Annotated in this window: 34 protein-coding genes and 1 pseudogene (2 of these 35 only partly in view); 12 read left to right on the top strand and 23 right to left on the bottom strand. The window is 61.6% G+C overall.

The genetic code is table 11. The features are described from left to right. The 4 genes and pseudogenes from narJ to MVA47_RS10975 form a co-directional block, all read right to left on the bottom strand. Positions 1-184 carry the 5' portion of a nitrate reductase molybdenum cofactor assembly chaperone gene (gene narJ, locus MVA47_RS10990; protein ID WP_247207934.1) on the bottom strand. The gene continues 464 nt to the left of window position 1, outside the view, so 184 of the gene's 648 nt are visible here — the first part of the coding sequence; the start codon lies at positions 182-184; the stop codon falls past the left edge of the window. Continuing rightward, entirely contained in the window at positions 181-1845 is a 1665-nt protein-coding gene (gene narH / locus MVA47_RS10985) for a nitrate reductase subunit beta (protein WP_247207933.1), read from the bottom strand. The genes narJ and narH overlap by 4 nt, the downstream gene beginning before the upstream one ends. Next, the gene (locus MVA47_RS10980) at positions 1845-5573 is read right to left on the bottom strand and encodes a nitrate reductase subunit alpha (RefSeq protein ID WP_247207932.1); all 3729 of its coding nucleotides are present in this window, start codon (positions 5571-5573) and stop codon (positions 1845-1847) included. The genes narH and MVA47_RS10980 overlap by 1 nt, the downstream gene beginning before the upstream one ends. A gap of 364 nt (positions 5574-5937) precedes the next feature. After that, positions 5938-6888, bottom strand: a pseudogene (locus MVA47_RS10975) (lipase family protein). 574 nt (positions 6889-7462) lie between these two features. Here MVA47_RS10975 and MVA47_RS10970 point away from each other — a divergent pair. After that, the gene (locus tag MVA47_RS10970) at positions 7463-9478 is read left to right on the top strand and encodes an OPT family oligopeptide transporter (protein ID WP_247207931.1); all 2016 of its coding nucleotides are present in this window, start codon (positions 7463-7465) and stop codon (positions 9476-9478) included. A 49-nt stretch (positions 9479-9527) separates the two neighbouring features. Then, positions 9528-9674 (top strand): hypothetical protein, encoded by a 147-nt coding sequence (locus MVA47_RS10965; protein ID WP_245969097.1) that lies wholly within the window; start codon positions 9528-9530, stop codon positions 9672-9674. A gap of 72 nt (positions 9675-9746) precedes the next feature. Here the strand turns inward: MVA47_RS10965 and MVA47_RS10960 are convergent, their stop codons facing one another. Together MVA47_RS10960 and MVA47_RS10955 are read right to left on the bottom strand one after the other, a co-directional pair. After that, positions 9747-10007, bottom strand: a complete 261-nt coding sequence (locus MVA47_RS10960; protein WP_247207930.1) for a hypothetical protein — start codon at positions 10005-10007, stop codon at positions 9747-9749. A 229-nt stretch (positions 10008-10236) separates the two neighbouring features. After that, positions 10237-10731 carry a hypothetical protein gene (locus MVA47_RS10955; RefSeq protein ID WP_247207929.1) on the bottom strand — a complete coding sequence of 165 codons (495 nt, stop codon included), beginning with the start codon at positions 10729-10731 and terminating at the stop codon, positions 10237-10239. Positions 10732-11009: 278 nt separating this feature from the next. Here MVA47_RS10955 and MVA47_RS10950 point away from each other — a divergent pair, with 278 nt between their 5' ends. Continuing rightward, entirely contained in the window at positions 11010-11567 is a 558-nt protein-coding gene (locus MVA47_RS10950) for a hypothetical protein (protein WP_247207928.1), read from the top strand. Positions 11568-11694: 127 nt separating this feature from the next. Here the strand turns inward: MVA47_RS10950 and MVA47_RS10945 are convergent, their stop codons facing one another. Both MVA47_RS10945 and MVA47_RS10940 read right to left on the bottom strand, forming a co-directional pair. Next, positions 11695-12183, bottom strand: a complete 489-nt coding sequence (locus MVA47_RS10945) for a hypothetical protein (RefSeq protein ID WP_247207927.1) — start codon at positions 12181-12183, stop codon at positions 11695-11697. Between the two features lie 47 nt (positions 12184-12230). Next, on the bottom strand, positions 12231-12971 hold the full coding sequence (locus tag MVA47_RS10940; protein ID WP_247207926.1) for a DUF6745 domain-containing protein: 741 nt from the start codon (positions 12969-12971) through the stop codon (positions 12231-12233). A 1032-nt stretch (positions 12972-14003) separates the two neighbouring features. On the opposite strand from MVA47_RS10940, the gene MVA47_RS10935 reads away from it, so the two are divergent. After that, a complete protein-coding gene (locus MVA47_RS10935) occupies positions 14004-15458 on the top strand; it encodes an aldehyde dehydrogenase family protein (RefSeq protein WP_247207925.1) in 1455 nt (484 codons plus the stop codon). A 65-nt stretch (positions 15459-15523) separates the two neighbouring features. Here MVA47_RS10935 and MVA47_RS10930 read toward each other — a convergent pair whose 3' ends face one another. After that, complete coding sequence (locus tag MVA47_RS10930) at positions 15524-16102, bottom strand: TetR/AcrR family transcriptional regulator (protein WP_247207924.1); 579 nt, start codon at positions 16100-16102, stop codon at positions 15524-15526. A 218-nt stretch (positions 16103-16320) separates the two neighbouring features. Here MVA47_RS10930 and MVA47_RS10925 point away from each other — a divergent pair, with 218 nt between their 5' ends. The 3 genes from MVA47_RS10925 to MVA47_RS10915 all read left to right on the top strand — a co-directional run bounded on the left by MVA47_RS10925 (position 16321) and on the right by MVA47_RS10915 (position 20362). Beyond that, positions 16321-17766, top strand: coding sequence for an APC family permease (locus MVA47_RS10925; RefSeq protein WP_247207923.1), 1446 nt, complete (start codon positions 16321-16323; stop codon positions 17764-17766). A 34-nt stretch (positions 17767-17800) separates the two neighbouring features. Further along, positions 17801-19150 (top strand): NAD(P)/FAD-dependent oxidoreductase, encoded by a 1350-nt coding sequence (locus MVA47_RS10920; RefSeq protein WP_247207922.1) that lies wholly within the window; start codon positions 17801-17803, stop codon positions 19148-19150. 261 nt (positions 19151-19411) lie between these two features. Then, on the top strand, positions 19412-20362 hold the full coding sequence (locus MVA47_RS10915; protein WP_247207920.1) for a DUF808 domain-containing protein: 951 nt from the start codon (positions 19412-19414) through the stop codon (positions 20360-20362). A 73-nt stretch (positions 20363-20435) separates the two neighbouring features. On the opposite strand, the gene MVA47_RS10910 is transcribed toward MVA47_RS10915, so the two are convergent. Next, positions 20436-21026 carry a GIY-YIG nuclease family protein gene (locus tag MVA47_RS10910; RefSeq protein ID WP_247207918.1) on the bottom strand — a complete coding sequence of 197 codons (591 nt, stop codon included), beginning with the start codon at positions 21024-21026 and terminating at the stop codon, positions 20436-20438. Positions 21027-21411: 385 nt separating this feature from the next. On the opposite strand from MVA47_RS10910, the gene MVA47_RS27030 reads away from it, so the two are divergent. Both MVA47_RS27030 and MVA47_RS10900 read left to right on the top strand, forming a co-directional pair. Continuing rightward, positions 21412-22272, top strand: a complete 861-nt coding sequence (locus MVA47_RS27030; RefSeq protein ID WP_247207916.1) for an HNH endonuclease — start codon at positions 21412-21414, stop codon at positions 22270-22272. Between the two features lie 238 nt (positions 22273-22510). Continuing rightward, positions 22511-22870: a hypothetical protein gene (locus MVA47_RS10900; protein WP_247207914.1), complete on the top strand. Its 360-nt coding sequence runs from the start codon at positions 22511-22513 to the stop codon at positions 22868-22870. A gap of 37 nt (positions 22871-22907) precedes the next feature. Here the strand turns inward: MVA47_RS10900 and MVA47_RS10895 are convergent, their stop codons facing one another. Further along, positions 22908-23168, bottom strand: a complete 261-nt coding sequence (locus MVA47_RS10895) for a LuxR C-terminal-related transcriptional regulator (protein WP_308280530.1) — start codon at positions 23166-23168, stop codon at positions 22908-22910. A 221-nt stretch (positions 23169-23389) separates the two neighbouring features. Between MVA47_RS10895 and MVA47_RS10890 the strand changes: the two genes are divergently transcribed. After that, positions 23390-24550: a hypothetical protein gene (locus MVA47_RS10890; protein ID WP_247207913.1), complete on the top strand. Its 1161-nt coding sequence runs from the start codon at positions 23390-23392 to the stop codon at positions 24548-24550. Between the two features lie 836 nt (positions 24551-25386). Here MVA47_RS10890 and MVA47_RS10885 read toward each other — a convergent pair. Beyond that, a complete protein-coding gene (locus MVA47_RS10885) occupies positions 25387-26505 on the bottom strand; it encodes a protein kinase (RefSeq protein WP_247207911.1) in 1119 nt (372 codons plus the stop codon). Between the two features lie 340 nt (positions 26506-26845). Here MVA47_RS10885 and MVA47_RS10880 point away from each other — a divergent pair, with 340 nt between their 5' ends. Beyond that, positions 26846-27961: a DNA cytosine methyltransferase gene (locus tag MVA47_RS10880; RefSeq protein ID WP_247207909.1), complete on the top strand. Its 1116-nt coding sequence runs from the start codon at positions 26846-26848 to the stop codon at positions 27959-27961. Positions 27962-27996: 35 nt separating this feature from the next. Here the strand turns inward: MVA47_RS10880 and MVA47_RS10875 are convergent, their stop codons facing one another. Beyond that, positions 27997-30957, bottom strand: a complete 2961-nt coding sequence (locus MVA47_RS10875; RefSeq protein ID WP_247207907.1) for a DEAD/DEAH box helicase — start codon at positions 30955-30957, stop codon at positions 27997-27999. Between the two features lie 82 nt (positions 30958-31039). Here MVA47_RS10875 and MVA47_RS10870 point away from each other — a divergent pair, with 82 nt between their 5' ends. After that, on the top strand, positions 31040-33397 hold the full coding sequence (locus MVA47_RS10870) for a DUF262 domain-containing protein (protein WP_247207904.1): 2358 nt from the start codon (positions 31040-31042) through the stop codon (positions 33395-33397). Between the two features lie 2 nt (positions 33398-33399). On the opposite strand, the gene MVA47_RS10865 is transcribed toward MVA47_RS10870, so the two are convergent. The 10 genes in view from MVA47_RS10865 to MVA47_RS10820 are tightly spaced (at most 34 nt apart) and all read right to left on the bottom strand, a layout consistent with a single transcriptional unit that may run on beyond the window. Then, positions 33400-34209 (bottom strand): ATP-binding domain-containing protein, encoded by an 810-nt coding sequence (locus tag MVA47_RS10865; RefSeq protein ID WP_247207903.1) that lies wholly within the window; start codon positions 34207-34209, stop codon positions 33400-33402. Continuing rightward, on the bottom strand, positions 34206-35195 hold the full coding sequence (locus tag MVA47_RS10860) for a UvrD-helicase domain-containing protein (RefSeq protein ID WP_247207902.1): 990 nt from the start codon (positions 35193-35195) through the stop codon (positions 34206-34208). Before MVA47_RS10860 ends, MVA47_RS10865 begins: the two co-directional genes overlap by 4 nt. After that, on the bottom strand, positions 35192-37360 hold the full coding sequence (locus MVA47_RS10855) for a UvrD-helicase domain-containing protein (protein ID WP_247207901.1): 2169 nt from the start codon (positions 37358-37360) through the stop codon (positions 35192-35194). The genes MVA47_RS10860 and MVA47_RS10855 overlap by 4 nt, the downstream gene beginning before the upstream one ends. Next, positions 37357-43623, bottom strand: a complete 6267-nt coding sequence (locus MVA47_RS10850; RefSeq protein WP_247207899.1) for a DEAD/DEAH box helicase — start codon at positions 43621-43623, stop codon at positions 37357-37359. Before MVA47_RS10850 ends, MVA47_RS10855 begins: the two co-directional genes overlap by 4 nt. Continuing rightward, a complete protein-coding gene (locus MVA47_RS10845; RefSeq protein ID WP_247207898.1) occupies positions 43620-44939 on the bottom strand; it encodes a hypothetical protein in 1320 nt (439 codons plus the stop codon). Before MVA47_RS10845 ends, MVA47_RS10850 begins: the two co-directional genes overlap by 4 nt. A gap of 17 nt (positions 44940-44956) precedes the next feature. Then, on the bottom strand, positions 44957-48337 hold the full coding sequence (locus MVA47_RS10840) for an Eco57I restriction-modification methylase domain-containing protein (RefSeq protein ID WP_247207896.1): 3381 nt from the start codon (positions 48335-48337) through the stop codon (positions 44957-44959). A 4-nt stretch (positions 48338-48341) separates the two neighbouring features. Continuing rightward, positions 48342-51158 carry a DEAD/DEAH box helicase gene (locus tag MVA47_RS10835; protein WP_247207894.1) on the bottom strand — a complete coding sequence of 939 codons (2817 nt, stop codon included), beginning with the start codon at positions 51156-51158 and terminating at the stop codon, positions 48342-48344. A gap of 34 nt (positions 51159-51192) precedes the next feature. Beyond that, positions 51193-52920: a DUF1998 domain-containing protein gene (drmB, locus tag MVA47_RS10830; protein ID WP_247207893.1), complete on the bottom strand. Its 1728-nt coding sequence runs from the start codon at positions 52918-52920 to the stop codon at positions 51193-51195. Beyond that, entirely contained in the window at positions 52917-56081 is a 3165-nt protein-coding gene (locus tag MVA47_RS10825; RefSeq protein ID WP_247207892.1) for a helicase-related protein, read from the bottom strand. Before MVA47_RS10825 ends, drmB begins: the two co-directional genes overlap by 4 nt. Further along, on the bottom strand, positions 56078-57671 hold the 3' portion of the coding sequence (locus MVA47_RS10820; RefSeq protein ID WP_247207891.1) for a UvrD-helicase domain-containing protein. It continues 215 nt past the right edge of the window; only the last 1594 of its 1809 coding nucleotides appear in the window; the start codon falls outside the window, past its right edge — the gene reads right to left on this strand; the stop codon is at positions 56078-56080. The genes MVA47_RS10825 and MVA47_RS10820 overlap by 4 nt, the downstream gene beginning before the upstream one ends.

The raw sequence follows: 57671 nt of genomic DNA, 5'->3' as shown, positions 1-57671 counted from the left end.
GGGTCAGATAGTCGACGAAACGATGCAGCGGCGTGGCGGTGTTCCGATCGGGATGCTCGTCGAGAGCTGCTTGCAGCAGTGCCACTTTCGACAGCAACTGCTCATCCGGATAGCTCAGACACCACGACGCGACCTGATAAATCACCCGGTGGTCGATGCCGCGCGTGCCGCGTAGCCACCTCATCGCTGCTCCGAAGGGCCGGGGAACATGCCGTTCGGGACACCGTTGCCGTCCCAGTTCAGCAGATTCACGCGGCCTGCCATGCTCGCCTCCCCCGCCGCAGTGTTGGTGGTCTGCCGTTGCTTGAGAGCGTGGAACGTCTCCACCGACACCGGCGCCGGGCGACCGCTGGCCTCTCCGAACGCGCCGGACTCGAACATCCCGGGACCCTCTTCATAGTCCAGAGCGCACGCCATTTCGTCGAGTTGCTCGGCCTGCTCGAGATGGGCGGTCGGGATGACGTAGCGGTCTTCGTATTTGGCGATGGCCATCAGGCGGTACATCTCGTACACCTCTTCTTCGGACATACCGACTGCAGCCGGAATGTCAGGATTCGGCTCCCGGCCGAGCGTGACGTCACGCATGTAGGCGCGCATACCGGCCAAGCGCTTGAGAACCCTGTCGATCACCTCGGTGTCTCCCGCAGTGAACAGTTCAGCGAGGTATTCGACCGGGATGCGCAGAGCGTCGATCGCACCGAACAACGTGCCCGGGCTCTCCGCATCGTGCCCTTGATCGGCGAGCAGGTCGACGATCGGCGAGAGCGGCGGGACGTACCAGACCATCGGCATGGTGCGGTATTCCGGATGCAGGGGCAACGCGACGCGGTACTTCTTGGCCAGCGCGTAGACCGGTGACCGGCGGGCGGCTTCCAGCCAGTCGTCAGGGATCCCATCTCTTCTGGCGGCGGCGATCACGTCAGGGTCGTCGGGATCGAGGAGGACGTCGAGTTGCGCTTCGTACAGGTCTTTTTCGTCCGGTGTGGAGGCAGCATCGGTGACGGCGTCGGCGTCGTAGAGGAAGATTCCGAGGTAGCGCAGACGTCCGACGCACGTCTCCGAGCACACTGTCGGCTGCCCGACTTCGATGCGCGGATAGCAGAGCGTGCACTTCTCGGCCTTGCCCGACTTGTGATTGAAATACATCTTCTTGTAAGGACATCCGGTGATGCACTGGCGCCAACCGCGACACTGGTCTTGATCAACCAGGACGATGCCGTCTTCACTGCGTTTGTAGATGGCGCCGCTCGGGCAGGAAGCCATGCACGACGGATTGAGGCAGTGCTCGCAGATGCGCGGCAGGTAGAACATGAAGGTCTGCTCGAAGCTGAACTTGATCGCTTCTTCGGACTCGCGACGCAGCTTTTCGACGATGGGATCGAGATCGCCGTATGCGGTTGAGCCACCGAGGTTGTCGTCCCAGTTGGCCGACCAGGAGATCTTGGTGTCCTCGCCGGTCAGCAGCGATTTGGGTCGGGCCACCGGGAAGTCATCGCCGAGCGGGGCGTCGATGAGTGTTTGGTAGTCATAGGTCCATGGCTCGTAGTAGTCGGCGATGGTCGGCTGAACCGGACTGGCGAAGAGGGTCCACAGTTTCTGCAGTCGCCCACCAGTGCGCAGACGCAGTTTGCCTTTCGCGTTCAGATGCCAACCGCCGCGCCACTTCTCCTGATCTTCATACCGCCGCGGGTAACCCTGACCGGGACGCGTCTCGACGTTGTTGAACCAGACGTATTCGGTGCCGGCACGATTGGTCCAGGCCTGTTTACACGTCACCGAGCACGTATGGCATCCGATGCACTTGTCGAGGTTCATCACCATGCCGACCTGCGCCATGACTCGCATCAGAACGTCACCTCCTGGCTGCGTTTGCGAATGGTGGCCACCATGTCGCGTTGATTACCTGCCGGCCCGAGATAGTTGAAGGCGTACGACAGTTGGGCATAGCCGCCGATCAGGTGCGTTGGCTTCACGAGTAATCGGGTGGCCGAATTGTGGATCCCGCCCCGGCGTCCGGTCGCCTCGGACTTCGGAACGTCGATGGTGCGCTCCTGCACGTGGTAGACGTACGCCACTCCTGCCGGCATCCGGTGACTCACGATGGCCCGGCATACGAGAACACCATTGGCGTTGACACATTCGATCCAGTCGTTGTCGGACACGTCGATCGCGGCAGCATCCTCAGGGCTGAGCCAGGCGGTCGGGCCACCCCGCGACAGCGACAGCATGAACAGGTTGTCCTGGTACTCGGAGTGGATCGACCACTTGGAATGTGGCGTGAGGTAGCGGACCGTCACCTGTTGCGCACCATCGGGACCCAAACGGGGCTCACCGAACAGCCGATGCATGTCGAGTGGGGGCCGGTAGATGGGCAGTGCCTCGCCCATATCGATCATCCAGTCGTGGTCGAGATAGAAGTGCATGCGGCCGGTGAGTGTGTGGAAAGGCTTGAGCCGCTCGATGTTCACGGTGAACGGCGCGTATCGGCGGCCACCGGTTTCCGAACCCGACCATTCCGGTGAGGTGATCACCGGAACTGGTGCGCGCTGGGTGTCGGCGAACGTGATCCGCTTCTCCTCCGAGCCGCCCGCGAGGTCGTCGAGGCGCTTGCCCACACGTTTTTGCAGCTTCTCGAATCCGTCGACGGCCACCGCGCCGTTGGTGGTGCCAGAGAACGTCAAGATTGCTTCGGCGAGTTTGACGTCGGTGTCGAGGGCGGGGCGACCGTCGGCGGCACCACCGAGCATCACACCGTTGACCGAGGCCAGGTGTTCGCTCTGCTCGGCCAGGTCGTAGGTGACGTTCTTGACCGTGAAGCCGAGCTTGTCCACCAGCGGCCCGACGGCAGCGAGCTTGTCGGCGATGGCGGTGTAATCACGTTCCACCACGGTGAAGTTCGGCATGTTCTTGCCTGGCGTTCCCGGGTCCGGGGCGCCCTGCCAATCCATCACACGACCGTGCGGCTGCGCGATCTCACCGGGGGTGTCGTGCTGCATCGGAACGCTGACCAGGTCATGCCGCACTCCGAGGTGGGTCTTGGCCAGGGCCGAGAACTTCTCTGCCAGTGTGTGAAACAGATCGAAGTCGGACTTGGCTTCCCACGGCGGATCGATCGCGGGCGAGAAGGCGTGCACAAACGGATGCATGTCGGTGGACGACAGGTCGTATTTCTCGTACCACGTGGCGGCCGGAAACACGATGTCGGACAACAGTGTTGTGGATGTCATCCGGAAGTCCGCCGACATCAGCAGGTCGAGCTTGCCCTCGGGGGCCTCGTCGTGCCACTTCACGTCGCGTGGCCGGGGCGTCTCGGGATTCTCGGTGCCCAGCACGTTGTGGTGTGTACCCAGCAGGTGACGCAGGAAGTACTCGTTGCCCTTGGCCGACGAACCCATCAGGTTCGAGCGCCACAGCACCAGAGTGCGGGGCCAGTTCTCCGGTGCGTCGACGTCAGTGATCGCCGGGGTGAGCCCACCGTCGTGAAGCTTCTCAGCCACATAACGACCGACCGAGTCTGCAGTTCCGGCGTCCACCGCAGCATTCGCCTCATCGGCGAGGTCCAGTGGGTTGCGGTCGAATTGAGGGTAGAACGGCATCCAGCCGAGACGGGCGGACTGCGCAATGGCATCGGCGGTGTGTTCGTGGTCGAGTGTCCCTCGGGACAACGGTGAAGCGAGTGAAGCCGCCGAATAGCCGTCGTTGCGCCACTGGTCGGTGTGCATGTACCAGTACGACGTTCCCGTCATGGTGCGCGGTGGCCGTGACCAGTCGAGCGCATTGGCCAGCGAGATCCATCCGGTGATGGGCCGGCACTTCTCTTGTCCGACATAGTGAGCCCAGCCACCACCGTTGCGGCCCATGCACCCCGTGAGGATCAGCAGCGACAGGATGGCGCGGTAGGTGGCATCCCCGTGGAACCACTGACAGATGCCGGCTCCCATGATGATCATCGAGCGCCCACCCGAATCGATCGAGTTGGTGGCGAACTCACGGGCCACCCGGATCGCCGCTTCGGCGGGCACTCCGGTGATCTCGGCTTGCCACGCGGGTGTGTACGGAGTGCTGACGTCGTCATAGCCGGTGGGCCACTCCCCCGGCAGGTCGTCGCGAGCAACGCCGTACTGGGCGAACATCAGATCGAAGACGGTGGTGACCAGCGCTCCGTTCACCCTCGTCGCCGGAACACCCCGTCGCAGGACCTTTCCGGAGCCATCCGGGGCATCGAAGGCCGGGAGCAATACCTCGACGGCGTCGGTGCCGTCATGACCGAGCAGGGTGAGGATCGGTTCGATGTCGCCGAGGTCGAGATTCCACCGGCCCTCTCCCGATGTCGAGAACCGGAAGCCGAGGGATCCGTTCGGCACCGCGGGCTCACCGGTGTTCCTGTCGAGGACAACCGTTTTCCACACCTCGTCCTCGGCCGCGGCACCGTCGGGCAGCGCCGCGAGTTCGTCTGCGGTGACGAACTTTCCGGGCACGTACGCGCCGTCGTGCTCGTCGAGGTGGATGAGGAACGGTAAGTCGCTGTACGTCTTGATGTAGTCGTTGAAGAACGGCACCGAGTCTCGAGCGAAGAACTCGGTGAGGATGACGTGACCCATCGCCATGGCGAGCGCCGCGTCCGTACCTGCCTGCGCTGGTAGCCATTCGTCGGCAAACTTGCTGTTGTCGGCGTAGTCGGGGCTGACGGTGACGACTTTTGTTCCGCGATAACGCACCTCGGCCATCCAATGCGCATCAGGCGTGCGGGTCACCGGAACGTTGGAGCCCCACATCATCAGATAGGTGGCGTCCCACCAGTCGCCGGATTCGGGCACATCGGTCTGGTCGCCGAACACCTGCGGGCTGGCGACCGGGAGGTCGGCGTACCAGTCGTAGAACGACGTCATCACGCCGCCGATGAGCTGGATGAAACGGGTGCCCACACAGTGCGACACCATCGACATCGCCGGGATGGGCGAGAAGCCGGCACAGCGGTCGGGGCCGTAGGTCTTGATGGTGTGGACGTGCGCCGCGGCTGCCATCTCGATGGCCTCGTCCCACGACACCCGGACCAGGCCGCCCTTGCCCCGTGCCTGTTGATAGGACCTCCGACGCATCGGGTCTCCAACGACATCGGCCCAGGCGAGCACCGGGTCGCTCACCCGGGCCTTCGCGGCGCGGTACATCTCCACGAGCACGCCGCGGGCGTAGGGATGCCGGACCCGTGTGGGCGAATACGTGTACCAGGAGAACGCGGCACCTCGGGGGCATCCGCGAGGCTCGTACTCGGGCCTGTCCGGGCCCACCGATGGATAGTCGGTCTCCTGGGTTTCCCAGGTAATGATGCCGTCCTTGACGTACACCTTCCATGAACACGATCCCGTGCAGTTCACGCCGTGTGTGGATCGGACGATCTTGTCGTGACTCCATCGGTCGCGGTAGAACACGTCACCCGCACGGCCGCCCTCCCGGAACACCATGCGGCCGTCGTCGCTCTCATCCCACCGGGTGAAGAACCTGCCGACGTCGAGGAGGGCCTTTGCTGCCTCGCCCTGAACCCCGTTTGGCTTCATATCCGTTGACCGGGCCATGAGGCCACCATACGAAAATCAAATGTATTGCATGGTCTTTTCAATACGAAAATCAAGTAACTATCCGGACAACATGCGATTTCTTAAAATTGACCATTCATTGATCATGGTAAATGACACATCTGGCCTTTATCCGATATGTCCGGATCTGCATCTGACTACGCAGAACACCAGATCAGAGGTGGTGACAGGTTGCCTAGAATAAGATTTCAGTTGCCTCGAATTCGATACAACTGGCCTCCTAATAGGCCGTCACACACCCGGCTCAATCTGGACAACCTGTCGTTTGTCAGCCGACCGAATACCGAATCAAAGACATGAGTCTGGCCTGGCCAATTCGTTTACTTCGGCGGTTCCACGAACATCACGCGATGACGCACCGTGGCTGCGGCACTGCGGTGAATCTGTCGATCATCCAACCCAACGCGGTCGGGATGCCGAAAAACTCTGGAATGCCGTGCGCCGCGGCCGTACCGGGAAGAATCGGCGGCAGCGGAAAGGTGGTGAACTGGACGGTGGCGCCGCGGCCGCACCACTCGCGAGCGACGTCCCTCGATGTGCTCCACGGAACCACGTCATCGTTGTCGGAAGCGACGATGAGGATAGGCGCCTGGGGTGTGAGCGTGCCGATGCGGTGTTAGTCGAAGACCGATTTCAGAACCGGGTTGTCCGTCGCGACCTCGGCGAGTGGTCGGCCACTGGTGGTCCATTGACTGGTTCGCTGGAATGCGTAGCGCGCCAACGTCTCCGGAACGCATTGGTTTGCCGTGTCGCGCATCAGCGCCTTGCCTGCCGGGTTGATCAGTCGATCGAGTTCGGGCCTCGCCGACGGGTAATCGTTGTACACGCCGTTCAAAGCGTATCCGACTGCGCCGGTGAGGATTCCGCCCTCAGCGAGGCCCAGGGTCTTCAGGGGATCGACAGGTGGTGCGCCGGCGTAGGTACCGCGAACGTTGAGTTCGGGCGCATAGGAAGCCTGCAACTCGGCGGCACCGGCCACCGCTCCCCCGCCCTGCGAATAACCCCACATGCCGACCGGGGTGTCCGCGGGCAGGGACTTGAGGTCGATGGCGGCGCGGGCGGCGTCGAGTACTGCGTGCGCTTGCGCCACCCGGTTGAGGTAGCCGTGCACGGCCGGGGTGCCCAGACCCTGGTAATCGGTGACGACCACGCCGATGCCCTGGGCAACCGCCGCGTATACCGCGGCGATCTCGTACTGCACCATCACGTCGAGTCCGCCACCGTAGGAGATGACGGAGTTGAACAGATGCGACGGCGCGCACTGATCGCCCTGGCCGTGGGTGCCGACGGCCATGCTGATGATCGGGCGGGGCCCGGGCTTGTTCCACGCGGCGGCCGGCTCGAAGTACGTGCCAGTCACAGCGATGGGCGCACCGTTGAGGTCGGTGCTGCTGTACATCAGGCGGGTGCCGGTAGCCGGGAACGCGCCGCCGCCTGCGGGGATGCTGAACGCCAGCTGCGACGGCTCGGTCCGCAAGACAATCCCAGGGCGGTCGGGGATGTCGCCGGGTGGCTGATAGAAGCCCGGTGCCGCACCTGCACCTCCCGCGCCGGAGAACCCAGCTGCGGCGACGAGGACCGCCGTCATCAGGATGCTCGGGAACAGGCGGGCCAGGCGTGCGACGGTGGGTCCCATCTTGCGGAAACTACCAGCAGAACCAGGCTCCGGGACCGTTTCTAAAGACGCAGCGTCCGATCTCTGACGAGCACAGACCGGGCCGTTCAACCAGCACGTTCTTGATGCCTGCGGGGTTTTCGCCGACAGGTGGTTCGCAGCCGCGGGTTCGGGATTACAGTGTCACGGTCAACGATGCTTTTGTTTCGGCGGCTAATGATCACCAGACCCGTTCAAGATGAGGGGTAGCAACATGTCCACAGAGGACGCAACCGCAACGGCCAAGAAGTCGCCCGGCCTGCGGGAACTGACCGTCCGGGGGATCATCCTGGGCGGACTGATCACCCTCGTGTTCACGGCCGCCAACGTGTATCTCGGCTTGAAGGTGGGTCTCACCTTCGCCACGGCGATCCCCGCGGCCGTCATCTCGATGAGCATCCTGCGCTATTTCGCCAACCACACCGTTGTCGAGAACAACATCGTGCAGACCATTGCATCGGCCGCGGGCACTCTCTCGGCCATCATCTTTGTGCTACCCGGCTTGATCATGGTCGGCTGGTGGACCGGCTTCCCGTACTGGATCACCGTGGCGGTGTGCGCCATCGGCGGCATCCTCGGCGTCATGTACTCGATCCCCCTGCGCCGAGCGTTGGTGACGGGATCTGATCTGCCCTATCCCGAGGGGGTCGCGGCGGCCGAGGTTCTGCGGGTAGGCGACACCACCCAGGGCGCCGAAGAGAACAGGGGCGGGCTGCGGATCATTCTGATCGGCTCGGTGGTTGCCGCTGCGTTCAACCTTCTCGCGAACCTCAAACTCATCAGCAACTCGTTGGCCGGTGCGGTCAAAGTCGGTGCAGGCGGGACGATGTGGGGCGCCAGCTTGTCGCTGGCCCTCATCGGCGTGGGTCATCTCGTCGGACTGACCGTCGGTATCGCCATGCTCATCGGTCTGGTCATCTCGTTCGGCATCATCCTGCCCATCCAGAGCAACGGAAACCTGCCCGCGGGCGAGGCTCTGCTCGACGGGGTCAGCAGCATCTTCTCGTCCGACGTCCGGTTCGTGGGCGCCGGAGCCATCGCGGTCGCCGCGATCTGGACCCTGCTCAAGATCATCGGCCCGATCATCAAGGGCATCAAGACAGCGATGGTGTCGGCCAGCAGTCGCCGCAAGGGATCGTCGGTCGAGCTGACCGAGCAGGACATCCCCATCACCTACGTCGGGCTCGTGATCCTGGTGGCCCTCATCCCCATCGGGCTACTTCTCTGGGACTTCGTGCACAACACCGCCTTGCACGGTACGGCCACCGGAATCATCGCCGTCAGCATCATTTTGGTGTTCGTGATCGGACTTGTGGTCGCCGCGGTCTGTGGATACATGGCCGGTCTCATCGGGTCGTCCAACAGCCCGATCTCCGGCGTCGGCATTCTTGTTGTTCTCATCGCCGCCCTGCTCATCAAGATGGTGTACGGCGATGCCACCGATGCGCAGAACACCGCTCTGATCGCGTTCACACTGTTCACCACGGCCGTGATCTTCGGTGTTGCGACCATCTCCAACGACAACCTCCAAGACCTCAAGACCGGCCAGCTCGTGGGTGCCACGCCCTGGAAGCAGCAGGTGGCGTTGGTGATCGGTGTGCTGTTCGGTTCCGCCGTGATCCCGCCGATCCTGCAGCTGATGCAGACGGCCTTCGGATTCGTCGGCGCCCCGGGCGCCACCGACGACGCTCTGGCGGCCCCGCAGGCCGCGCTGATCTCCTCACTCGCCAAGGGCGTCTTCGGTTCCGACCTGGACTGGAACCTGATCGGCGTCGGTGCGCTCATCGGTATCGCCATCATCGTTGTCGACGAGGTGCTGACCCGGACTACAAACAGTAAGTTCCGTCTGCCGCCGCTAGCGGTGGGAATGGGTATGTACCTGCCCATCTCGCTGACGTTGGTCATCCCGATCGGCGCCATCCTCGGCACCTTCTACAACAAGTGGGCCGAGAAGTCCGGTGTGGAGGTGGAACGCAAGAAGCGCATGGGCGTTCTGTTGGCCACCGGCCTCATCGTCGGTGAGAGCCTCTTCGGTGTGGTGTTCGCCGGCATCGTTGCCGCAACCGACGACGAGAGTCCGCTTGCCATTGTCGGCAGCGGATTCGAGAAGATCTCCGAGTACCTCGGTGTGATCGTCTTCGTCGCCGTTATCGCGTGGCTGTACAAGAAGACCCAGCAGATCGCGGCGAAGCCGGCCGAGGGCGAATCAGTCAAGCTCGACAAGGGGTGAGTGCGCCATTTCCCCCGCAGCACTGACACTTGGTATCTCGTTGTATACGATGGCGATCCTGGTCGGCATCGGAGTCGGCATCAACGCCGCCACCAAACACCGGCGCCGACTGGCCTGGATCATGGCCACGGTTGTGGGTGTGTTGGTGGTCGCGGGTGTGGTTGTTGCGGTGTTGAGTAGCACCACTTTTGCGTGAGGACCTCGGAGTCGGAGACGCGATCGGGCTGCTTGCACAAGCCGTCCTGCTCCACTTAAGGAGGCTTGACAGTCACAGACTGCTGGCTACCACGAAGCCCACAAGGCCGACCAGCATGAACCCAACGGCAACATCGTCTTTTTCATAGATGCGGTAGCCCCACGCTCCCCCGGCCACGCAGGTCAAGCTGGCCAGCGCTGGTCCGAAGAGCCATAGCACCGGCGTGAAGTACATGACCAACGCCAGCAGTATCCACACCCCGACACCCAGAACAACGCCGCCAACCATCCGCGCGGCGCGAGACGACCACGATTCCCTGACTGCACCGGTCATGTGCACCACCCCCTCGCTCTCTGACGCTCACGCCCAGACCGCGGTTCCATGGACTGACAGCCAGGCGATGCGATCGATTAGGGGCACCCTCACCCCGCGGGATCGCAACATTCCGAGCGCCTGCGGCGGGTCCCGACGCTTTGAGCGCGTTTGACGATCAGGCCTGACCCTGCACGGCCGCGCCGAGGTAATCGCCGGGGACGGGAGCCCAGCGATTGCTCCGGCTTGTTCAGACCTTGCGAGGCGCGAAGCAACGCGCCCAGACCTCACGCACGGCGACGGCCACGAGTACCAGAACCAGCGCGGTCGTCATGTCCGATTCGGCGTCGGTGCCGGGAGTCGCAATTACAAGCAGGCCCAAGGCAACGCATGGTGCCCCTACAGTGATCAACCCTCGCCACAGCCGACGAGCTGAGGCCGCCTCAACCACAGCGGCAATCATCACCACCATAAACATTGCCGCGGAGAGTGATTCACCATCCCTCCACCACTCGTACGGAAGGGCCACGGCCACATCGACATACTCTGCCGTGGCCTGCGATGACTCCGGCACCGTCGAGTACACCATCCATTCGTCTGACCGAAGAAGAAACGGCGGGTGTTGGTACTCGTGATCGTTGCCGAGCCAGGTGATGCCCCCGGCAAACAATGTCGCAACCACAAACACCCACCAGGCGACATGGCCGGTGATACGGGAAAGCTGATGCAGCTTAAGACGACTCATGGGTACGAAGTCTTACATGTCGAGTCAATGAGTAGCCCAGCAATCCGCCCCGACGACTCGGCTCACCTCACTCACGTCCCCTCCGTTCACTCAGTCGGCAGTCGCTCCACCGAAGTAGACGCATCTACGGCAGCCAGTTGCATTTGTCTATCCTACGAATAGATGCACCTAGCCAGGTGAAAACCATTCTGCTGCAGATATTTCCGACTTGATCAATTCCTGAATCCTGTGTGGTTATCTACGTTGATACAAACCACCGCACGAGGAGCACGCAGTTAATGCCTGACCAGCAACCACCCAATCCAGGACAGCCGTACAACCCGTATCAGGATGGGCAGCAGAACAATCCGTACCAGGGCGGACAACCCTACCCGCAAGGTCAGTACCCCCAGCAAGGTGGTTACTACGCCCCGCCGCAGCCACCTAAGAAACGTAAGATCTGGCCTTGGGTGCTTCTTGCGATCATCATCGTCATCATCGCGGGCATCGCCAGCTGCGCCGCGCTGATAAGCGGCGCCGTCAACGAGGTCGACAAAGAATCGAACGAAGTCGTCCAGGTGACCTACGAGATCACCGGCGACGGGCCGACCGGCTCGGCGACGTTCACCACCGGGGAACTTGATACTGCCCAAGAGACGGACATCGCTATCCCCTGGACCAAGCAGGTCGAGGTCACTGGGATCCTGAAGTCCGTATCCCTCATTGCCACCAACGGTATTGAAGCCCAGGGGTCGATAACCTGCACGATCAAGCAGGGCGATCGGGTAATTGTGACCAACACGTCTTCCGGCCCGGGAGCAACTGCTAGTTGCTCGGGTGACGCAGACGACGAGTAGTCGGTCCTTGGCAGAACCACCGTCATAGCGGTGGTTCTGCCAACTTCGCTCATACGCATTGCATTCCGTTCACAAGCACTTCATGGCCGATGGCCGATGAGCGCGACCAGAGTCCCTGACACCAATGTCAGTCAGCGACGAGCCGCCCACTCCCCCAGAGGGAATCGCTCGTCGTCCAGGCCGGCGGTGTCCGACGGACAGTCATGTCGAACTCCTGCTGGCGCCCGATCACGTAACGACCAGGGGCAATCCCCGTGGCTCCGTGCTCGGGATGGATCAAGTACGCAACCACTTGAGTGTCGAGGATGCCGAGCGCCAGACCTCTCGGATCGATTACACGCGCCATCCACATGCAATGGCCTGCTTCAGAGACAAGGCTGTGCGGGTTTCCGCCGACTGCGCTGCGCAGCAGTTCAATTCCCGCCCGTGAAACCGGTTCGGGACGTGTACTCGGGTAGGACGTGACCATCGGCAAGATGGCGGCGGGAGTGACGAGAAGGTCGCCTTGCGCTTGGAGTCCGTCGACGATGGGAATCGACATCTCTGTGTCGAGGTAGTCGAAGACCTCGAGGCCTGAGAGCGCGGTGAGATCGGACAGGGTCATGGTGGAGTTCATGTGATCACCTTGTGATTGTGTGTGGGGTAGATGTTGTTGAATGGTTTTCAGGTGCGGCGGACGAGCCGCGAATAATCGTCACCGCTGATGCCATAGGTCCAACCCGCGGCGTCGAGAGCGGAAGACATCCCGTCGGGCACGGGTAGCCCATAACGTCGGCGGGTACCATCGCGTTCGCGGGAACCGTTGAGAACGAGCAGTATTCGTCCACTCCGGCGCACACTGGACGGAGTTGCGTACAGCGCCAACGTGCCGTCGACGTTCCCAGGGTCATCGGCCTGGTCGATCAGTGTCATCCCAGCTTCTGAAATGTAGACGTCCCAGCCGAGGCGCTCGATCGCGCACCGACGGACCTCTACATTGCGTTCGCGAGCGATACGTTCAACGGTCGGATCATGCATCACCCATTCGGGAACGACAGTGCCATGGAGCACGTAAAGTGCTTTCCGATCGGCGAATTGGACAGCCGGCGCTTCGTCATGGTGCAGGCGACGTTGGCTGAACTTCGCGTCCGGGGTGGGCTCGGTGTACATGGTTGTGGGTCGCTCGGCCATGACACAGACGTCGTCGAATGGCCACCACCATCCCGTCGCTCGCGCCAACGCGCAGTTGATGTCGAGGATCTCGGCGTCTTCCGGCGAGTATCGGGCCAGACCAAGCTGCGGCCCAGCGACGCAGTGCGCCAACCACGGGGCTTCGTGCTGTCCGTACCAGGTGACGTAGCCGGCGATAGGCGAAGTCAGGGTACGGATGGCCGTGGCGACTCCGCCAGAGACGCTGGTGTGCAACCAATCCCGGATTTCCCGGCGCGCTCGTTCCCTTGGCCCCGGATTGGGGTCCGGCGGAGGAATCGGGGCTTGCCACCACCCGAAACGATGAACACTGCGGTGAGGATTGATTCGCGCAGACATTCGCGCTTTCGACCTGGTGATCACCGCCGCCACGTCAGAATGTGCGGACTGCCGCATGCCGTGGACGACCGGCACCGAAGACGCGAGGCCTTCAGAGATGATCAAGTCGGCCCCTGCAGGGGTGACGGCACCCAGACGAAGTCTGGTTGCGGACGGTCAGCCAGCCGATATAGCTGTGCCACAGCGGTTTCCGCGGAACTTCGGTCGCTCGGCCCGGTGGCCAGTGCGTGCGCAAGCCACGCTGCGTGAATGTCAGCGATGGTGCGGGAATGCTCGAGATCGAACTGAGAATGGTGGTCTTGCGGCGCTCGGTGGTCAAGAACCGAGGGCACATATGCGGCGCTCACGCGACGGTGGCGGGATCCGCCTTTCCTGTAGTCATGTTTCCCAGAGTGACACTCCGAGCCGGAGTTGGCAAGTGTTGACCGTGAACTTGTTTCGGGACAGCGTGTTTCAGGTGGTCAGGTGCGAAGTTGAGGAGGCCAGAGTTCGGGCCGCTTGCACTCCTGGTGGTTGCTCGCCCTGTAGACCGAGCGTTGGCCAGTACGGCGCGCGGCCTCCGAATCGCGCTCGCCAAACCCGAGGAAGCTCGCTCCACGGACCGCGCGTTCGCCAGAACCCCGAGCGACCCTCCCGACCCGCTCACCAAACCGCCAACCGCTCGCTCCGCAGACCGCGCGGCGGCCGGTATCGCGAGCGGCCACCGCATCGCGCTCACCAAACCCGGAGACGCTCGCCCCGCAGATCGAGCAACGACCAAAACCCAGAGCGACACCGACGCCCCCCAGGTAAAGGTTCCTTCACACCACACATCTTCCCGAGCGACCCGACGAGGAGTAGCGTACGTCACACCCGATGGTTCTACGCACGTAGAATTACAGCTTCCCTCAGCCTCAGGAGCCCTCGACCATGATCGATATCTCGAACCTGCACACCGGCCTGTTCATCGGCGGGGAATGGCGAGACGCCGGCGACACCTTCACCACCCTGAATCCCGCGACCGGGCGACCGCTGGCAGAACTCGCCGCTGCCGGGGCCGACGACGTCGACGCTGTGGTGGACGCGGCCGCCGCAGCCTTCCGCGGCGACTGGGGTGCGCTCGCCCCATCACGCAAGGGGGCGATGCTGCACAAGCTGGCCGACCTGGTCGGACGCGACCTCGACCAGCTGGCAGCGCTGGAGTCACTGGACATGGGCAGGCCAGTGGGCATGGGAGCGGCGCTGATGATCCCGAATTTCATTGCCACGCTGCGCTATTACGCGGGTTGGGCCGACAAGATCAACGGCGAGCTCATCGCCAACGACGGCTATCTCGGAGGGCCGGTTCCCACTCACGCATACACCCGCCGCGATCCGCTCGGCGTGGTCGCGGCCATCGTGCCGTGGAACGCTCCCCTGATGATCCTTGGGTGGAAGCTCGCGCCGGCGCTGGCCTGCGGCAACGCGGTCATCATCAAGCCGTCGGAAGACGCGTCGCTGTCGATTCTCCGGTTGGCCGAGCTCATCGACGAAGCCGGCTTCCCTCCGGGTACCGTCAACGTGCTGACCGGCGCGGGCAAGGTCGCCGGCGAGGCCCTTGCCCGACATCCCCGCATCCAGAAGATTTCCTTCACCGGTTCCACCGAGGTCGGCCGGAGCATCCTGCAGAACTCGGCAGTCAACTTCAAACGCACAGCGCTCGAACTCGGGGGCAAAGCACCCCAGATCATCTTCGACGACGCCAATCTTGAAGCGGCAATCCAAGGTTCGGCGATGGGACTGTTCTTCAACCAGGGCGAGGTGTGCGCCGCAGGCACCCGAATCATCGCTCACCGCAAGGTGTACGAGACGGTCCTCGAAGGACTCAAGGGCGCGGCTGAGGCGCAGACCATCGGCGACCCCTTTGATTCGGCCACCACCATGGGACCGTTGGTCAATGCACGACAACGCGACCGGGTGCTGGGCTACATGCGCAAGGGCACGGACGAAGGCGCCGACGTCATCACCGGCGGCACCGCCCCCGATGGGCCAGGCTTCTTCGTCAACCCCACAGTGATGGCCGGCCGCAACGACATGTCCGTCGCTCGCGAAGAGATTTTCGGGCCAGTGGGCGTTGTTATCCCGTTCGATTCCGACGACGAGGCCGTCGCGATGGCCAACGACAATCAGTACGGCTTGTCGGCCACCGTGTGGACCAGCGATGTCACTCGCGCGCATACCATCTCGGCACAGATCGAGGCCGGCGCAATCGGCGTCAACGGCTGGTCACCGCTGGCTCCACAGCTTCCCTGGGGTGGGGTGAAAGCCAGTGGGGTGGGCCGTGAATTGGGTTACGAGGGAATCCTCTCCTACACCGAGCCCAAGACGATCACGATCATCCTGTGAACCTCGCGGTGGTGGCGGGTTGCGACAACTGCCACCACCGCGATTCCACCTCGATGTCTTTCCGGCTAGTCACCGAGGACGGAGTCGAGCATCGCCAATTGCGCTTTGCGAGTCATGCCGTCCGGACTGAGGGCAGCAGTCACCTGCAGACCGATCATCATGGTCATCAGAGCCTCCACCCCCACCTCGACGTCGCGGTCCGGCAGCTCACCAGCGGCAATGGCGTCCCTCCACAATTCGGCAAGGCGCACCTTCCAGGCGGCCACCGCGGTGTTGTTGACCGTGACCATCTGCGGATCGGTGATGGCCCGTTGCCACAGGGAGACCGCGATGCGTGCCTCGAGCTTTGCCTCGTCCGTCAGCGGCATGATTTCGAAGCACATGCGCCGCAGCGCCTTCCGGCCGTGTCGACGCTCAATAGAGCGCTCGATGCGCTCGTTGGTGGACTCGATGACAAAGTCGAAGGCCGTACGCAGGATCTCGTCTTTACCCGAAAAGTAATGGCTCAGAGCGCCGTTCGTGTAGCCGGCTTCGGTGGCAAGGTCGCGCATGTTGATGCCGTCGATTCCACGGTCAGCAATGATTCGCCACGCGGCGGCGATGATTGCACGACGCCTCTCGACGTGGTCCACCAGCTTCGGCACCCGCACTCCTTCATTCGACGTTGCGACAGTACCAATCACCTCTACGAACACGTGACCGCCGCTGCCGTCGAGGTAAAGATTCCTGCACACCAACAACCCTGCACATCGCGCGAGCGCGGTGTAGCGTTCGTCACATCATGATTCTACGTTCGTAGAATCACAGCCCATCAGCATCGGTGCGAGCAGCATCCCGCGGGGCGCCCAGAGAAAGGTCAATCATGGTCGAACAAGCAGTCTCGACATCGACTTCTGCTCCTACGCACAGACTCCGCGGATCCATCGGGGTGTCCGGCATCGTCTTCCTGGTGATCGCGGCGGCCGCGCCTCTCACCGCTGTGGCGGGCTCACTGCCTGTCATGATCGCGCTGGGGAATGGCGCGGGAGCTCCCCTGACCTACATCGTCGCCGCTGCGGTTCTCCTGGTCTTCAGCGTCGGCTACGCGACGATGAGTGGCTCGGTCACCGAAACTGGCGCGTTCTACGCATACGTCACCAAGGGGTTGGGCCGCTCCCCTGGGCTCGGCGCGGCGGCTCTTGCACTGCTCGCCTACACCACCATCCAAGCGGCGATCTACGGTCTGGCCGCATCAACCGTGGACGCGGTGATGGAGCGTTTCGGTGGGCCCGATCTGCCGTGGTGGGTGTGGGCGTTTGCTCTGATGGCCTTGGTCGCTGTACTCGGCTACCGGAGTATCAACCTGGGCGCAAAGGTGCTCGGCGTTCTGCTGATTGCCGAGATTGCGCTCATCGTCGTGTTGTCGGCTTCGATTCTCGGGCAGGGCGGCGCCGAGGGTATCGACGTATCGTCCTTCAGCCCTTCGACTTTCATGGAGGGCTCGCCAGGCATCGCGTTGATGTTCGCCATCGGCTCATTCATCGGCTTCGAGGCGACAGCCATCTACGGCGAGGAGACGAAGAATCCGCGGCGGACGGTGCCGATTGCCACGTACGTTGCGGTGATCACCATCGGAGTTCTGTATGCGGTGGCCAGTTGGGCGATCGTGCTGGCCTTTGGATCCGACAACGTGCAGGCTGTCGCGCTGGAGAACACCGCCGACCTGACCTTCATCGCCGCCACGGAGTATCTCGGCAGCGTCACCTCCGACGTCATGATGGTCATGTTGGTGACGAGTCTGTTTGCCGCCCTGCTCGCTTTCCACAACGCGATCTCGCGGTACACCCACGCACTCTCGCGCAGTGGCTTTGCTCCTCGAGGGCTGATGGCAGTGCACACCCGGCACGGTTCACCTCACGTCGGTTCACTCGTCCAGACCGCATGCGCATTTGTCCTTGTCGGAATCTTCGCACTGGCCGGCGCCGACCCCGTGCTCGAGCTGTTCACGTGGATGGCGGGCGTCGCCACCGTGGCGATGCTGGTGGTCATGGTGCTCACCAGCATCGCGATCGTGGCCTTCTTCGCGCGTTCGGACGTCGACAACCGGCTGTGGCACACCAAGATTGCTCCCATCTTCGGTGGCCTGGGCCTTTGTGCCATCACCGCGCTGGTCATCGCGAACTTCACCACCCTCATCGGCGGCTCGCGAGTCTTGGCCAACGTCTTCCTCGCGGTCATCGCGGCGACGTTCGTCGCGGCGACAGTGTGCGGACACTTCGTGATTCGCTCGCGGGACCACCGCGGCGACCGCACCCCGACCACTCCATAACTCCCAAGCAACACCTGACACGACAGGAGGACGTATGTCCCCGACCACCAAGTCCATTCTCATTGTCGGAGCGGGTTTCTCCGGTCTGATCGCGGCTCGCGAGCTCGAAGCCGCCGGACACACCGTGAAGATCCTCGAAGCCCGGGACCGCATCGGCGGGCGCGCCTGGACTGACGAACGCCTGGGCGGGCACACCCTGGAGATGGGTGCGACGTGGGTGCATTGGATGCAGCCGTTTGTGTGGACCGAGATCACGCGATACGGGCAGAAGATCTATCCCAGCCCCGACATCGACGATGCCTACTGGGTGAGCGGCGGAACCGTCTATCACGGCACCGAACACGACCTCGACTCCGCACTGGCCCGCGTGCAAGAGAGGATCTTCGAGGGTTCACGGGAGTTCTTCCCGAACCCGCATGACCCACTGGGGATCCTCGACGATCCCAACACCGACCCGGCGGTGCGGCAGCGATTCCTCCACGCCGACACCGGCAGCGTGCTCGACTGCCTCCGCGACGGCGACTTCACCAAGGCGGAGATTGACATCGCCGATGCATATTGGTCCGCCGGATACCAGGGTTCGACGGCCACGGCGTCGCCGCTGATGGCAAAGCACTGGGCCGCGCTAAGCGATCACCGGAGCTCGCTGATGGATGAGCAAACGCTGCGCTTCAAGCTCGTCGACGGCATGCGGGGGCTCTACGAATCCATCGCCGGGGACGTGCGCGGCGACATCCTGCTCGACATCCCCGTCCACCGCATCACCCATTCGTCGACAGCGGTGAAGGTGGAGCTGGCGGACGGAACTACCGAGCGTGCCGACGCGGTGATCGTCACCGCACCCATCGGCGCCCTCTCGAACATCGAGTTCGACCCGCCGCTGCTGGCCGGTCAGCAGAAGGTGATCGCCGAGGGCACCAACTCGGTGGGGTTCAAGATCTGGATCAAGGTGGCCGGACGGCACTCGATCATCGCGGGCGCTCCCGGCGACAACCCGATCTCGCTCCTGCGCAGCGAGTACTTTCTCGACGACGAGGACGCCACCATCCTGGTGGGCTTCGGATCCGACCACAACGCCATCGACCTCCAGGACGTCGACTCGGCACAGAAGGCCGTCAACGTCTGGCGCGACGATCTAAAGGTGCTGGACTGCGGCGGCCACGATTGGGTGGCCGACAAGTGGTCGGGGCAGACCTGGGCGACGTTGCGGTCGGGACAGTTCTTCGACGGATGGAGCAAGTTCCTGTCGAGCGATTCACGACTGCGCTTTGCCGGCGCCGACTTCGCCCGCGGATGGAACGGCGTGGTGGTGGACGGGGCCATCGAGTCAGGGATTGTTACCGCGCGGTCGTTGATCAGGGAGTTTGCGAACGAGCTCGACTAAAACGTCAGTGGATGAGTGGGGTGACCGTTACGCCGGTATTTGTAGATCCAGCGCGGACCGTTTGGCTTCGGCGAGTCGGGGTACAGCAGCATGTGGCATCGGGACGATGACGTCGCGTGTGAACACAGACATCGTGAGTTGTGCGGGTTGAAGGCACGGTTCTGACGAGTTGCGGCCAGGTCGCCGCGTCTTCAGACCGGACAGCGCGCAGCCACGACGTATTGTTCTGAACTACACCGTTGACCTGAGGAGGCGTCTGCAATGGCTGGTGGTCTCGTAGCTCTACTCGATGACGTCGCTGCGATCACGAAGGCTGCTGCGGCGACTCTCGACGACGTCGCTGCCGCTGCCGGCAAGGCGAGCGTGAAGGCAACGGGCGTGGTGGTGGACGACACCGCCGTGACTCCCCGCTACGTGCACGGGTTTACCCCCGACCGCGAGCTGCCGATCATCCGCAAGATCGCGCTGGGGTCGATCCGCAACAAGCTGCTGATCATCCTGCCGGTGGCCATGATCCTCAGCCAGTTCCTGCCGGGAGCGCTGCCGTATCTGCTGATCGTCGGCGGCGCGTTCCTCTGCTACGAGGGAGCCGAGAAGGTCTACGAGGCGTTTGCCGGACACCACGAAGAGGTGGTGGAGCCCAGCGAGCGTGGCCCCGATTTCGAGAAGACGATGGTCAGCGGCGCCATCCGCACCGACCTGATCCTGTCGGCGGAGATCATGATCATCTCGTTGGCGTCGGTGGAGGACGAACCCTTCGTCACGCGCCTACTGGTGCTCATCGCCGTGGCGTTCCTCATCACCGCACTCGTCTACGGCGTCGTCGCCTTGATCGTGAAGATGGACGACCTCGGCCTGGCGCTGGCCAAGCGCAACTCCACGGTGAGCCAGAAGGTCGGTCGCGGGCTCGTCTCAGCGATGCCCAAGCTGATGAGCATCCTCACGGTCGTCGGTATCGCCGCGATGCTGTGGGTCGGCGGACACATCCTGCTGATCAACGTCGGCGAGGCCGGGTTCCATTGGCCGACAGATCAACTCCACCACCTCGAACACTGGGGTGAAGAACTTGTCCACGGTTGGTTCGGTGGCGTGCTGTCGTGGGTGCTTGGTACTGCTGCTTCTGCGGTCATCGGTCTCATTGTTGGTGCGATCATTGTGGCGATCATGCATGTGGTTCCAATGCGGAAGAAGAAGGACGTGGCCGCGCACTGAGTGATTTAACTCTCGCGACGCCGTGACGGTTTCCGCAATGTCCCCGTAGACAAGTCGCGATTGGTTCGCAGCCTCAAGGTAGCGGCGGCAGCTCTGTCGCTCTCGCCATAGCCGATCTGCGCGCTTGCCGCAGAACAGGGGTGAACGCGTTGTGCGCGCCGTCGATGTTCAGCGGCAGAACGAGGGTTTCGATCAGTTCGTCCTCCAACACCCAGGGTCGCGGGTGCGTAATCCAAGAAACGAGGGCGTTGCGTGCCATCCACTCCGACAGGCGCGCTTCACCGGCGCCGAAGGTACATCGCTCACTGGGGCCGACACGGCGGAGTTCGATACCGAGTTCCTGAGACAGCAGGCACCCAAGAGACTTTCGCAGTGTCGACACCGAAGCATTTCCTGCGTAGTGGAGTTTGATCCGCCGCCTGATGTTCTGTTTGCTGGCAACCCCGGCGGCGGACGGCTTGCTCGGACTGATCCCTGCGTACAACAAGACCAAACCGTCGTCTCGGCGGACGCAATTCGCCGTGTCGATGTCGGCGGGGATGGTCTTGAACCACCACCCGTACACGCCAGGCTGCGCGGGAACCGGGTACGGCTTGGCGAGTACTTCGTCCCGGCGACGCACGGGTGCGGCAAGGTACTGCGCGTGGAACTCGTGCTCTGACATGGCCGTCAACGCTACCGACTCTTCGCGTTGGAGACCGTTGATTTTCCGGTTCCGTATCCAGTTCTCAACTCCGTTCCCACCCACCCCCGGTGCACTACCGTCGAGGTATGCACAACCTCGACGCTCGAGACCCGTTGGCCCTCGGCCAGCAGCTCGTGAGCGTGCTCGAGGGCGGGCGCCGTACCGCTACGTACAAGCTCGCAACTCTCCTCGCACTTCTCGACTACGCAGTGGAGAACACACCCGTTGACCCTGACGCGGCTGTCTCCGTCGATCTCGATGACCTTGCGGAGCGTGTAATTGGCCTCTATTGGCGTCAATTCGCCCTCTTGACGGACACGACCTCAAACAGTCCTCCCAGCCGAAGGCTCGCATTCCGGACGCCGTGCGGGCGTTCAAGCGGGCATCGTCCGTCGGCGAGGTGGCTCTTGACGTCTGCAAGCGTCGCAACCCCGAACCATTCCGGGAACTGCGCAACGAGGTAAAACTCACGCTGGTGCAACAACCTCTCCCCCGGCTGCAACGACTGACCAAAGCAGAGACGCATACATGCTTCCTGTACGACGACAGCTGGATGTTCGACAGGACCTCGTTGGCATCCATTGCGAGACGCGGCAACGTCATTGAACTCTATCCAGGGGTCGGTTTCGCATTAGCGCGGCTCTCCTCACTACTGAAGCCCGCTCTTCAGATCGCGTGGGTCGGAGATGTCCGCAGGCACAACGCGTTCTTGAAAGAGGATGCTCCGGATCTGGCGGCGCATCTCTTCGGCATGGATCGCGTCTCGCTCTCCCGAGTAAGAGAAGTGTTGATGAAGAAATTCGGCGCCACGTGCTTCTACTGCGGCGTGAGGGTTGGAGCCGGCTGCCATGTTGACCATGTACTGCCATGGTCGCGAGTCGGCATCGACGGACTCAGCAATCTGGTTCTGGCTTGCACGCAATGCAACGGCGACAAGTCGAATCTTCTCCCGGCTCCGGTTCACGTCACGACCGCTCTGGGGCGAGGTCGAACGGTGCTCGAGACGTTGGCCGCGTCGATCGACTGGCCCAGCCAGTTCGACAGAACTGCGTCAGCGGCCCGCGGCATGTACTCCACGCAACCTGCTGGCACCCCGATGTGGCTGCGAACACGCGAGTTCGAATACCTGGCCTCAGACTTCGGATGGACGACCGCATCTGACGAGGTCCGGTGGACTGCCCCCTTAGACGGATTAAGACTGAAGGGGCAGGGTCACTATCGATGAGTGAGTACCAGCCAGCACGGCGACGAGATCCTTCTTCACCATTGCGGAAGGGCACTGAAGGTCTGGGTCGCGACCTCGCGGATTTTTGGGCATGGTCAGAGTCAGACCTGTTGAGTAACACCACACGCGGCCTGCTCGCTGAGTACATCGTGGGATCGCCCTGAGCTGCACAGACGGAACGGTCAGACGCGAATGGGATGCATTCGACCTGCTGACGCACAGCGGCCTTCGCATCGAAGTGAAGTCGTCAGCGTATCTTCAGTCGTGGCAACAGAAGTCGGCCTCGGCAATCAAGTTCGCTGTCGGTCCGGCGACGGCGTGGTTCGCCGAAACGAACTCCTACGCCGAAGTCCGCGAACGTTCTGCAGATGTCTCCGTATTCTGTCTGTTCACCACCGCAGATCGAGCCGTGGCCGACCCCCTCGACGTAGACCAGTGGACCTTCTACGTCGCGTCGACCACCCACATCAACGCAGCGATTGGCGAACAGAAGACCATCACGTTGGCCAGCCTGCGAAGTCGCGTCCAGCCACTTGAGACAGGCTTCGGCGGCCTGCTGGCCGCTGTTGAGGATGCTGGACGATCGAAACGGCCCTAGCCGTGACAAAACGAAGGGCCAATCGATTGCCCTGAGGTCAGATCTCGTCAACGAGGATCAGTCCATCCTGCAGCGCCCGCGCCAGGAGCAACGCCTTCGTGCCGGCGGTACGACCGACTGCCTCGTACTTGCCGCGGATCCGCGAAATGTGGGTGTTGACCGTCGCAGCCGAGACGTACAACAAACGCCCCGCGGCCTCTTTGGTGTCGCACATCAACCAGGTCCGCAGAACCTCGATCTCACGCGCGGTCAACGCCGGCACTGTGGCCCTGGCTACCGCATCATCCATTGTGTCCATCACTGATCCGATCTCTCCCTGATCGACAGCCGGGAAGTTGACTGTCTGCAACGGACCGAAAGGTAGCGGTGGCCTAAGACAACGAATTCCGTTGCGCCACAGAGGCTTATAAGAACAGCAATGTAATTTCGAACGCATGATCGAGTCACTCTTGAGTGCCCCGAAAATGTCAGACCCCCTCGTTACCCTTCCTTTGACAGGACAAGAGAGAGCGGGTGACCATGTCCAACATCTTCGACTTCGACGCTTCCGTTTCCGATGGATGGGCCGCGTTTCGTGACGAGCTGACAACCTGCCTGACCGGCCTGCATGCCGACGGATCGGTGCGAGTGACCGCCCCGAACAGCGAGGTCGACGGCGTTGGTCCGACCGCGGTTTTCACTATCACCGCCGACGACGAAGTGCGGTGCCACGTCAGCCCTACGATCCCCGGGCAGGACCGCGAGCTGTCCGACAACGAACTCTCGTTGCTCATGGAGCTCGAGTGGGATTCGATTTCCGAGGATGAGTGCATAGTCGAGCGCTGCCGGGACGAGGCCGAGCACGTGGTCGTGGCCGCCACCGGTGTGATGCAGGAACTGTGGCAGGTGCTTCACCCGAGCTTTCTCATGACGGTCGAAGAGCAGCCTGCTGAACCCATTCAGCACAAGGGTTTTGAGCCCGTCGGCCAGACGCAGCTTCAGGATCTAGTCGATGCTGCCCTCGAACGCATGACCGGATGCGCGCCGCGCAAAGACGACGACGGCGACATCACCTTCACCGTCAACGACGAGACGTCGTGGCTGTGCGTCGACGTGAACGATCCCGTCATCGAGATGTTCACGAATCTTGCTGTCGATGTGGATGACTCGGCTGCCGCCAGTGCAGCGATCATGGACTTCTCTCGCAAGTGGCCGGACATCAAGTTCGTCCTCGTCGACTCCTACGTTCGGGTGTCGATTCGGATGGATGCGACCGTCTTCACCGACGCGGTTCTGCAGTCAACGCTGACGAAGTGGTTCGACTTCTTGACGGAGGGCTCCGCTGATGTGGCTGCCGTTGTCGCCGACGCCCGCTCGGCAGCCAAGGACGCGGACGAAAGCCTGCCGGCCGGACTCATGTGCCTGCTTCAGCTCGATGACGACGATGTCGGTCCGCTGACAATTCGTGAGATTGCGACGGTCTGCGACTTCGACCGCGATGCCATCCTCCACTACATCAAGGTGTGCGAGGAGCAGCGATTCTCCTGGCGGAATTCGATTTACGACGCACTCGAGCGCGAGGACGAAGAGCAAGCGGCCGCGTGTGAACACGAAGAGAAGGCGTGGGCAGCGACCACAAAGAGCCTGCGTGCCGCACTGCGATTCGTAGTTCTGTCGGGCCGGCTAGACGGGGTGAGGTGAGTTCGTGGCCGACAGAGCAGAGGGGCCCGTACATGTTGTTCTCGCTGAGGTGCCGCCCGGCACAGCGCACGACGACGACGAGAGCTGGTACACGTTCCCGGACGGCACAGCTGACGGAGACCTGGTGATCTTGGTTGCCGAGGCACGTCAGCCAGTTGTGCTCGACGTCAGGACTCTGTGGATGGAGGACGACGACAACTGGGGGTTCAGTAGTGCTCAGCCACACGTCGGGGACGGCATCGCGATGGCAGCGTTAGAGCGCAGGCTTGACGAGCATTTCCCAATCGAACCGCGAACGCTGACAAACCAAGCCGCTGCGAGTGTTCTTAGTGCGATCGCAACGGAGGTCGCATCCCCGACCCCGTGGACCGCACTGCCGCATCGATGTCTAGATCCTCGCGACTCGGAAGTCGTTCAGGCCGCAACAGTGTGGGGTTGTAACGCTTGTGGCAGCCGTAACGAGACACCGTACAAGCCTCGGCTGCAGGTTCATCGGGAACCGGGCAATGACTGGCCTTTCCACGAGGCATTCGCCGTGTGCCCGTCCTGTCACGACATCCTGCATCAGCCGCTGGGTCCGGCATTCGACCAGCTGATGTTCAGTCATCGGCCGGCGTGTCCAAGGTGCAACGCTCAGAAGACATTCAAGCTGATAATGGGATTCCCACCCGGTCCGCCGCCGCACGGGACTGAGCTCGGTGGGTGCATTATTGGTCCGGAAGTTTCGTCGTACCTTTGCCAGGCCTGCGATCACAGCTGGTAGGCAATACTTGACGCTTGGGTCTGCATCGGTAAACGCACGCCGATGCCGCCCGGCGAATATTAGCGGGGCCAACTCAACTGGTCTTGTCAGCCAAGAGTCGGAGCAACTGCGTCTCACTAATCAGGGTTATTTTCTGCCCGAGGCGCTTTCGCTCACGGGTAGCAAAGAGCTTCCGCCCTTCGACCTCACTGAGCGCGTTTCGCAGGGTGCCACGCACCACAAGGGTTGTCGAGTCCCCGACAGCATCCTGTACAACGGCGCCCGCAGAACGCAGTTCGCGCGTCACCTCCGCGCGTGTCCCGCTTTCGAGTTTCCCGGTGAGGGTCACAACCTGACCCCTGATTCGAGTCGGAGCTCGGCCGTTACGCATGTCAACATCAGCCAGGGTGTCCAGGGCTTCTAACGCGTCCGCCCCATCAACATACTTTTTCGCCTTGGCCGCGGTTGCGTGCCAGATCCAACACTTGAAATCATCATCTACGTCGAGCGTTCTTATAGAGGAAAGTTCGTCCTTCGTCCAAGACTCGCCCGTCAGCAAAGTACAGGCAAGGAGTCCGAGTTGGAAAATATCTTCCGATGGCCCCCACCGGTTCCGGACCCACGCATCGTTCGGTGTGTACGCCGGGGTGTATTCCGTAATCGCAGCCTGCTTTGGATCCAGCACCATGCGTGAGATTCCGAAGTCGCCTAGCACCAACCGACCATTCCTCAAATAGACGTTCGCCGGCTTTATGTCGCGATGGGTTATCCCGACACTGTGCATCTTTGCGAGGAGAAGCAGGAGCCGTCGGACTTCTTTGCGAACCCGATGTTCAGCCCACGGGGCGCTAGGCTTCGTATTTTCAAGCCAGTCATCGACTGTCCCCTCTTCCATATACTCAAATATCAAGAACTGACGCCGGGTTTCAGGCATCCCCGCCACGCCGACGAATGCGTCAATCAAGCGAACCACTTCAGGTTGATCGGCCAGGAGCTTCCCCAAGAAAGCCTCGCCGTGCCAATTTACTGCCAACCCGCAGTCTTTAAGGCAGACGGTGCGTGTCGGCCGCTTGCCATCGCGCGACATTCTGGAAGCTAGATACGCCCTGCCAAAACCGCCCTCGCCGAGCAGCGTTTCAATCCGATAGGTCACACCGGAATAGTCGCGAATGGTCTGATCCGGCCGCAGACGCCGACCTTTTCCCTTCGCCATTGACCGACTCCTTAATGCCAACCAAACGCGTGGTTGCGTAGGGTCTCAATTCAGTAGTGCAACGGTAGCGCGTCAAAGGCGCGCCTGATCCTTAGCTTTGCACCCTGGCGGTCAGTCTGTACACACCACGCCGCGAGACGCGTCAAATATGTGCCCAGACGTGAACTCCGCGCGCACCGACCCATCCACAAACATAGGCAACCTCGAACAACGATTCTGCCCGGGCGTCAATCCTTGCTGCCCCGGTTCGTGACTGCAGGACAGGCGCGTACGAGCGACTGCAGCCTTCGCCGATACCGAGAGCCAAGTAGAGCCCCCTGGCCGGCTACCATATTGCACTATGCCCGCTATAGTCCCCGCCGCCACTGTCAAACCAGGGACGCCGGAAGTAATCGACCTGTTCGCAGGGCCCGGGGGACTTGACGTCGCGGCCCACTGGCTTGGCCTGACGACGACTGGCGTTGAGTTTGACGACAACGCATGCGCCACGCGAGCGTCCGCCGGCCTGATGACCAAGCAGAGCGACGTCCGCGACTTGGTCCCTGGACACTTTCCGGGTGCATCGATTCTTGCTGGAGGTCCGCCTTGTCAGACGTACACAGTGGCAGGCACTGGGAGCGGCCGTAGGTCGATCAATCTTGTGATGGAACTCGTCCGCAAAATGGCGAGGGACGCAGACATCGAGAAAACTCTCGCAACCCTCGAAGATGAGCGTACTGGTCTGGTGCTTCAACCGCTTCGCTGGGCGCTGGCGGCATACGAGTCTAAAAACCCGTACGAATCGATAGTTTTGGAGCAGGTTCCCGCGGTCCTGCCGATCTGGAATGCAATTGGAGACGTACTGGACAAGCTGGGGTACGGGGTCGAGACCAAGATTCTCAAATCTGAGCAATTCGGGGTCCCTCAGACTCGCCGACGCGCATTTCTGATTGCTCGATGGCAGACCAATGTTGTGTTTCCTGAACCAACGCACGCGGCCTACCGAAAGGGAGTTAAACCAGCGGTAGAACCAATGCGTGCTCGATGGGTCGCCATGGAAGACGCGCTCGACCGCAAGACGGCATTCACGGTCGTATCGAATTACGGTAGCGGTGGGGATCCCAAAAATCGCGGTCAGCGAACTTCGAACGAACCAGCCGCCACGATTACAGGCAAAGTAACTCGCAATCGGATCACCGGACACGGCCAAACTCTGAGTCGTTTCACGCCAAGTGAAGCCGGAATCCTGCAGACCTTCCCAGCGGACTATCCATGGTCTGGAAAAGATGTCGGCCAGCAGATCGGAAACGCCGTACCGCCAAGGCTCGCGGCCCATGTTCTGGCTGCCGCGATCGGTCGGAGATTGTCTTCGTCTCGGCTGGACGAAGTCGTCAAGATGAAGTGGACGGACTCGCGAAACGGCATCGCTGACCTCGTCCTGGACGATCGTTATCGTTCTAAGACACAAGACTTTTAGTCTTTAGCGACATCGCACTACCGACATTTGGTGAATCACTCGGTCGCCAAGTAATCCTCGAGGTTGAGCCCGCTCGTCTTGTCGACAACCCACTCCGTACCTCCGATACCGAAGACAAGTTTGCCTGCGACTGTTGACTTCAGGGATGCGGCAGCCATTGCCGCGTTCCTGAACGGTCTGTCGACAAGGTTGGCTGCGCCCGGCGCCCTGGCAACCCGGAACATACCGGTTTGGGGGTTGTGAAATCCGACGTACTCGTTTCCGTGGTAGTCCAGAGTCGCACGGATCTCGCCATCGGCCGAAAGTTTCACCCCTTCAATCAGATCCGGCTGCTTCACTGACTTCGTCGACTCGGGGACAGAAGATCGCCTGGGGCATTCGTCGACCGGCTTCACATCGGTCGTGGCTACTTCGTCCGTGCCCGGGACCGAGGTAGCCACGGACGAAGGTTCTTCTTCGTCAGACGCCAGGCCCAACAACCCCCAGGCGTTGAGCCCGTCCGCCACGAACTCGAGGTTCACCTCCAACGGGCCCACACGTGGTCGTCCGCGCTTTTCCGCAACCCATCGATCGACTGCGTGACGGACGCGATCTGCGTATATCCAGGCCGGAATCAAGTAGTACCGCGATGGGTCCGAGGACGTGTCTACGAACGCGCAAACGTCCGCCGGTTCGTTCTGCCGGATCTCGTCGCGCCGCAGACCTTTCCATACTCCCACGGCGCCACCTCGTACACGCACCACGTGCTCTACACCGGTTTTGTCGGTGACGGTGACGACGTGCCTGTGCGACCCCGCGTACGGCGAACTCTTCCCGCCGCGCCCGACAACGGCAGTAACGAACGCCTTGAGTGCATCTTCCTGTGTTCGATCGACATCGACGACCTGGCGTGGCGCGACGGTCGGCCGTGGCCGTGTCGGGCCACGTCCAACGATCCCTGGCATTGACGGCGCGGACTTCTGGCGGCGCTCCCAGTTCGGGCGTGAAGCCGGAGGACGAACATCGCTGACCGGCCCATCAGGAAGCTCGACGGCATCGATCACCGCTCCCGAATCAGGCTGGGGCGCCGAATCTTCTGATAGTCGGCCCCCAAGTGTGGTCCACAGTTCGACCATTCGCCGACTGGACAAGCGATGGGCCAGAAGACCCGAAACAGACAGGGCTTGCCCGAGTTCCACCGGCGTGAGCGTTCGATCGTTCAGGCGCTTGAACGTTGCCGCCAATCGGTCCAGAGCCGAAATGCGCTCCTCCGGCTGCGAACCTTCCCGGCCGCCGGCACCGACCAGATGACCGCCCACCCGCATCCAGTTGACACCGTCGAGACCGTTCATCAATCGCTCTTCGACTTCGAGGTCGGGCAGGACCTCCCGTAGCTCGCCCCATGTCGGAAAGCCGGCATATTCGTCGAATACATCGAGAATCGCTTGGTCGATCGACCAGTCGTCGGAGCGGATCACGGCCGAATCGTCTTGATGGAGGGATTCAGGCTCTTCCGGAGTGGGTTCGACGCCGTCCGCCAGCCATTCCCTCAACATGGCTGCTGCAGTTGCCGGATCGACGTCTTCGACCACCTCTGCCGCGTCGCGAAGTGTCTCGAAGTAGGTGTCTTCGGCATGGACGAGAGGATCTTCGATGGTCCCGTTGACGTAGATCACCACGACCACGGCACGACGCTTCCATCCGGCAGGTGCGATCACACGCCCCATCCGTTGCGCCATCTGTCCCCTATTCCTGCTCGCGCACATGATGATTCCAACCTGCGATGTCGGAACAGCGACGCCCTCGTCGAGCAATCTCGACGTCGCGAGTACTCGGAGAGCTCCGCTTGAGAACATCCCGATCAGCTCGGTTGCGTCGTCATTCTCGTAGATCGCCGACGAAGGGACATCCGCGGATTGCACAGCTGTGACCGCACTTTTCGAGGCTTGGTCGTTCTGCGTGAAGATCGTCGCCCGGTGCGCCTGGTCGAGCCCGTGGGCCAACTCGCCCACCGCCGCGGCTTTGGCCTGGCATTCCGCCATGACGCGACTGCGGGCGTGGTGGGCCTCTAGGTACTCACGTGCCAGGAACTTTGTTGAGCCGACCTCTGAATCTGCTGCAATGGTCCGAGCGGCAGCGTAGATCCCGTTCGCTGTGTCCACTCCATCATCGACGAGCTTGCGGACGGCCCGGTCGACACGCTTCGACAAGCGGTCGTATTCCTCTTTTTCCGCACGACGGAAGCTGACTCCGACGGTGAGGACACTGGGCGGCGCAAGAATCGACTCACTGATCGCGCGTTGGTAATCACAGCCCGCGATGGTTCGTCCGAAGAACGGCCTCAGCAGACGTTCTGATGCCTCGGCCGGCCATTCATAGGCGGCAGTGAGTCCGAGCCTTTCCTCGAATGACCTGAGCGGGAGCATGCCTCGGGAGTAGTCGCTGACGCTGAAACGCTGTATTTCGTCCGCAACCAGCAGACCTCCACGGTCGAAACCGGTGAATGTGCGCCCCTCCATGTCTGCCACGGTCGTGACCACCATCCGTTGCGACACCGACGAACCTTCGACAGCGCTGAGTCTGCCTATGGCGACGCCTGGAAACGCTTCTTCGAGGACTCGCGTCCACTGATCGACCAACTCACGATCGGGGACCAACACCACTGTCGGGACTCCGCGCCGACGCGCGTCTGCGATCGCAGCCACGCCGACATCGGTCTTTCCCGACCCGGTGACGGCTTCGACCACACCGTAACGGTCGTTGACCAACCATTCCTGCATTGCGTCCACTTGCCATGGTCGCAGTTGCCGGCGCATCTGCAGAGCTGCGGCGAACTCGGCCGGGCCGATCACCGACCACTTCCGTTCTCCCCCGCTCGGCGAGAACACGAAGTCGTTGCCGAGCAATTCGCGCTGGACCAGTTCGAGCGGCTGTTGGAGTCGCGCGGCCAAGTCTTCCGAGGCGAGCGCGCCGACACGCCTCAACTCACGCAGCATGGCTATCGCGAGCGTGTCCAATCCGGGCCTCCCATGTCGTCCTGGTCCGATAGGTTGATCTTCAAGCCATTAGATCAATAGATACCGACGGGGATGACAAAAGATGGAAGCTCGGGCGCAACGCATCCGCCAGCTGTTCGAAGGCGAGCAGTGCCTTGTGGTCCCCGTATTCCAGCGACCCTACGTGTGGAACCGCGTCAAGAATTGGGAACCGCTATGGGCTGACATCCTCACAATGGTCGACGCATTTTCGACTGACCCGGATTCAGAACCGCATTTCCTGGGTGCGGTCGTCCTCGACAGCAGCGAAAAGGACTCCGCGGACCTCAGTATTCGGCAGGTGATCGACGGACAACAACGGGTTACCACGCTCCAGGTTGTCCTCTGCGCAGTTCGTGACGCACTGGTGACGGCCGGAGCCGACACCAAGCAGGTAGCAACTCTGACCCGGATGACGCGCAACGAGGACGCGCTCTCGGACGCTGAATACGCCTCGTACAAGGTCTGGCCGACGCTCCGCGATCGTGCCGCCCTGAAATCCATTGTCGACAGCGCTGAACCCGGCGACGACAACACCATCGATGGCGATTCTCGGTTGCGTGATGCCTTCGACTACTTCTACGAGGCCGCCATGGTGTGGCTCGACGAAGCAGAAACAGATCCCCAGCGGGTCACCAACCTGGTCAAGGTCTTACGTGTCGGTCTGCAGTTGGTCGTCATCGAACTCACCGGTAACGACAACGCACAAGTCATCTTCGAGAGTTTGAACGACCGGGGCACTCCGCTGTTGCCCAGTGATCTGGTGAAGAACTCCCTCTTCCAGATGCTCGAGCGTCACGGCGCAGACGTTGAACGCATTTTCGACGAGCACTGGCGCCGGTTGGAGACACCCTTCTGGCAGCAAGACATACGCCAAGGTCGCCTGATCAGGTCGCGCCTGGACGCCTTCTTCGCTCACTTTCTCACCATGCGAACCGGTAACGAAGTCTTGGCCACGTCGCTCTTCACCCGATTCAAGGAACTCGCCGGTGGAATGACCCGTGATCAGCTGGTCGACCTGACCCGCGAGATCGCGGAAAACAGCGATCTTTACCGCGAGATAGTCGACCGATCGGCGGACGGCGAGCACAACCAACTACTCGAGACCGCCGACGTGCTGGACACATCGGTCATCTCGCCGGTGGTGCTGTTTCTCGACCACCACGCAGCCAGGGAAGACCGGACGCAAGCGTTCGGGTACATCGAATCGTGGTTGGTGCGACGGGCGGTGCTCCGCTCGACAAGCAAGAACTACAACCGCATGCTCCTCGACCTGCTGCAGGTACTCAAACGGTCCGAAGCTCCATACGCGCCCGCGGTTCGGGAGTTCCTGCTCTCGAACACCTCCGAATCCGGGCGCTGGCCCACCGATGACGAAATTCGTGAGGCGCTGGTTACCGCTCCGATCTTCAAACAACTCACGCGAGCCCGGACTCGACTGATCCTTCGCGGATGTGAACACGGCCTGCGAATCGACGCGGGCACAACCGCACCCACTGACCTGATCAACCATGACGTGGTGCCGCTACTGGTGGCAGACGGAACGGTTTCCGACGATTCGCGGGGGTCGATCGGGAACCTCTCACTGATATCGACTCCGCGGCCGAAAGGTTTGGCATCCGCGGCTCACTGGGAGGAGCGCCGGGAGTTTTTCGACAGCTCCATGCTGCTCATCGATGCTTACCTGCCAGACGACCTGACCGAGGTAGAACTCACCGCTCGCGGAGCAAACCTCGCGGAGGGCTTCGTTCGTTGTTGGCCGCACCCCCACACCGTGGTCAAGCAACCGACAGGCGACTCGGCTGCCAAAGACCCCGGCGCGACGGACGACTCGGACTGGGTCAACTCGATGTGGAGCGGGATTCGGGGGTTCTTCACGGGCATGCCGACGGGCACCGTGTCCCGTGTCGAGGAGACGGTACCAATCGAAGAAACGCCCATTCATGACGAACTACTGGCGGCACTTTCTGCCGACCCGGCCGACGGCTACGTGTTCCGAGAAGTGAATGGCGACCTCTACATCGAGAAGACCGCCGGCGCCATCCCCGCACCCGAATCCGCAGAGCAGGAGGCAGAGCACGCCGAACAACCAGCTACCGCGTGGACCGAGCCGGAGCAGTCCGAATCAGACGGCCGAACTCGCATCACGCATGACGAGACAATGCAGCAGCTGATCATTGCCGGTTACCTCGAGGAGGGCGATCAGGTATATCACGATCAACCTCGCAAAGGGCTTTCCTTCAGAGCAAGCATCGGGCGCGAAGGTAGGTTCGTGGTCGGCGGACGCGAGTTCGCCAGCCCGTCTGGAGCGCTGTCGAACGTCGTAGGAAACAGCAGAAACGGGTGGAAAGACTGGCGGCTCGAACGGACCAACGAAACCCTGGAGCAGGTTCGAGAGCGATTTCGCCGGAACAAGAAGTGATCTCAGGCCTCGTACGGGACCGCCAGGCCACCAACTCGAGGAACCAACCAGAAGCCCGAGCTGCCGAGTCCCGCCTCTTCGGTGAACCTGGGGTCGCCCGCGGCCGTCTCTACGGAGACGAGTTTCAGGCCGCGAACAGCTACGCCCTCCCACCCGTCCTTGTATCGATAGCCGAACTCATAGTCGATGGTCCTCCCGAACACTTCGCTGGTCTGGCCAACTTCGAAACCCTTTGGAGTCACGAGGGTGAAGACCGGTACGTCGTCATTCATCATCGTTTCGAAGCGTGCCGACAGGTCGGTGCCGGGGTCGAGCGCCACGAGGGCATCTTGAATAGCAGCAGACCGCGAAATGTCGCCGAACATCGGTGATTCGGTTGCCACGTCGCGGGATTGAAACTCGAACGACGCGGTGTACGACTTCTTCTGCTTGCTCTTCTTTCGTTCACGCTGACGGCCTTGTCTGTTCTCGAACCAAGACCACTCGTTCGGGATGTCGATGACCCCGACGTCATCCCGCGCTCGGCTCAGCGCCACATATCGTTCGCGAATCTCTGCCCACGCATCACCGTCTTCATGGGTGAAGTTGGGATGAACGAAGAATATTCTCTCGAACTCAAGACCTTTGGCCCGATGAATCGTCGAAACGATGACGTCCGCCGAATCCGGCTGCGTGAGCGTCAACGGGATTGTGCCTGCCCTGATCTTCTCCCGCACACGATTGAGGTTGAGCTGGTGCAGTGAGCGCTTGTTGGCTTCGGCTCCCTTCAGGAGGTACCAGACTTCGTCACTCTCGAGGGCTGACGACGTCAATTGGTCTGCCGCAAACTCGATATCGGTTCGGCTGACGTCAGGGCCGGCAAGGGGGCCAAGACTCCGGCTATCCACCTTGCAGCGCCGAAATCGGTGGCTTGGCGCCTGACCACGTGTCTGACATCGTGTTTCGTCAGCACACGCGAGACCCTCAGTACCTCAGCGTTTGACTTGCACAGGATGGCGGTCTTGCCTGCCGGCTCACGCAGGAAACCCCAATCATCGACGACGCCCGAGTGCGGAAGGGTGTCTTCGAACGTCTTGATCCGCTGTTGAGCCCCGGCGACAACATGATCCTCGCGAAGCACATTCCCCAGGGAGACGACTCGCTTTGGGAAGGCACCGCGCGCTCTGTAATTCGGCCCCAACGAGACCCGTTCGGCGTTGAATCGATCGGTCAATGCCGTGATGAACTGGGTCGACGTCGTCTTGCTACGAGAGTTGGCGAGTGTGAAGTCGTAGACAGCCTGTAGTGGATCACCGAGCGCTGTGAATCCCGCGTCTTCGTGCAGATTTTCTAGGATTGCCAACACCATCTCGGCGCGATCACCTACGAGATCCTGGACCTCGTCGAGGATGACGTGCTGGATATCCTCGACACCGTAGATGTCGTCGTCTCCATCGCTGAGTAGCTTTGTCGCCTGCCTGATGCGACTCTCGAAGTCTCCCACCGGCTCGATGTCATTCTCGACCAACAGGTAAGAGGCGAATGAGTCGAACGTACGCACATTGGTCTCCGCCATCTCACGATTCGCGATACGCGAGCGGACAGCATGCACCGCCGCACGTGAGAAACTCAGCACCAGCATCTCGGTAGACGGCGACAGACCTTCCTCGGTTGCCAAGTGCTCAACCCTGGACGCGACGACCTCGGTTTTCCCCTGGCCGGCGCCGGCGATCACCAGCAGCCGCGAGTCCGCGGGCGCCTCGGCAACAGCTGCCTGCTCGGGGTTGAGTTCGATGGCCCCGGACTCCGAACCTGTCATCCCGCCGCACCCAGCAGCTCCGTCGGCGGGCCTGCGTGGGTGACCGCCATGCGCTCACGAGCCCTTGAGCCGGCAACGTACAGAACACTTCGGAGCTTCTTCAGCTCTCGCTCGAACTCAGGTCCGGTCTTATTCGCAATGTAGTGCGGCGGAAAGTGTTTGTCGCCCAGCCGAGCGAGGATTACGCCTCGATACTCAAGTCCCTTGGCGCGGTGCATCGTCATCACTCTGACCACGTCGCCGAGCTTCTCCTCGCGGGTGTCTGCACCGACAATACTGTTCGAGATCCCCTCGCTGGTCAGAGCGCCGGAGATGGCTTCAGCATTTCGCTTTTCGTACGTGAAGACAGCAATATCGCCCGAGCTGAGCCCTTCAGCCTGCCAGGCCTTCACCGTCGCGGCGATGCCCTGATTCTCCTTCGCTTCGTTGGCAAACTCAAGACGCTCGGGCTCAGGTCCGCCAAACACCGACCGTGCTCCGGCAAGCGAATCCGACTCGACATCGAGATCGTCCACCTCGGGATCTGCGACGAGAAGTGTCCACTTCAGGATTTCGCGGCTGGTCCGGTAGTTGATCGTCAGGCGCCGTGACCGGCCGCGTGTCTCGATCCCATACCGTGAGAGCGGAGTCGGCCTCCCGTAGATCCGTTGGTGTGCATCACCGACGATGAAGAGATCATCGGTGCCCTCTTTGATCAACGTACGCAGCATCTTCCAGTGCGCCGGATGCAAGTCCTGCGCCTCATCGACAACTGCGTGCCGATAGTTGAACTGGTCGCGCAGTTTCGGATCACCATGTAGCGCAGCCGCGGCCCGAGCAGCCAACTCCGTGAAGGTGATCAGTCCTTCCGCACGCATAAGGCGCTGGAATTGTTCGATCACCTTCCAGACGTCCGCACGCTGCGGACGGCTCAGCCGCTGCGACCGCCCGCTCCGAGCTACCCGTAGATACCCGGTCTCGTCCTCGATCGAATTGCCCAGCACAACCAGGGACCATTCTTCATTCAGAAACGCGGGATCCCAGGTGCCGCTCGCGACATAGGCCGCAGTCTTCCAGAGTTCGGCCACCTTGCCGTCATCGTCCTGAACGAGCGTCGAGTGGTTGACCAGGGTTCGTCCGGCATCGGTGGCAGAGACGATTGCCCGCGCCAACGCGTCCACATTCAGGATGTCGACCCGCTTCGTGATGTCCGGTCCCGCGAGTTGCACCAGCTGGGCCTCGATGGCGCGGACCAGGTTCCTTGTATACGTCGTCAGCAGAACCTTTTTCGAGGTTTCTTCCGATTCCAATCGCTCGGCGAGGTGGCGGACCCGGTGAATCGCAGTCACGGTCTTGCCGGTTCCCGCGCCGCCGGTGACCCGAAACGGTCCGTTCCAACCGTCGTGCAGGGCCAGCTTCCGCTGCAGCGGATGAAGCCATACGCGCCACTTCGCGAAATCGCCTTCTAGCACAGCGCGGAGTTCGGCCTCGTTGTCTGCATCCGCCGCGGTGAAACTCAGCCTGGAGACAGGGCGTTTCAGCGCACCTTGCATATCTTCGACGTCGATGGGGCCCGAATCGTCGATTGCATGGTCACTCCAGACCTCGTCGGGACTCTTGCCGAACGCGAGGTCGAGGACGGCGCTTCCCTGAGTGCTCGGTAGCGCCTCGGCAATGGCGAGGAACGGCGATTCTCCCACAACCACTTTGAGCTTCTTTGCGATCTCAGCCGCCACACCAAAACGTTCCAGGTCGCTCTGCCGCACCGACGCCGGCATATAGGGCTTGGGGCCCTTGGCCACCTTCGTCGGGGCATCGTCGATCGCCTTCTTGAGGGCGATGGGATCATAGATCTCTGCTGCGCCAGTCCTGGCGTTCACCTCAGCCGTGAGCGATTCAGCCAATGCGTAGGCGTCATCGTGCTTCTTCACCGCCACCAGGTAGAGCGTGGAGTCGGATTCGCTGTCTCCGCCCGGGTCCAGCAACACCGCGCGATAGTTGTCAGTCACCCGTGCAGTCCGGATGTACTTGTTCGTGGCTCCTCTGGGCTTCTTGAAGTCGAGACCTGTCCCATCGGGATCTTGCTGCAACTTCACCATGAAGTTCAGAACACGCGACTTGATGCTGCCGTCGAGCTTTCCGTACGAGTCCTGGAACAACTCGTGCATCTGTACGTACTTGGTCATGCTCGCCCTCCCTTCACCATTTCAACAACCTGACCCGCGGTGGAACCACCGTCCTCGCCGTCGACCCGGAAGACGTGCCATGCGTTCTCAGACAACCATCGGTCCCGGTTTTCGTCGACGTCGAGGACCACCGCAACTCTCGGCTCCTCCCACGCCATCTCCACCTGCCACACCGACTCGTCAGGCCCCACTTCGGCACCAGGTTCAGGCACCGGCACGTCAGTCCGTGCCAGCACATCGATGACCTCCGACGCCGCAGGATCGGTGTACTTGACGACTTGTTCCCATTCGTCAGACATCTTGAATGCGAAGTCGGTTCTACCGGCAGAGACCAACGACAGCGGCACCGGGTGAGCGAGAAACTCGCCGATCGACTTCTTCGTCCACACAGCGGCCATCCGCCGCGGCATCGTTGCTCCGAATGTCGGAAGGGTCAAGAACTGCAGGATGTTCGACCACCGCAACCAGTCGCGCCATCTCGCTTCGTGCTGTGCACCTCCGACCTCGGTATCCGAGTCGTCGAGGACTGCGAGCACACTGAGCGTGGGTTGGAAGTCCGAGGAATCGGCGCAGATGTACACCGGGAGCTTGCTCAACCCGAACCGAGGGACGATCACGACCGAGCTGGCCGTATCCGTCGGAGGAGCTGAACCCTTGACCACCGCTGACAGCGCCGCACCGACATCGGCCACGCTGACCTGAACCGGTCCCGATTCACCGTGATTCACCGACGGGTTGACCATCGCAAGAATGGTCGCCTCGGCGCCCGCGCCCCAGATCTCGGCATCGGGATCTGTCATGTACTCGATGAGGAAATCGATCGGGTTGTCCCACATGTGCCGGACCCGATTGTCCAGTCCCTGTTCGCCGGCCGCGTTCTTCACGTGTTGATGGACGAGGTCGGCGATCTCTGCCTTGCGACTCGTCGCTTCGAACGCGGCTACGTCGTCCCAGGAAATCGACCAGACGCGCTTGTCGGCACGTCTGAGTGCGTCACGCTTCCGGGCATCGTCGGCTGTCCGGTTGTGCTCCACACTCGCATGAAACTGTTTACCGTCGAGATAGATCGCGATGTCCGCTGTCTGCGCATCGACGCGAGTCAGCAAGAAGTCGGGCTCTGTAGCGACACCTAGTTCGACCATCTGGACCAGAGGGCGCATCCGCCAACGCCGTACGTCTCCATCCGACCCCCGAAGCCGGATGTCGAGTTCCTCGCCTTTCGACCCCAACGACACCTCGTACGACCAACCCTCGCGCTGGTCAATGCGGACTTTGAGTGCCTCCCGGAACCTGATCTCGAGTTCGCTCAGCTGCACCTTACCGATGTCGACGCCGGTTACCGTCTCGATTTCCTCGACATCCCACTCGTTGAGGAACTCTTCGAGCAGCCGCAACGCAGACTCCCGCGACGCATTCGGCATCTCGCGAGGAGAAAGGACACCGTAGAGGCACCGATGGCAGGCTGCGCGTGCCTCCGTGCGACACGGACACTGCGCAAGCGCATCCCGAGCAAGCGTGAGTATGTGGCGAAGCCGTTCAGGTTCGCCGAAGCGATCGAGGTAGCCGGTGCCGCCCGGCACCGTGTCATGCAAGACAAGGAAGCGTCGGACCGAGCCGCCGGAGTCGGTCATGCTCGACGCCACGACGGCGAGATGCTGCGGGTCACCCCCGAAGTCTTTACGAAGCCCGAGAAGAAGCGCGCCCTTGAACGACGCCAGAGTGGTCTCGAAATGCAACAGCGACACCGGAAGCAGCAATCGTACGGCCTGCGTGTTGAGTTCGTGCGACAGCAACAGGCGGACCCACTGCTCATCACCGCCGCGGCGCGTGACGCAGTACCCGCGGTGGCGCACGTCCGCGGTGACCGATCGACGACGCGCGACCACACCACAATGAGCACAGGTCGTGAAACCGGGAGCATTCTTTGTCTCCCCCGCGACCGTGATGTCTTCGCCGGCGGCATCACCGAAACCGGTGTTGATCGTGCGGACCAGCGCGGTGCGTGCGTACTCCGCGCCAAAAGCCTTGTCTTTTAACCGCCATGCCTTCGTGATGTCTCCCGTGGCGATGTCGACACCGGTGATCGTTCCGAAGAACGTTCTCGTGCGGTCCTCGGCATCCTCATCGATCAGCACATCGTCGAGCCGGTGGACCGCAGAGACCTTCCGTAGTCTGATCACGTCGTGTACGGCCCCGGCGTCAGCGACGGATGCCGAGTGACACCGGGGGCATGACCCTCCGGAAGGTGCGGAAGCTGAAGCACCCCAACCACAGTCAGGACACAACCGAGTGGCGGACCAGTGTGGCTTCGCGGTCGGTCCGACGTCAAGGGCATCGATTTCGACCCGCTTACCGCCGGCGTAGAAGACTGCGCCGGGAGCGAGTTCGGTGAGCGCATTCGCACTGCCGCGCTCGTATGTCAGGTCGAGTGCTTGGGACTCGCCTCGATCCTGGGGTGTCTTGCCCGGGTTGGTCCACCACAAATGGACGTCCAGGGTCGTCGAGTCGTCGAGGAGGTTGTAGTTCGGTAGCAACCCAACGCCGGATAGTCCGGTGAGGGTTTCGACGGTACTTCGCTCGTAGAGTTGCTCACTCAACGCCTTGTACTCGCCCGCACAGCGTTTGCGGTCTTCCTTCTCGGTCTCGCCGAGGTGGCCGTGTTTGTCGATCTCGGCAAGGGTGTCGGCGAGGCCGGCCATCCGCTCCCGGATGTCGTTCGACTCGGAGGTCCATCTGGCCGCCGCCTCCGCCACCATGATGCGTAATCCACCCACGGCGTACTCACGGAGTCGTTCGCGTGAGTCGGCCGCGAGCTGCGTCCCGAAGAGCAGTAGGTACTCATCGAGAAGGGCGTCAGCGTCGGTCGTGACTGCGTCGACGACCGACCGTAACCAGTTGCCCTGGTCCATCCCGGCTTCGAGGCATTCGGTCAACCGGGTCGGCATTGGTTGCGGCACATCGAGTTTGCCTGTTGCCAATCGGTCCAGGCAGTAGGCGAAGTATTGGCGCTGCAACAGTTCTGTCGCATCGAGGTATGCACCGGGCGGCAGAACCTCGCCGGCCAGCAGATGCGCGGGCTCGGCGAAGTAGTAGAGATCGCGCGGCGAGGTCGGTACGGCGGCCAGGATGAATGCGTTACCGGTCGAGCGCCCGGCGCGTCCCACGCGCTGGAGATAACTCGCGGTCGATCTCGGCAGTGACGCGAGTGCGACTGTACTGAGGTCGCCGATGTCGATACCGAGCTCGAGCGTTGGAGTGCACGCCAGGATGTTCGGGTCCGTGGCAGATCCGCCCACCTTGAACCGCGCCTCCACGTCCTCCCGTTCATCGCGAGACAGCAGGCCGGTGTGCTCTGCGCTGACGATCCGCCGGATACTGCCTCCGCGATACATGGATCGGTAGAAGTTGGTGGGCTCGATCGGCGCAATCGAAAGTGTTCCCGTGCAACGCATGCGCGGGCAGGGTGCACCTTCCCAGAGCGAGACACGCGCTCGCGGAGATGGCTGAACGTGGTGGCACACCGGGCATCCGAGTCGAGCGACGTCTACGGAACTGAGGACCAGCGACTCCGGAGACAGACCATAGATGTGGGACCCCTTCTCGCCCGATCGCCGCTGGACGGGGCCATCGGCGCTAGCCAACAGATCGACGGCCGCTGCCGTCAGGGTCTTGGCCTCGCCGGTCGTGACCCCGAGGCAACGTTTCGCCCAGTCGGTGAGCCAGGACTCGCCACGAGGGTTGACCGACTGAAAGTCACTGTCTCCGACGGTCCCGGTCGTATAGAACGCCGGCGCCGGTCGTCCTCGCGGGAACTTGGGCATCCCCTCGGCGCTTCCGCCCCAGATCGACCATCGCTTGCCCTCATCCTTGATGTAGGTGTTGAGCCACGGATGGAGTATTCCGCCGTTGACGCGGAGGTGGTCGAGGAGTCCGAGCAGCCAGGTCCGGTACGCACCGGAGGGCAGGGCGGCGGCGAGACTGAGTTGTGGGAGATTCTGATGTGCCTCGCGTGCTCGTTGACCGAAGACGTCTAGATCGACGTCGACGTCGACCGACAGTGCCGAGGTCAGCTCGAGCGTGCGTCCGGTCCGCGATCCGAGCCCGACCTCGAGTTGTGCTTGAAACGCCAATCGAATGGCGAGGAGGCGACGGGTTCGGTTCCCCGGATCGTGGTCTAGCCAATCGGCATCGACGCCTAGGCGGCGCGCAAAATCTGGTGGAGCGATGGCATAAAGATCATCCGTCGAGGTGTCACCGGCCAATCGATCAATGGCATCAGCGAGGGTTGCTGTTTCGCCGCCGACGCCGCGAAACAGAGCCGATCGGAAATTGAAGGCGAACGCTCTACCTTCGATGAAGGCGGCCCGGTGAGCGGCATCTTGGACCGAGTCGGTGAAGACAAGGGTCTTCTTCTCATCGGTCGCCAACAAGTGCGAGCCGAATTCGGTGGTCAACCCCACGCTGAGCAAGGTGGCAACGCTGGACCCCATGAAGCGAATCGAGTTGCGGGCCGCACAGGAGGGACACACCTCGTTGGCCGCATCTTCGTCGGAGTCGGATACGTGCACCGGGATCGTGCTGTCACCGGACGCCGTCTGTATCTCGAAGGTCTCGGTGTCCAGATGCCGAACTCCCTGTTCGCCCTCCTCGGCGACCAGTAAGGCTCGGGTCTTCGAACGACTCGAGGGCCTCACACTGTTGCGCCAGACCGCAACCGCCTCGTCTGACAGCGTATCGCCGAGTTCGGTGGTCGCAGCCATCCAGCCGGAGCGTCCACACACGCGGCAGTAGGCGGCAGGAAGATGTCGGGTGCCCGTCTCCGGACCATCGTGCCACCATCGGAAGTCAGGTTCCGCCGAGACGGTACGAAGCATCCGGCTGACCTCGCGCACCCAGATCTGCACCTGAATGTTCACCAGAGGTCGAACGTATCCCTGCGCATCCCGCACTCGCGCAACGGAGAGCAACGCAAGGAAGCGCATCAGAGCAGCTTCGACTTCATCTGGTCGAGTCGCATTGTGAACGCCCCACGGCAGGATGCCTGCCTGCGTGATCCGAGCTACCGCATCCGTCACGGTCAGTGGATCATCCTTGAGCACATCGATGACGACCCTGGTGAGGAAGTGCTTCTGGAGCGCTTCGCCCACCGCAATGGGGTCACCTAACCCTCCATCTGCCTCGCCGCCGGCCGCCGTGGATACGACCTGTGCCAGCGCGGTCCATGATTCCGGCTTTGCCGACTCCGGAATCGGGGTATCTAGGATCGCCTCGACTGCCGGGATGTCGAGCGCAAAGTCGACGTTTGGTACGAGATCTGTTGCTGACAGAGCTGTTTCAACAACAAGCGAGGCAGGATCGAAAGGGGTACCGAAAACGGTCTCCGCGAAGTCGCGAAGGTCTTGCGATCGGGACCCACCACCAAGTGTCGCCGATGTGGCGACCGGAGTCACGCGTCCTAGCGGCCGTCCTTCGCCCGCAACGCCGATCTTCGCGCCGAGCCGGCGGATAAGCATTGCGACATCGGTTCCCTGGGCTCCGTCATAGGTATGGAACTCATCGAGAACCAAGAACTGCAGGGAAGTCGCGGCGTTCGCCCACAACGAGGTGTCTGCCTGGCGCAGGAGCAGCAGATCGAGCATCCGATAATTCGTCAGTAAGATGTCAGGTGGGTTCTGCCGCAGAGTGTCGCGATGGTCGACAAGTGCGTACTTCGTTGCGATTCGACGTCTTCCCTCGCCGCCGATGTAGACACCTGCGGTCACACCGTTCAGAGCCGGATCGTCGTGAATGTACGCCGCGAGCCGACGCGCCTGGTCAGTAACCAAGGCGTTCATCGGGTACAGAATGATCGCTTTGATTCCAGACTCACCTCGAGCTCGCGCCCGTCTTGCGTGATCGAGAAGAGGTACCAGAAAAGACTCCGTCTTACCTGAACCCGTACCCGTGGTGAGAATGGTCGGTTGTGCTGGCTTCCCGTTGGTCGAGAGCCTCTGGAACGCCTCCGCCTGGTGCTGAAATGGCCTGAAGCCCTGTGGAAGCCATTCGAGTGGCGACACCCAACCTGGACCCACGGGGCGGTAGGGTGTGCGGATCTTTAGGTACGGCCCGCGAAAGATCCCCGTCGCCGGGTCACCGAGGAACGTTCGTAGAGCTGACTGTGCACCGGGATCTGACAGAGCGAATGTCGTCGACAGGTACTCGACGATCGATCCACGCGCTTCTTCCGCCAGAAGGGAGGGAAAAGTCGGCTCTGAATTGGTCATTCGCTGGCCAACCGCTGTTCGAAGTCCGCATACGCTGCACGCATCTCGGTCTCACGATCAGCCTTGTAAAACCACGGTCGATCGTGATCTCCATCCGGCTCAAATGGTGTGTGGCGCTCCAGGAAATCTCCGGAATCCTCCCCGTCCATCCAGGCCATCAACAGCTTGTAGTCATCCTTCTGCTGCCGAACTCCTTGTGTGTGATAATCTTTGGCGATCTTGCGACCGTCGGCATCAAAGTACATCTCGTACTCGTACTTGCGGAGAACAGGGAACTGGGCCCGGAACACCAACGCAAGATGCTCAGCCGTCAGTCCCAACATGAGTGCCGCAAGGGCATCGATCTCGACCAATGCTGCGCGGCGTTCGAAGTCAGTGCGAAGAGGTGTCTTCATCGACCACGCCCCAGCACCGATGGCCATGGACCCGCACATGCCAGCAAAAGCACTCGACCACGCCAAATCATTAAAGCTTCTCTTGTAAAGCGACTCCCAGAGCGGAGCATAGTCCGTGGTCAAACAATTCAACCTCAGCGTGCGCAAGAGAAGCATGTCGGCGGCGGGGTGATCAACGGGCGCCGGAAATCGATCAATCAGCTCGGCTTGCACATCCGCTTTTCCGCTCACTTTCACCAAATAATCGTATGGCAGCGAACTCCATAGCCCTGCAACCAAAGCCGTCTTCGCGAGGTCGGCTACACCTTCCTCACCGTCAAGCTGTTTACAGGTGCCAGCACATGTACACACGATCAACGAGTTGATCGTGTTTACATGTGCTGCCCCCGGCGGGATCAGCGCCGCATGTAGCGATCGTTCGAGACCCGGTTGCGTCATACGCCGCCACGCAACCCGCCAGTAGTCGGTTGCAGGACGATTCCCCCACCGAGGTATCCCGGCTTCGTAGGTGTCCCGATCAGTCGCCCTCTGATAGTTGGTCCGCGGGATCACCGACTCCGGAAGGGCTTCGAGGTCGAGCATCGTCCAGTCCTTGTTCGACTTGCAAGGGTTGTTGGGTTCGCGCACTAGCGGATTACCGACAGTAAAGTGAGGCCCCTGCAAAACGACCTCACTCCACGAATCAGCGTTTTCCGTGCGCCACTCTATGTACCCATCCTTCTTGCCCTTATCTTCGTCGAAGCATCGGGTCCACCGATACCCAACGTCACTCAGTCGCTTCGGCTGCCGAGCCAACGTAGCGAGTACGTCGATATGCTCGGCGGTCAGCGGCCGGAGAAGCCTCGATTGCAACGCAGGAGTACCCGGCGGATCAAATAGCCGCCCCCATTCATCAAGAGTCGGCTCATCGACCAAGGTCACACGTGATTTGTGCGGCCTCAGATCCCATCCACCCCAAGCAAACTGGGTACCCGGCACCTCCCCTCCCCAAAATCATCCGCAAGCGATCCATCAACGGTTGCCGGATCCTGCACCGTGCACATGTTTAAGAACGAGGCACTCCGCACTGCTCCGTACACCGACACCCCGAAAATAATATTGTTATCAATTTCCGGAAAAAGGAGGAGGTTATTTCCAAACTGCCAGTGCCTACGCAGTCTCGAATATGTGGCCGCACGAAAAACACCCGCCTTTGGGTCGGTAAAATGCCCCTCTGGGTGCAGCAACCCGACTATCCCATTATTTGTGGAACTACGCCAGCAGCGCTCCATGAAATTCGTATACAGGTTGGTCTGCACACCGGCGAGCGCCTTGTGTTCGACTGAAGATCCGAGATTCTTGGCAGCACCTGCCCATGCACACAAATCAGATAGGTAATCGCTACAATTTCCCTCGACTACCAGGGTCGAGTCTCGGCGCCTACGAAACTCAGGCGCCGAAATCTTCTCGACCAAGGCGAAGTAGGGGTCGAACTCAGAGAGCGTGACGTCGTCCTGCCACTTCGGCTGCACCCATGGCGGGTTACCCACCTGCAGATCAAATCCGCCGCGTTCGAAGATCTGGGCAAAGTCCAATTCCCAATGAAAGAACCCCTGGTTTTGCGCGATTTCGCGTGCCGTTCCCAGCCACTGGTGCCGGGTCAAGAGGTTCGGGATCGACCGCATGCCCGAGAACTCGCGCTCCTGCTGGTCGATCTGCGCCAGTTCGGCGAACCCTTCGGCAAGATCCTGGAACATGCCTTGGCCTTCAGCGACCTTCTTGATGCCGGCGGCACCGAGGAGCTCTTCGAGTGTGATGATCCATTCATCGAGGTTTGGCGGCCCGGGATGACCTTGTTCGGAATCCGTCACCGAACCGGTGAGCGGCCAGAACCACATGGCACACCAGGCATCCATCGCCAGCCGTAGACGCTCGAAAGGACCTTCAGGATCGTGGAGTTCTTCCTCGACACGCTTCCTGTCGACCGCGTCCTCCGGGGCTTGCACATCCGCACCCCATACATCGATCGCACGAGAAATCTGTTGCTCGCTGATCTCGAGCCGACGCAAGACCAGTTCCCATAGTCTTTCGACACGGGTAGCAAGCGCTCTGAGGCGATCCAGCTGCTTGGGATCCGGTTTCTTGGTGACTTGTTTGCGCCAGTTCTTCAGCGCCGCAGCTTGTTCGGGAGCGAGTTCTTTCGCCTGCTTCGCGTCGGCGACCGCGGCCCACCCCTCGGCGGGCAGCAGGAAGTGATGGATCTCCCCTTTGCCGATTCCGCCCTCCGAGAGAGACCGGTCTGTTGGCGGAGTCTTCAACCAGTTCTTCTTCGCGCGGCCCAGTGCCGTGAAATCGTAGGTGGCCCTGCGCGCTCCGATCAACGAGTTGCCACGACGGAGGTGCAGGCCGAACCATGGAGCCTGCAGGCCGGGGTGCATGACATTGAGCCAGAGTGAGACCTCGGCAAGTTCCACTGCGGTCGAGTTCAGGTCCACACCGTAGGCGCGGTGAAGAGCGAGATAGGCCTTAACCTTCTGCAACTCGGTGGTGTATTCCTCAGGTTTGATGCGCTCCTTCAACTCATCCTGGCGGCGGCTCAGGTACTCCGTCGCGAGCTGATTGATCGCTTCGTTGAGGAAGGCGCCGCTTCCGAGCGCCGGCTCACAAAGCCGATAGTCAAGGATGTCTGAGGCCGATGTCTCGTCGGTGATCAGTTCGGCAAGGGAGTGTTTGACCACGCACTTGGTGAGGACCTCGGGCGTGTAATAGGAGGCACTACGTTGACGGTCTCGACCGGAGAGTCTGAACACGAAGCTGCCCTTGGGATGTCGGACGACATCCTTGCTTCCGGTGAGCCTGTCTTCGCGCCAGACGATGTCGTTTTCGTCGTAATCGGCAGACTTTGCCGACGGCACCAACCACGAGCCTTTGTCAGGGTTGCCATCTTTCGCCACCTCGACCATGTTGTCGGTCGCGATGAGGCCGGAATAGGACATCAATCCTTCGTATACGGCACCGAGCTGGTTGATGCCGAGTTGAGCGTAGGAGATGTAGCCGCGCTGCTTGTTCTTGTTCTTCGATGGCTTCGACAGCAACAGCAGGTTGAGGACTTCTTGAAGAACCCTGTTGCTGAGCCTCATTCCCTCGCCGTCGATGAGCGGCGTCTTTTCGGGGTCGAACAGATCGCTGCGTAGCGGCTCGAAGGCGAGCCCATCCACGTCTTTGATACCGGGGTTGTGGCCCGCGTTGACCAAACCGAAGAGGAGGTGAAGGGAGTCGTGGAGGTGGTGACCTTCCGCGGAACGGCCGGTGAGTGGAACCTGGACGAGTTCACGGAGGCGATCCAGCCCGTAACCAGATTCGTACTCAGCAGTGCCGACCGGCAGCACACCCAGCTCTGGTCGCGCCTCAGCGAAGAGCAGAAACAAGATTCGGTACAGAAACCGCAGTGATTGAGTTGTGACGTCCTGGGGCAGTTCAGGCAGATCCTCAACCTGTAGCCCTGCTGCACGCCTTCGGGCGAGTACCTCGTTGGCGATCTTCTCGATCGAGATGCGGAGGCCTTCACGAAGGTCTTCGCTCACGCCGACTGCGTGCTTCTCTGAATCCTCGGTATAGCGATCCAGGCCGGTTTTACCGTCGTCGTCTGGCAGCAGAGCATCGGACGACCACAGACCCGCGTGGTAGGCCAGTTCTCCTGCGACCTTGTCGTCGCGGCGATCCAGTGCAGTGGCGACGTCGAAGGCCAAGTACCTACCTTCAGACCATCTCGCGGCGTCGGTCAGCAGGACGACGCTCCCCGCGACCGCCAGCAGGTAACGCGGGGCGTGGTCGGTGATGAAGATCTGGGTGATCGCTTCGCTCACACCTTTGAGCGGCTCCACCTTCGTGTTCGTCAGGTGCAAGGAGATCGGTTCCAGTAGTTCGGCTTCGCCTCCGAACAACGCATCTACAGAGTTAACTGGCACCGCTTGGAGGATGTGGACCGAGTCTGTGGACGTCGCACTCGGGAACCGACCCAACAAGGGGACGTCGATGCGGGTATCGGCTTGGACGGTCTCGAGCACCTCTAGCTCCACTTGGAAGCCTGCTGCACGGAGCAGGCTCTTGTGGGCTGCAGTTACCCGATCAACAAAGTCTGATGCGGCGGACGAAGGGAGGTCACCAAGTTCTTTGGCGTACGCCCCGGCGGTTGCGGCGAGCCCGCGGACAGGGGTGTCCTTTCCCCGCTCGGCGCACTCTCGCCACTCCTTGCCGAGTTCTCTGAGCTTGGCGGGGAAGACTTCCGCCAACCAATGTTCGGAGAGGAAATCGTTTACGTTGTTGACCGAATCGAACATGGGATCATCCACCTGCCCTCGGAACGATGACGGCCACAACGCGAATGAATGGGTCGCCCGACGCCGCGAGCGAGTCGATCAGGCTGGTCCAATCATCGACGGTCCGTTCGACTTCGAGCCTCGTGTCAGAGCGCGAGCCGGGAGCTGATACAACCGCAAGAGCTGTCTGTTGCCAGAGCTTCAGACTTCGACGGTAGACGTCCACCCTCTCGAGCAGGTCTGCCTCGAAGTCGTCTCTACGCGTGCGGAGATGTGCGGTTGCCGCATCGATCGCGGCAGGCACGAGCTTTCCCAGCTCGGCGATGTCGACATTCGTGAGGCCGAAGTTCTTGGCGCCTTCCCCGAGTCCGGCGTCGAGGACGATGTCATCGAAGTCGTACACATCGGTCTCACCGAACGGCGCCTTGACGGCTCCCCAGTGCGCGATGGCCGGGCGTCCGATGTCGTTCGACCAGACTGCCTGCGTCAGAAAGTACGTCGCAGACACGTTGCCGGCCACGACCGGGATCTCATTCCGGCCGAAGCGACCGATAGCTCTGTCGCCTGCCCAGTCGAGCACGGGATGGATAGGTGCCAGAAAGTGGACATCCGGCCAGGACGTTTCCTCCGCCTTTTGGGCCAGAGTCAGTCGCTGTTGGGCAACCGACTTACTGCCGGTCAGCCGTAGGCGGTCCGCGATCCCTTGCTCGTCGAGATAGTCAGGCGGGAGGTCACGGAACCTGCCGACCAGATCGGTCGGTGGGTTGAATGCGATCAGATCGCTGTCTTCGTCGCGGTGCACATCGAGGTCTACACCGCCTTTGTCCGACCCGATGTCGGTCAGTTCATCTGCGAGGTAGTTGTCGTCATCGTCGAAGAACGACAGCCACTCCCCTGTCTCGGGCGCTGGGTCTGCGGCGTGGGTACCCCCGGAGACCATGAGCGCGGCAAAGGGGTTGAGCGATGTCGGGGCCGGCTCCGGGACAATCTCGTCGAGATCCTTGTGATCCCGGATCGCTTTCATGACTGTTTCTTCTTCGATCTGGGCGTCGTGCACGTCGAGCAAGACCCCGGCGTCTCCGAGGGCTCGATTCGCCTCGTCCTCTTTGACCAACAGCTTGGTCACCACGTTCAGATCGTCCGTGACGTCTGCGTCGGCGGTCAAAGCGAGTGCAGTGATCTGGGGCTGATGTAGTTGTCCGTACCGGTCGATTCGGCCGTTGCGCTGTTGAATCCGGATGAACGACCAGGGAAGGTCGTAGTGGATGAGGTGATGACATTCCTTGTGCAGATTGAGACCCTCAGACGCCATGTCGGAGGCCGCCAGCACGCGGATGGGTGCGGCGCTCTGACCAAAGCCCTCGACAACCGACTGGATCTTTTCGTCGGAGAGTCCGGCATGCAGGACCTCGACCGCGGCAAGCCCGTTGACAACCTCGGAAGAGAACTTCAGCCGCTTCTGGATCTCACCGGTCAACCAGTCGAGAGTGTCGATGCGCTCGGAGAAGATGACTACGCGGGTCTCTGAGTTCTTGCCGACCCCGATGCTTTCGAGGTGACCGATCAGCGCAGTCAGCTTGCCGGGAGCTCCGTCATCTGCGGCCGTCGCCAGGTCATCGAGTCGGCGAAGCGCATCGGCCTCGCGTCCCGAGCCACCATCGATGTTCTTGAGTCGGCGTCCGACGCTGGCACGCAATGCTCTCGGTGAAGACAAGAACGCTTTGTAGAGCGTCCATGGAAAGAGCTGGCGTCCTTGACCTGTGATCACGGATTCACCTGGTGGACGTAGCCAAACGTTCTCGAGCTCGCGGAGCACATCCATCTCCGCCGGCGTGGGCTTCACCCCGATGATTTCTGGCTGCAGTCGTTCTTTCCACTTGTGTGCGACGTCCAGTTTGACGTCAGCTGAGTTGCGATGTCGACGGACGTAGAGGTGTTCGATGTCCTTCGCTACATAGTCTTTCGGGTCAGCGATCGCGGTCGGATCCAAAAGGTTGACGAGCTCCGCGAACGATTCCTTCTTGCCGTTGTGAGGAGTGGCGCTTGCCAAGATCAGCGCATCAGTCTGTGCAGCAAGCAATCTGGCCAACTCGTTGTTCTGTGTGCCGCGGTTGATGAGGTTGTGGCATTCGTCGATGACCACAGCATCCCAGTGCTGGTTCTTGAGGTGATGCTTGTACCGCTGAGGGTTCTTCAAGGTGTCGATCGACACGATCACGCGTTTGTAGTAACTGAACGGGTTCCGCGAGCTCGGTAGGTCTCGCTTGACCTTCTGGATACCCGCTGAGTCGAGCCTGATCAACGGGATGGCGAAGCGTGTCCACAACTCCTGCTGAAACTGCTCCAGCACCGCGCGCGGTGTGACGACGAGGATCCGTTCTCCCCGACCGCGGCGAATCAGCTCGGAAAGCAAAACCCCGATTTCCAGCGTCTTACCCAGCCCGACGGCATCACCGATCAGGATTCGCGGCCGGAGATTTTGCAGCGCTTGGGCCGCCGGCCGGAGCTGGTAGTCCATCCGGTCGAGCAGGGCGCGGTGACCGACGACGATCCGGGTGTCCGCTGCAGGTATCGGGCTACCGCGACGAACCGACTCCAGCCACAGTCGCGTTTGGCGCAGTTGACTGGAAGTGTCGGCGACTAGCTTTCCATCACGGGGATCCAGCCGGTCGATGGTGTCGAGTTCCGGATGGTCGAAGAAGACCGCGTCCTGGTCTCGGACCAGCTCGCTGACACCCGTCACCTCGACCCGGGTGCCGTCGCGTTCCGTCGAGCGAACGGCACGAACCAACCACTCTTCGTCCCGGATGATCACGCGCTCGCCCGCCGCGATATCTGCCACCGTCTGTCTCCCTATGCTTGAGTCGACCGTAAATCTATGCGTGCGCCAGGTACCCGCTGAACAGACCGGCGTCCTCGTCACCATCATCGTGGGTGCCGAACAGGAGAGCCCGGTCGAGGTAGGTGTTGTTCAACTCGCATGAGGTCTCCGGCGCCAGCACACATGCATGGCAGGCAGCGAGGTTCAGTGCATCGGTGCCCGACGCGGTGGACTCGATGCAGACCGGATCCGAGGAGCACCACGAGAGCCGGGTGAGGCCCTCTCGGACAGCGGCAACAAAATGATCGGGGTCTGCCTGTGATGCCACTCCGCCCAGGCTGCCTGCCGAGTCGGAGCTCGCCGTGTAGATGAGCAGCCCGGCCATGTCGTTGTCCACAAAAAGGCGTTCGCGAAGAGACGATGCGGGGTAGCCGGCGTCCAGAGACAACTGATCGATCAGCACGTGCGCGAACGTGTGGACTGCCACCTTGGCGATATCCACCTTCTCGGCGGCCCGGTCAAACGCAGCCGCGTGCCGATCTGCAGCACCCTGCAATAGCTTCTGCCGCCGCCTCGCAAACGACGTGGCCGCCCAGGTCTTCAACAATTCAGGATCCATTGCCATGAAGATCCCTTCGCCGATGACTTCGATGGCAGGCAACCAGTACTTGGGCTCGGCGGACAGCGTGCACAGCGCATCGGCCGAACCACTCAGACGGGTGAATCCGTTAAGCGCCCGCACCTCACGGAGCCGAGTGACTTTACGTAGCCCCGTGATGAGGTCCGGAACCTCGCTGGGAAGATGACCGTCCGGAGGGACGATCTCGCAGACGAAGTCGGACTCGTCGCGGGTCTCCTCGCGCCCTTCGACGAGGGCACCATATTCTTGGCGCCGCAGCTCTTCCTCGCCCAGGTCGCCGTTTTTTTCGTCGTTGCGCCGACGTTCGATCTCGGCGACGATCTGGTCGACGGTGAAGCGGCCGTGCGATCGCTTCGCAATGCTCTTCAGGAGTGGTTCCGTGACGGCTTCGGGGTCCTCGAAAGCCGCCCAGTGTCGGTCGACGAACTTTGCGAGCGCCTCCGAATACGGCGGAATCGAGATCGCAGAACGAACGGCGGGAAACCACACATTGGACGCGCCACGCTGGAGTACGCGCGGCGTCTCACCGCACTGCTCCGTGTGGTCCAGTCCTAGCCAGGGCCGAAGGCCGCTGCACGTGATCACCCCGGCCATGGCTTTTGCCGTCGAAGCGCCGTCCAAAGTCCTGTCAGGAACATCGCAGCTGCACTGCAAGACAAGGTCGTTCAAGGATGATGTTTTGCCCAACGACACCATTTTCATCTTGTGCTTGTCGCCTGGCGTGACCGAATGACTCTTGTGCAACCACCGGAAGAAAGGAAACTCGTCGATGTGACCGCGAGGGCAAGCGGTGATCAGACGAAACGGAGAGAGTGCAGCTTTGTCTTTGCACCTGCAGTTCGAGGCGTTCCAGTCGCCACCCAGCTCATGGTTGGTACCGATCTTTCGACACGCAGGACAGATTTGGGTCCGGGGGAAGCGAACGACTGGAACATCCCGCCGACCTCCCGCGGGCGGCGACTTCAGCTCCTGTACGCCCAGGGAACGTGCAAGACGCGGTTCACTCACCACCGGCGCCCGGTCCTCTTTCCACTCGTCGAGTCCGACGATCATGAAACTCGAAGTCTCGGAGGGGAAAAGGCCACCGATACCGTAGGTGCTCAGAAGTTGGCTGCGGCGGGCCTTTGGATCTGCGGCGCTCATGACTTCCTCTTCATCGGGATCTGATACAGCGTGCTTTCAGCGTCCACATCTCGCATACTCTGCAACGTCGGCCACGGGACCTCTCGCTGCGAGTACTCGATGTCGTCGTCTGTCAGGGCGTCTTCTGGCCGGATCATCAACGCTGCTTCGCGATTCTTGTTCTGGTACTTCATGTATGGCCGCTCATCGCCGGCTTTCGACCACACGTCCAGCAGAGCATCGACCTCGTCACACGTCGCGTCCAACTCGCCTTTGTCGACCAGCGCAACCCTCCCTTCGATGAGGGTCGCGAGCTCTCGGAGATCGTCCCAATATTCTCCGGCGAGATACGCCGAGTCGTTGCCTGCCAGCTCCGGTATGAGCAGCCTGGCCATCGCCACCAGTACGCCGTGAAGGCCCCTGTCCCGTGCGCGGGCAGCGAATGGCGTTGCGCTCGTTGCTTCGACCGCCCGATAGAGGGCCTGATGGAATGGCCGGAAACTCTCGTAGTGCGAGCGGTCACGCGATCGCGCCGAGTTGAAGATTGTCACGACGAGGCCCGGGTGCTGGCGGCCGACACGACTTGTCGCTTGGATGTACTCCGCGCTGGCTTGCGGTTGTCCCATCACCGTCATGAGCCCCAGCCGGTCGATGTCGACACCGACAGAGATCATGTTTGTGGCCAGCACGACGTCGTCAGGCGCCACAGGGCCGCCGAGCCTGCGCTCCAAGGCTTTCAGACGCTCAGGGATCTCCGGAGAGGGAACACGGCTGGTGAGCTCATTTATCGCGCCGAGTTCGCGTTTCGACGAGTTGGACCTGCCGGCGACCACGCCCAGGCGTTCGCGGACATCGCCTTCGACCTGAAGATTCGCACTACCCAGAACTCGGAGACTGTTGAAGTAGCCCAACAGGGTCCAGTACGGATCGCGGGTTGCATCCTCGCCCTCCACGTCGGCGGCCGCTTGTAGTAGCGCAGCGTAGACGCGGACCAAGAGTGTTGCGTGGCTGGTACCGGATGCCATCACACCGACGTATCGCCTGGTGCCCAACTCATCTCGGGTTGCGGGTTCGGCGAAGAACGACTGATCCGGATCTATCCCAGGCGGAGGGAACAGTGCTGCCCGGCGGGCGAACACCGACTGGATCTGCTTTTCTGCACGCCTGATGGTCGCTGTTGACGCGATCACCTTCGGCCGTGCGCGATTTGCCTCGTCGCTCACCGTCGTTATCGTGCACGCAGCGTCGACCGCAGTCTCGTACAGTCCGACCATCGACCCCAGAGGTCCCGAGATGAGGTGCAGCTCATCCTGGATGATCAGCGCCGGAGGGGATCCTTCGCCGTCACGCGCGAAAAGCTTGCCTACGTTCTCATTCCAGGCCATCATCGCGAACTTGTCGACTGTTCCGAGGACCAGTTCGGGCCGTGCGCGATAGACGTCTTCGTCGACCACGTGAACGGGTAGTCCATCACGGAAATCGCACGTCGGTGTTCCGCAGGCGATTCGAAGGTACTGCTCCGGCCGAGTTTGAACTGAGTAGTTCTCGTGGTTCATCAACGCCCCACACCAAGGGCATTGGGTGAGTTGTACGGGATTCTTCTCGGCCAGCTCCTCGTGATTCTTTAGGCGCCGGAGCGATGCTTTGGCATCCTTCAACGAGTTCGGGGTTGCGCCCGCTCCAACCCAGAGACCAATCGAGAATCTCCCGGCCCCGAGGTCTGGGTTGTCCTTTCGCACCGTCTCCAACGAGCACATGAGCATCGATGCCCGCTCGAACTGTTGGATTGTCAGCAGTCGTAGCGTGTAACGCATGATGACGGCGACACCCATCGCTGAAGAATTCCGAATTCGGCGCAGCAGGATGACGAACGCGACCAGGCCCAGGTACGCCTCCGTCTTTCCGCCGCCGGTAGGGAACCAGAGCAGATCGGCAACATCGCGGTCGTCGTGCTTCGGGTCCGCGATTCCGGGGAGGTTGAGGAGGATGTACGCAATCTGGAAGGGACGCCATGCAGCGGCCGAGCCATTACCAACCGGCCCCTCTGTCCCAGATCGAATCCAGTCTTGACGTGCTCGCTGCAATTGCATCGAGCGGTTGGCCAGGCGAAACGCTCGCTCGGCCTCACCGTCGGCCTCTAGTAATCGGATGCCTGCCTCGATGCGGTCGGCCGCGCGGTTCATCTCATGAATGTGGCCGTCGGCAACACCGAGTAGTTCGTCGGGTACGCCTGCGGTACCCGATTCGAGACCGGCCACGAGCCCGGTGATCCAATCACGGTATCGGCTGACCATCGCTCGAAGGTTGACGGCGACTTCACTTATCGGCGCGTCCGCCAAGAATGCCATTCGCAGATCGACACCGTCGAGTGCACCGGGCCTGGCTCTGTGAACCTCGTGCGACGGAATGAACGTGGTTTCGACATTCGACACAGCGCCGTCGATGATGCCGTCCGCGTCCCACTCGGCACTGCATCCGTGTCCGATCGCGTAGTTGAAGGCATTGCGATACATGAGCGCTGCGCTGTCCAGGTCAGCGTCGTGACCGAGGTTTCGAGGAGCGGTTCGGTCGACGATGTCCGCGAGGTGCGTGTCGACCCGGAACCCGACCTGGAACCACGAGGCCTCGTCTCGGAGGTCACCTTTCACGGACGTATTGATGTTGTTGAGCGCAACCGACACCGTCACAGATCCATCCCGCTCTGGGCGGACGAATCGGTAGAGCTCCAGGCCGGGTTCGACCTCGGTGCGGTACACACCGGGTCTGTCCAGTTTCTGGCTGTAGGACTGCGCTTTCAGTGGAATCCGTTTCCAGCCGAGCGAGGCCTGGTCGTCGTCCGTCTTCAGCTCGTACCGGGCCGCCGTCGGTGCAATCGTGATCGCACCCGCCGTGGCGCGAACCGAAAACGTCATCCCCATCGAGGATGGAAAACGCATGCGCGCTTGGGCGACAGGGCTGCCTTCGTCAGCGGCTTCGGAGTCGGCTTCGGCACTGTCCGGGTCCGGGAGATCTGGCTCGTCGTCGGTCTTGGGCCACAGTGCGCCGACGATGTACCGACTCAGCGGCGCTTCCTCGATCAGTTCCTCTTCGCCACCCGATGGCCCGACGAGATCAACCCGCAGTGCATCGACCATCTCGCCGCGGAATCGATACTTCTCATCCAGTGGATTCACTTCAGTCATCCGACTCTCTCCATCACTTCCCATATCGGCTTTGCCAGTCCGACCACGCGCGGCACCAGCCAGAACCCGCCGGGACCCACACCTGCCTGCTCGCTCAGTCGAGGATCACCTGTCGTGGTCTCCACCGAGACGAGCATCAGATCGGAGATCTCTGCCGGCCAAACTCCGCGCCGCACCTTGAACGCCTTCGCGAAGTCATCGCCAAAGCTCTCGCCGGTTCGCCCAATTGGGTTCCCATCAACGACGAGCGAGTAGACCGGGCGCTCGCGATTGGACAGTTCGACGTCGATCACGCCATCGACGATCGCGCCGTTCGGCAGGTCCGCCAGCGTCTTCTGAATTGTCGACGCATCCATGTTTCCGCCGGCGACCGGGCGGTCGCTGTAGACGTCTCCGGATCGGAACTCAATGGCGCGCGCACGCCGCTTGCCCATCGGGCCCGCGGACTCCACCAAGCGCTCGTCGAGCCATTCCTCCGACCTGATCGACGACCGCGACCGTCTGATGTCCACAAGCTCGACGTTGTCACGTGCACGACTCAGCGCGACGTAGCGACGGCGCACGTCTTGCCACTGATCCTCGTCATCCGACGGGTACCGCTGATCCACGATCAATACGTTCTCGAACTCAAGGCCTTTGGCTCGGTGAACCGTGGAGACGGTGATCGCTGCGTCGTCACCTTGGGTCAAGGTCAGGGGCACTGATCCGGAACCGACACGCGTCCGGAGCCGTCCCATGTTGAGCTGGGAGTACTTCCGAAAGTCGCCCTCGGCGGCTTTGAGGAGGTACCAAGCACCGTCAGGCGTGTCGACAGTTGCGGCGCCGAACAGGGCGGACTCGACGGCATCGCGCGTCTCGACCGGACCGGCGAGAGCAGACAGCGATGCCGCAATCCATCGCGCAGCACCGAAATCCTGAGCCTGCCTACGGACAACGTGCCGCACGCCCTGCGCAGACATCTCACGAGATACCCGCATCACGTCGGCATTGCTGCGACAGAGCACCGCTGACCTGCCCGGATAGGTGTCGAGGAAGTGCCAGTCGTCGATCTCGCTCCGTCTCGGAAGGGACGCTTCGAGCGAATCAAGTGTCTGCAAAGCGTCGGCCGGCCCCGAGGCTGAACGGAGGGCATTCGCAGCCTGTGCGACCCGTAGGGGGCCCTCGCCTCGCGCGCGGTAGTTGCCCGTCAGGTTCAACCGCTGAGCGTCGAAATCCGTCTCCAGTGCCGCCAATACGTCGTTGAACGTCGTTGCGTTTTCGGATTCATCCAGGACGAAGTCGTATATGCCCTGCAACGGATCGCCGAGCACCGTGAATCCCGCCTCCCCGGCCAGGTGCTTCAAGACCGCCAAGACGAAGACAGCTCGGTCACCGACGAGGTCCTGAACTTCGTCGAGGATGACGTGGCGCAGGTCATCGAGAAGAAACGGGGTGTCGACGGCGGTTCGTAGAAGCTCGGTGGCCTGGCGGATTCGCTGTTCGAACGATCCGGTGGGTTCCTGGTCTTCTTCGAGGAGCAGGACCGAGGCGAATGAATCGAACGTACGCACGTTGGCAGTTGCGGCGGCGTCCCGATCCGCCAGCCTGGTT

This window comes from Williamsia sp. DF01-3, assembly GCF_023051145.1.
Classification (GTDB): Bacteria; Actinomycetota; Actinomycetes; order Mycobacteriales; family Mycobacteriaceae; genus Williamsia.
This window is presented reverse-complemented; position numbering and strand designations above follow the sequence as displayed.

Excerpts from the sequence above, each read along its gene's own strand:
- narH (WP_247207933.1), bottom strand. The coding sequence starts at position 1,845 with ATGCGAGTCATGGCGCAGGTCGGCATGGTGATGAACCTCGACAAGTGC.
- MVA47_RS10980 (WP_247207932.1), bottom strand. The coding sequence starts at position 5,573 with ATGGCCCGGTCAACGGATATGAAGCCAAACGGGGTTCAGGGCGAGGCA.
- MVA47_RS10970 (WP_247207931.1), top strand. The coding sequence starts at position 7,463 with ATGTCCACAGAGGACGCAACCGCAACGGCCAAGAAGTCGCCCGGCCTG.
- MVA47_RS10965 (WP_245969097.1), top strand. The coding sequence starts at position 9,528 with ATGGCGATCCTGGTCGGCATCGGAGTCGGCATCAACGCCGCCACCAAA.
- MVA47_RS10960 (WP_247207930.1), bottom strand. The coding sequence starts at position 10,007 with ATGACCGGTGCAGTCAGGGAATCGTGGTCGTCTCGCGCCGCGCGGATG.
- MVA47_RS10955 (WP_247207929.1), bottom strand. The coding sequence starts at position 10,731 with ATGAGTCGTCTTAAGCTGCATCAGCTTTCCCGTATCACCGGCCATGTC.
- MVA47_RS10950 (WP_247207928.1), top strand. The coding sequence starts at position 11,010 with ATGCCTGACCAGCAACCACCCAATCCAGGACAGCCGTACAACCCGTAT.
- MVA47_RS10945 (WP_247207927.1), bottom strand. The coding sequence starts at position 12,183 with ATGAACTCCACCATGACCCTGTCCGATCTCACCGCGCTCTCAGGCCTC.
- MVA47_RS10935 (WP_247207925.1), top strand. The coding sequence starts at position 14,004 with ATGATCGATATCTCGAACCTGCACACCGGCCTGTTCATCGGCGGGGAA.
- MVA47_RS10925 (WP_247207923.1), top strand. The coding sequence starts at position 16,321 with ATGGTCGAACAAGCAGTCTCGACATCGACTTCTGCTCCTACGCACAGA.
- MVA47_RS10920 (WP_247207922.1), top strand. The coding sequence starts at position 17,801 with ATGTCCCCGACCACCAAGTCCATTCTCATTGTCGGAGCGGGTTTCTCC.
- MVA47_RS10915 (WP_247207920.1), top strand. The coding sequence starts at position 19,412 with ATGGCTGGTGGTCTCGTAGCTCTACTCGATGACGTCGCTGCGATCACG.
- MVA47_RS10910 (WP_247207918.1), bottom strand. The coding sequence starts at position 21,026 with ATGTCAGAGCACGAGTTCCACGCGCAGTACCTTGCCGCACCCGTGCGT.
- MVA47_RS10895 (WP_308280530.1), bottom strand. The coding sequence starts at position 23,168 with ATGGACACAATGGATGATGCGGTAGCCAGGGCCACAGTGCCGGCGTTG.
- MVA47_RS10890 (WP_247207913.1), top strand. The coding sequence starts at position 23,390 with ATGTCCAACATCTTCGACTTCGACGCTTCCGTTTCCGATGGATGGGCC.
- MVA47_RS10885 (WP_247207911.1), bottom strand. The coding sequence starts at position 26,505 with ATGGCGAAGGGAAAAGGTCGGCGTCTGCGGCCGGATCAGACCATTCGC.
- MVA47_RS10880 (WP_247207909.1), top strand. The coding sequence starts at position 26,846 with ATGCCCGCTATAGTCCCCGCCGCCACTGTCAAACCAGGGACGCCGGAA.
- MVA47_RS10870 (WP_247207904.1), top strand. The coding sequence starts at position 31,040 with ATGGAAGCTCGGGCGCAACGCATCCGCCAGCTGTTCGAAGGCGAGCAG.
- MVA47_RS10860 (WP_247207902.1), bottom strand. The coding sequence starts at position 35,195 with ATGACAGGTTCGGAGTCCGGGGCCATCGAACTCAACCCCGAGCAGGCA.
- MVA47_RS10855 (WP_247207901.1), bottom strand. The coding sequence starts at position 37,360 with ATGACCAAGTACGTACAGATGCACGAGTTGTTCCAGGACTCGTACGGA.
- MVA47_RS10850 (WP_247207899.1), bottom strand. The coding sequence starts at position 43,623 with ATGACCAATTCAGAGCCGACTTTTCCCTCCCTTCTGGCGGAAGAAGCG.
- MVA47_RS10840 (WP_247207896.1), bottom strand. The coding sequence starts at position 48,337 with ATGTTCGATTCGGTCAACAACGTAAACGATTTCCTCTCCGAACATTGG.
- drmB (WP_247207893.1), bottom strand. The coding sequence starts at position 52,920 with ATGAGCGCCGCAGATCCAAAGGCCCGCCGCAGCCAACTTCTGAGCACC.
- MVA47_RS10825 (WP_247207892.1), bottom strand. The coding sequence starts at position 56,081 with ATGACTGAAGTGAATCCACTGGATGAGAAGTATCGATTCCGCGGCGAG.